Origin of the sequence: Streptococcus mitis, assembly GCF_009496285.1 — a bacterium.
GTDB lineage: Bacteria > Bacillota > Bacilli > Lactobacillales > Streptococcaceae > Streptococcus > Streptococcus mitis_BP.
Map to the genome: position 1 here is coordinate 57,672 of NZ_WIJK01000003.1, position 52,293 is coordinate 109,964.

Consider the following 52,293-nt stretch of genomic DNA (forward strand, 5'->3'; position numbering starts at 1 on the left):
TTTTCCTTCTATCTCTTCAGGAGTTTCCATTGTTTTAATGATAATCTTCATTCGCTTTATCCTATCTACCCCAACGCCTTGACTTCCAGCATCATATCACGTATTTGCGCTGCCAACTCGAAGTCAAGCACTTCGACGGCTTCTTGCATTTGTTTTTCCAGTTTCTTGACTAGTTCTTTGCGCTCCTGTTTGTTAAGGCTATTGATATCGACTTCCTTGTCCTCTTCTTTAGCCACAGTTTTTGTGACAGAGATAAGGTCACGGATTTCCTTCTTAATAGTTTGTGGTACAATTCCATGCTCTTCATTATAGGCCATCTGAATTTTACGACGACGAGCTGTTTCATCAATGGCTTTTTGCATAGACTGAGTCATGGTATCAGCATACATAATCACATGCCCTTCACTATTACGGGCTGCACGTCCAATGGTCTGAATAAGACCACGTTCATTTCGGAGGAATCCTTCCTTATCAGCATCGAGAATTGCAACCAAACTTACTTCAGGCACATCAATCCCTTCACGAAGAAGATTAATCCCGACTAAGACATCAAAGACTCCTAATCGTAAATCTCGGATAATCTCTGTCCGCTCTAAAGTCTTGATATCCGAGTGCATGTACTTGACCTTGATCCCCATTTCCTTGAAGTAGTCTGTCAAGTCTTCTGCCATTTTCTTGGTCAAGGTAGTAATAAAGGTGCGTTCATTCTTTTCAACACGGGCATTGATTTCACCTAGGAGATCATCAATCTGTCCCATGGTTGGACGCACTTCTACCTCAGGATCCAAAAGACCTGTTGGACGGATGATTTGTTCAATCACGGTGTCCGTTTGTTCCATCTCGTAATCACCTGGCGTCGCTGAAACATAGACAATCTGGTGGACATGACTTTCAAACTCTTCACGACGAAGGGGACGGTTATCCAAGGCAGACGGCAAACGGAAACCGTAGTTAACCAACATTTCCTTACGTGAACGGTCTCCATTATACATTCCTTTGATCTGCCCCATAGTCATATGACTCTCGTCAATCATAATCAGGAAATCATCTGGGAAGAAATCAAGAAGTGTATAAGGAGGCTCTCCTTCGCTTCGTCCATCCATGTGACGTGAGTAGTTTTCGACACCATTGGTATAACCCATCTCACGTAGCATCTCGATATCGTACTCTGTCCGTTGTTTCAAGCGTTGCGCTTCGAGGAGCTTGCCTTCTTTTTCAAAGATAGCTAACTGCTCCTCCAACTCCGCCTGAATCTTAGCAATAGCTACTTCCATGTGGTCATCATTGGTCACAAAGTGAGTCGCTGGGAAAATAGCCAAATGATCCACTTCTCCCAGAACTTGACCAGTTAAAGCTTCAACCTCCCGGATGCGATCAATCTCATCTCCGAAGAACTCAACACGAAAGGCATGCTCGTCACGAGATGCTGGGAAAATCTCCACCACATCCCCACGTACACGGAATCTTCCCCGTTGGAAATCAATGTCGTTACGTTCAAATTGAATATCGACCAATTCATTCAGGAGTTTATCACGAGAAATTTCAAGTCCTGGGCGTAAACTTACCACGCTGTCAGCATATTCTTTAGGGGAACCCAAACCATAAATACAAGATACAGATGCTACAACGATGACATCGTTACGCTCCAAGAGCGCTGATGTAGCGGAGTGACGAAGTTTATCAATCTCATCGTTGACTGAACTATCTTTTTCGATATAAGTATCACTAGAGGGAACATAAGCTTCAGGTTGATAGTAATCATAGTAGGATACGAAGTACTCGACCGCATTCTCTGGGAAAAATTCTTTGAACTCCCCATAGAGCTGGCCTGCTAGGGTCTTATTGTGGGCAATGACCAAGGTTGGCTTATTAACTTGCGCAATCACTTGACTCATGGTATAGGTCTTTCCTGTACCCGTCGCACCCATCAGGATTTGGGCTTTCTCACCCCCTTCGATATTATCAACCAACTGCTCAATGGCCTGCGGTTGGTCCCCAGAAGGTTGGTATTTAGATACAAGTTTAAATTTGTTGTCTGTAATTCTATTGATCATAATTGCCTCATACACATTTTCTATCCTTCTATTTTACCATAAAAAAGATCTACTTACTGATTCTCAACTTCTTGCCACTTAGCATCTCATGTCACATCTTCTTACATCAAAGTGCTAAATATTTGCCAACTTTTTTATTTTCTGCTATAATGGGTAAATATTCTAAAAAGGAGACTAAACATGAAGAAAAAAATCCTTGTATTTTTATTATTTTTATTTCCCTTATTCTCTTTAGGCTATGTTAATGCGGACACTATCAAGATTGTTAGTGATACCGCTTATGCACCCTTTGAGTTTAAAGATACAGACCAGACTTATAAAGGAATTGATGTCGACATCATCAATAAAGTCGCTGAGATAAAAGGATGGAATATCCAAATGTCTTATCCAGGCTTTGATGCTGCTGTCAATGCGGTCCAAGCAGGGCAAGCAGATGCAATCATGGCTGGTATGACAAAAACCAAAGAACGTGAAAACGTCTTTACCATGTCTGATACATACTATGATACAAAAGTTGTCATCGCAACGACTAAGTCTAACAAAATCACTAAGTATGAAGAACTCAGTGGTAAAACTGTTGGTGTTAAAAACGGTACTGCCGCACAACGTTTCCTAGAAAGCATCAAAGATAAATATGGTTTCACTATCAAAACCTTTGATACTGGTGATTTGATGAATAACAGTCTCAGTACAGGGGCTGTAAATGCCATCATGGATGACAAACCAGTCATCGAGTACGCTATTAACCAAGGGCAAGATCTCAGTATCAACATGGACGGAGAAGCCGTTGGAAGCTTTGCTTTTGGTGTTAAAAAAGGTAGCAAGTACGAATACCTAGTTACAGAATTTAACGAAGCTTTAACTCAGATGAAAAAAGATGGTAGCTTGGACAAAATTATCAATAAATGGACAAGTTCTTCTAAAACTAGTTCACAAGTGACTTCTCTCACTTCTACTACAAGCGCAGGTCAAAAAGCTACTCCAGTCAAATCAAAATACGTTATCGCAAGTGATTCTTCATTTGCACCATTCGTTTTCCAAAACTCAAGCAACCAGTACACTGGTATTGATATGGACTTGATCAAGGCTATTGCCGAAGACCAAGGTTTTGAAATTGAAATCACCAACCCAGGTTTTGACGCTGCTATTAACGCAGTTCAATCTGGTCAAGCTGATGGTATGATTGCTGGTATGTCTGTTACAGACGCTCGTAAAGAAACCTTTGATTTCTCTGATTCTTACTATACAGCTAATACTATTCTTGGAGTTAAGGAATCAAGTACCATTTCTTCTTATGAAGATTTGAAGGGTAAAACCGTTGGTGTTAAAAACGGTACTGCTTCTCAAACCTTCCTAACTGAAAATCAAAGCAAATATGGTTATAAAATTAAAACCTTTGCAGACGGTTCATCTATGTATGATAGCTTGAACACTGGTTCAATTGACGCCGTAATGGATGACGAACCAGTTCTTAAATACTCTATCAGTCAAGGTCAAAAATTAAAAACACCAATCGAAGGTACTCCAATTGGTGAAACTGCTTTTGCAGTTAAAAAGGGAAGTAATCCTGAATTGATTGAAATGTTCAACAACGGTCTTGCAAATCTTAAAGCAAGCGGTGAGTTCCAAAAGATTCTTGATAAATACCTTGCAACTGATTCAACAAGTGAATCATCAACTATTGACGAAACTACTATCTGGGGCTTGTTGAAAAACAACTACAAACAACTCCTCAGCGGACTTGGAATTACCCTTTCTCTAGCTTTGATTTCCTTTGCAATTGCGATTGTTATCGGGATTATCTTTGGTATGTTTAGCGTTAGTCCTTATAAATCACTTCGTATTATTTCAGAAATCTTTGTCGATGTGATTCGTGGTATTCCATTGATGATTCTTGCTGCCTTTATCTTCTGGGGAGTTCCTAACTTTATCGAATCCCTTACAGGCCAACAGAGTCCAATCAATGACTTTGTCGCTGGTACAATCGCACTCTCCCTAAACTCAGCCGCTTATATCGCTGAAATTGTTCGTGGTGGTATTAAGGCTGTTCCTATCGGACAAATGGAAGCTAGTCGAAGCCTTGGTATCTCTTACAGTAAAACCATGCGTAAGATTGTCTTGCCACAAGCAACCAAACTTATGCTTCCAAACTTCGTCAACCAATTTGTCATCGCTTTGAAAGATACAACTATCGTATCTGCAATCGGTTTGGTCGAACTCTTCCAGACTGGTAAGATTATCATTGCTCGTAACTACCAAAGTTTCAAAATGTATGCAATTCTCGCAGTCTTCTATCTTGTGATTATCACTCTTCTTACTAGACTTGCAAAACGCTTAGAAAAGAGGATTCAATAATGGCTAAATTAAAAATCGATGTCGATAATTTACATAAACAATATGGTAAAAACAAAGTCCTTAAAGGAATCTCAGCAAAATTCTATGAAGGAGATGTTGTTTGTATCATTGGACCTTCTGGTTCAGGTAAATCAACTTTCTTGCGTAGCTTGAATCTCCTTGAAGAAGGTACAAAAGGTCATATCACAGTTAATGGTTATGACTTGACGGATAAAGCAACGAACGTGGACCACGTTCGTGAAAATGTCGGAATGGTGTTCCAGCACTTCAATCTATTCCCACACATGACGGTATTAGAAAATATCACTTTTGCTCCAGTAGAGCATAAGTTGATGACTAAGGCCGAAGCTGAAAAATTGGGAATGGAACTTCTTGAAAAAGTTGGACTCGCTGATAAGGCTAATGCAAATCCTGAAAGCCTATCAGGTGGTCAAAAACAGCGTGTGGCTATCGCTCGCGGTCTAGCCATGAACCCTGATATCATGCTCTTTGACGAACCAACTTCTGCCCTTGACCCTGAGATGGTCGGCGACGTTCTTAACGTTATGAAGGAATTGGCTGAACAAGGTATGACTATGATCATCGTAACCCACGAAATGGGATTCGCCCGCAAGGTTGCCAATCGTGTAATCTTTACTGCAGACGGTGAATTCCTTGAGGACGGTACACCTGATCAAATCTTTGACAACCCACAACATCCGCGTCTTAAAGAATTTTTAGACAAGGTTCTAAACGCCTAGAAGAGGTTGGACAAAAAGTCTTTATAATCAAAATAAACGCATTGTATCAGGTATTAAAAACTTGATATTATGCGTTTTATTGTGGAAAGATTTACTTCGGTTTCTCCTAATATAGTGGATTGAAATAAGATATGAACAGAGAGATTAGAAAAGTCAAACTAATTTCTAGAAAAATTTTTAGCAGTTGTAGTGTACTGTTCTAGATTCAATATACTATACTCAATGAAAATCAAAGAGCAAACTAGGAAGCTAGCCGCAGGTTGCTCAAAGCACTGCTTTGAGGTTGTAGATAGAACTGATGAAGTCAGCTCAAAACACTGTTTTGAGGTTGTAGATGGAACTGATGAAGTCAGCTCAAAACACTGTTTTGAGGTTGTAAATAGAACTGACGAAGTCAGTAACATATATACGATAAGGCGACGCTGACGTAGTTTGAAGAGATTTTCGAAGAGTATGAAATTAAGTTTTTGCCCAGACTCTTAATATAGATGTATTGGATTTTTGGATTTTTTAGAAAATTATGATAAAATAAAAAATATGAAAATGGGGATTCCTCATGCCTAGTTTAACTAGGAAACAAAATAGAAATTAGGTAGCTAGATGTCATCAAAAGTTATTGTTACAATTTTCGGTGCAAGTGGGGATTTGGCCAAACGTAAGCTCTACCCTTCACTTTTTAGACTTTATAAATCAGGTAATCTTTCTGATCATTTTGCTGTTATTGGAACTGCTCGTAGACCTTGGAGTAAGGAGTATTTCGAATCTGTCGTTGTCGAGTCTATTTTAGACTTGGCAGACAGTGTGGAAGAAGCTCAAGCATTTGCGAGTCATTTTTACTATCAAAGTCACGATGTTAATGACACTGAGCACTACATCGAACTACGCAAGCTTCAAGCTGAATTAAACGAAAAATATCAGACTGAGCACAACAAACTCTTCTTCCTCTCAATGGCACCTCAGTTCTTTGGTACCATTGCTAAACACCTCAAATCAGAGCAGATTGTTGACGGTAAAGGCTTTGAACGTTTGATTGTTGAGAAACCTTTTGGAACAGACTATGAGACTGCAAGCAAACTAAACGAAGAACTCCTAGCTACTTTTAACGAAGAGCAAATCTATCGTATTGACCACTATCTCGGTAAAGAAATGATTCAAAGTATTTTTGCCATTCGCTTTGCCAATATGATTTTTGAAAATGTTTGGAATCGTGAGCACATCGATAACGTACAGATTACCTTTGCAGAGCGCCTAGGTGTTGAAGAACGTGGTGGCTACTATGATGAATCTGGTGCCCTTCGTGATATGGTTCAAAACCATACCCTCCAACTTCTGTCACTCCTTGCCATGGACAAGCCAGCAAGCTTTACTAAGGATGACATTCGCGCAGAGAAAATCAAAGTCTTTAAAAATCTTTACCACCCTACAGATGAGGAACTCAAAGAGCAATTCATCCGTGGTCAATATCGTTCTGGTAAAGTTGATGGCATGAAATACATCTCTTACCGTAGTGAACCAAATGTTAACCCTGAATCTATGACAGAAACCTTTGCTTCAGGTGCCTTCTTTGTAAATACTGATCGCTTCCGTGATGTACCTTTCTTCTTCCGTACAGGGAAACGCCTAACAGAAAAAGGAACACATGTGAACATTGTCTTCAAGCAAATGGATTCCATTTTCGGAGAACCACTAGCACCGAATGTGCTTACTATCTACATCCAACCAACTGAAGGATTCTCTCTCAGTCTTAACGGTAAAAAGGTCGGGGAAGAGTTTAGCCTTGCGCCAAATTCTCTTGACTATCGAACAGATGCAACTGCAACAGGTGCTTCGCCAGACCCATATGAAAAACTCATCTATGATGTTTTGAACAATAATTCAACTAACTTTAGCCATTGGGATGAAGTGAGTGCCTCATGGAAATTGATTGACCGTATTGAAAAGCTTTGGGCTGAAAACGGTGCTCCACTCCATGACTACAAGGCTGGTACTATGGGGCCTCAAGCTAGCTTTGAACTCCTTGAAAAATACGGTGCTGAGTGGACTTGGCAACCAGATATCGCCTATCGTAAGGATGGTCGATTAGAATAATCAAAAACAATCCTGCAAGAATTCTTGCAGGATTTTCTTTTATATCAAACCTTCTAGAAGGCCTTTCATAAAGTTCTCAGAATTGAATTCACCGATATCATCGATTTTTTCACCAAAACCAATTAACTTAACAGGGATATTGAGTTCTTCACGGATAGCAAGAACGACACCACCTCGGGCAGTTCCATCAATCTTGGTTAAGACAATTCCTGTAACAGGCGTAATTTTTGAGAATTCTTTGGCTTGTACAAGAGCATTTTGACCTGTTGAGGCATCCAGAGCTAGGAAGGTTTCATGAGGCGCTTCTGGTACGACACGTTTGATGATACGACCAATCTTTTCCAACTCAGCCATTAAGTTTTCCTTGTTTTGTAAACGGCCAGCTGTATCAATCATGAGAATATCAACACCTTCTGCTACTGCACGTTCCATCCCATCAAAGACAACACTAGCTGGATCTGCTTTTTCAGGTCCAGTAACCACAGGAACATCTACACGACGACCCCATTCAGCTAGCTGGGCAACCGCACCAGCACGGAAGGTATCCGCAGCAACCAGCATGACTTTCTTGCCAGCTTGTTTGTAACGGTGAGCAAGCTTACCAATAGATGTTGTTTTTCCGACACCATTCACACCTACAAAGAGCATAACTGTCAAACCATCTTGGAAATTAATACTTTCGTTGTAGTTGCCATCCTTCTCATACAACTCTACCAATTTTTCGATGATCACACGACGAAGGGCATCAGGTTTCTTGGCATTTTCAAGCTTAGCTTCGTAACGTAGCTCTTCTGTTAAGTTTGACGCTACCTGTACACCAACGTCACTCATGATTAAGAGTTCTTCTAGTTCTTCAAAAAACTCTTCATCAACAGAACGGAAGTTAGCAAAGAAGGCATTCAAACGAGCACCAAATCCCGTACGAGTTTTCTTGAGACTACGGTCATATTTTTCCTGTACAGTCTCTTGAACTGGAGGAATTTCTTCGATTACTAGATCTTCTTCCACTTCTTCAGAAGTGTCTAATTCCGTTTCGTCTGATTGAGCTTGATTAGCTTCTTCATCGTCGCTATCACTTGAAGGTACTTCTTCGACTGGTGACTCAGATTCTTCTGCAACAAATTCCATTACTTCTTGAGAGCTGGCTTCAGTTTCTTCAACTTTTGTTGACTCTTCCTGACAACAATGGCATTCAGTTTCTTCTTCAAGCTGAATTTCTTCCTGAGGAGTTGCTATTGGTTCAACTGTTTCTGTAGTAGTTTCTGCTACTGGTTCTTCCGACTCACTAGCTTCTTTAGAATAAGTCTCCTCAACTTCTGAACTTTGGTCGATTTCTTCAGTATTTTTCACTTCAAATTCTTCAGTTCCAAGTGTTTCAACTTCCTCGCCAGGTTCTGTCAGATCCAAGTTTTCCAAAGCTTCTTTAACAACTTCTTCGATTTTTGGTTCTTCTTTTCTACCAAATAAACGGTCAAATAATCCCATACTTTAGTTCTCCTTCAGTACATATTTTTCAATGGCCCAGGCAACAGCTTCCTCGTCATTGGTCATAGGGGTGACTACATTTGCAACTTCCTTGACCTCAGGCACAGCATTTTGCATGGCAACGCCGAGTCCTGCCCATTCAATCATAGAAAGGTCATTGGCCTCATCTCCACAAGCCATCACCTGACTTTGGTCAATTCCTAGGTGGTCAATCAATTTAGCTAATCCAGTAGCCTTATGAACGTTCTTTGGTGACCATTCCAAAAGCATGTCACGAGATTTAAAAATTTCATAATTGTTAAACAAGTCTGGTGAAATATTAGCAATTGCGGCATCCAGTGGTTCTTGAGCAAAAGCGGTCACACATTTGTTGTAGGTCATTTGACTAGACAAATCTTCAAAGTCAATTGGAACAAAGTTTAAAACAGGGTTAAACTTGGCGTAAAGACTTTCTTGATCTGATTGGATTTGGTAAACTGTACCTTCTGAAATGGCATCTAAAGGAATGCCTAGTTTTTCAGTTTCCTCGTAAATACGTGTCACATCATCAATAGAGAATACTGTCTTATCGAGGATTTCACCTGTATTTTTCTGAACCAATCCACCATTAAAGGTGATAGTATACTCGTCATCATGGCCGTCTGTTCCAAGCTCTTTAAGGAAGAAATCCATAGCCTTGAGGGGACGTCCAGTTGTCAGTACCACTTTGACTCCCTGATCACGCGCTGCCTTTAAAGTTGCCTTAGTACGATCAGTCAATTTCTTGTCTGTCGTCAGCAAAGTCCCATCTAAGTCTAGGGCAATTAATTTAATATCTGCCATTACAAACCCTCCATATAAGCGATAACTGATTGGTCTTTGTGATGTCCGATAACTGTTTCAGCTAGTTCTAAAATCTCTGGACGAGCATTTTCAGGTGCGACTGGGTGCCCTACAACTTGCATCATGTGCAGGTCATTAAGATTATCACCAAAAGCCATCACTTGATCCATATCCAGATTTAATTTCTTAGCCAATTCGACAATAGCGACTCCCTTGTCAACATGGTCTAAAACGATGTCAATGGATTCAAAGCCTGTCGTCATAGCCTTGACCCCAGGAACATGTTCATTGACCCAAGATTCTCCAGCTTCTACTGTCTCTTCAGTGAAGTTAGTTGTGAATTTGAAAATCTCATCGGTAATATCTTCTAGGCTGGCTACTTTTTTGATATTTTCATTGTAATGATGACTAAACATAAGATAGGTTTCATCTACTGTATCTAAGACATAGCAAGCCTCTTTACCAGTCAAGAGCATCTTTTTCTCATCAAAATAAGGTGAAGTCTTTAGTTTTTCAAATGTTGATAGGTAAAAATCTCGAGGCATGGTTGCTTCATAGAGGTCCTCTCCATGGAAACGAACGAGACTCCCATTTTCAGCAATGAAAATAATCTCATCTTTAACATCCGCAAAATGCTTTTCAAGTGACAAAAGCCCACGACCTGATGCTACAGCAAAATAGATTCCTTTTTCTTGATAAGAATGGAGCAACTTTTTCAGACGCTCCATATCAAATTGACCGGCACCATCCAAAAAAGTACCGTCCATATCCGTTGCTACTAATTTAATCATAAATTCTTCATACTCCAATTAATAAATCTACCTTCTATTATACCATAGAAAAAGTAAAAAAAGACGTGCTGAATTGACACGTCTTTGTCTTCTAAAAATTAATCCGTAAGACCAATTTAAAGGCCAGGCTGATTTGCTTACTTTCTTTTATATCCAATCTCTCAACTCTTTTCTTCCAAAGTTCTTGATTGAAGTCTATTCTGAGAGTTCATCAGCTATTACGTAAAAATTATCAATCTTTGGCTGAGATACAGTTGTCACAATCATAAATAGCATATAGTTCTTGACATATAATCTTGCATATGAAAAAATACTTGTTGGAGGTTAATAATATGACTGAAAAAATCAAAAACTGGGTTAATATTTGCGTTTTGAAAAATCAAGAAATTTTATTACTTAATAGACAGCACGATAATTTTCCTGGCTGGATTCCACCGGGGGGAAAAGTTGAATTCCCTGAAAGTTTTTTTGAAGCTGCATTACGGGAACTTAAGGAAGAAACTGGACTCACTGCATTAAATCTTGAATTAAAAGGAATTTCAGGCTTTACTAATTCAATTGGTAATGAGAGATTTGTCTTCTATGACTTTTTATGTACTCAGTTTACTGGTGAACTAAGTACATCTGCTGAAGGTGAGCCAAAATGGTGGAATCTAAAAGATATTGATAAAATACCAATGCAAGATGAAATAAGAAAAAGGCTACCACTTTATTTAAGAAAAGGAAGCTTTGAAAGTATTAACTATTGGGATGATAATAAGAAATGCATTAGTGAAAACAAAACAATTTTATTTGACTAATATTCTCTACGGTATAATCAAAGGTATCTAATAAAAATCATCTACTCTAGCAATTTTTTCCTTCTACCTATAAATAGCTATAAAGCCTTGGAAACAGCTTATTCCAAGGCTGCCTTTGTATTTTACTGTATCAATTTCCTTATTCCGATTTCAGTTGTGACAAGGTTAATCATATATATTTCCATTCATCGGTTAAAATTCTATCTTCTATTGGGCTAACTGTTATTAAAAATATAAGCCCTTCTCCACACTTTCCTGAATCAAGTCTTCCGTCAGTTTCCATAATTCTTCTGATTCACTTTTTATGAACTTTTTCTTTTCTAATACCATGTCTGCACTGATATTATCAGGATTATAATTGAATTCTGACACTTCTAAGTGATTTATCAGTGGTACCAAGGCATCGATCACTCTTGCATATCTTGCTTCAGCACTCTGCCCTTTTTCAAATTCCAACCACAAATTTTTCATATTCAAATATTTCTCTTCTGGAAGGAGGCTCATTGTTTTTTCTATAGATTCTAACTCTCTATTATGAGAATGAACCTTTTTTTCATCATCAAAAACCCAAGTATCTCCGGCATAAATCTCACCTAAATCATGAATCAATAACATAGAAATAACTTTTTCCATTTTCAACTTTTCAGGATAATAATCTTGAAGAACCATCGCAGCTATGGCACCCTGCCAAGAATGTTCGGCACTATTTTCAAATCTGCCATCAAGAGTTCTATTAAATCTTGTCACTGACTTTAATTTCTCTATTTCTTTAATAAAATCAACAGAATGTTTCAAATTACTCATTATTGCTCCTATCTAATTCGAAATTACAAATATATTAGCAAAAAATAATCTTTACATCATTAATTTCCCTTATTTGCAAAAAATAACGCCTAATCCACATGAGATTAGACGCTTGATTAAACTTGTAATTTATAAAATATTTATCAATCGAGTGATTGAACTTTCCTACCATCAATCAATTCCAAGTCTTTTTATCCATATTTGGCAAAGAGAGCTTAAACTTAATAATAAAGAGTCGAATCACAAAACCGACAATTGAGAGAATGATAAAAGCGGTGATTCTTGGAAAGTGAAGGACAAAGGCCAACCAATAATAAATAACTCCAATTACGAAAGATAGAAGTGCATAGATGTCTTCTTTTAGAACACTTGGTACTTCATTGATCAGGAGGTCTCGGATAATACCTCCACCTGCTCCCGTTAAACAGGACAAAATCCCTGCAGACATCAAGTTCAATTTACTATCAGCTAAGGCGGTAGCTCCAATCAAGGAAAAGATGATTAAGCCAATCGAATCAAAGATAAGATAAGCTTCTCTCAGCCACTTATAGAATTTTTTTTCTTGACTGGCATTGGCTTGTTTTGATGTCACAAAGGCATACATAATAACAGCTACAAGAATAGAGACATAAATCGGTCCAGGATCTGCGAGAGCGGATGGAAAACGACTGATAATAGAATCTCTTAAAATACCCCCGCCTACTGCTGTTACAATTGCCAATAAACTAATTCCAAAAATATCTAATCGTTTACCAAATCCTTTGATAGCGCCTGAAGCAGCAAAGGCTATAGTCCCAATATAATTACAGATCATTAGGAATAGATCGAAATCCATATAAGCTCCTCAATTTATTTTTGTAACCCTCCGACTTCTTGAAGGTCATTCTAAATACTTTAGCTTGAAATGTTGTATCGAAAACAAACTAAGCATCCATATTTTCTAAATCTTTTAGTTTAACAGAGACAATCTTAGAAACACCAGATTCTTGCATGGTTACCCCATAAATAGAGTCTGCTGCTGCCATGGTTCCCTTACGGTGGGTAACAACGATAAACTGACTATCCTTGTCAAAACGGTTAAGATAATCCCCAAAGCGTTTAACGTTAGCTTCATCGAGTGCAGCCTCTACTTCATCCAAAATAACAAATGGAATGGTCTTGACACGAATGATTGAGAAGAGCAAAGCAAGAGCTGACAAGGCCTTCTCTCCACCACTCATGAGGTTGAGAGATTGGATTTTCTTACCTGGCGGTTGAACAGAGATTTCAACACCTGCTGTCAATAAATCTCCCTCGGTCAGGATTAGGTCCGCTTGACCACCACCAAACATCTGCTTGAAGGTCACTTTGAAGGATTCACGAATTGCTTCAAAGGTTGATTTAAATCGTTCCTTCACTTCATCGTTCATCTCTGTAATGGTTTCAAGAAGAAGATTTTTGGCAGAAAGAATGTCATCACGCTGACTATTTAAGAATTCCAACCGTTCGTGAACTTCGTCAAACTGTTCAATGGCATCCAAGTTAACCGGACCAAGTGAACGAATGGATTTTTCCAAATCCTTGACCTTTTGTTCAGCGACAGCCAAGTCTTCCAATTGGTTGGCTTGTTCTAATGCTTCAGTATAACTAATCTGGTATTCTTCAGTCAGTTGACCTTGAAGATAGCGAAGGCGGTCCGTAATCTTCTCTTTAGTTGCTTCTGCACGTGTTTGCTTACGAATCCATTCTTCATTTTGCTCGCGAGCTTGTTCTAAATGACTGGCTATATCATCCAATTGACCTTCAATATCATCTAGTTCAAACTGCTTACGAATCAATCCTTGTTGAATTTCTTCCTTCTGACTCTTGGCTTCTGCTTCCTGCTTGGCCAAAAGTTCTGTATCAACTTTTTCAAGATTGTCTACCTTTTCTTGGAGAAGCCGTTCAATTTCTTCTTGTTCGATATTGAGGTTCTCAAGTTCTTTATTGATCCGTTCAATATCTGCAACTTCGTAACGTTTTCGCCCTACCATTTCTGTTTTGAGCAGACGTTCTTGAGAAAGTTTATCCTGCAAGCTTTGGTAACGTTCTTGAATCGCATTTTTATTGGACTTGATTTCTTCAATCTCAGACTCCAGCTTTTGCTTTTCAGTTGCAATGAGCGAAAGACGTTCTTGGCATTTTTCTTTTTCAGCTTGCCAATCTCCACCTCTGAGATTGTTTAATTCTTTTTCCTGAAGTTCTAGAAGTGTTTCGAGTTCTTCAACTTGCTGGCAAGTTTGTTGATAAGCAAGATATAAGCCCTGCTCCTCTATACGAGCTTGCTCTCCTTTAGACTTAATAGTTTCCAAAGTCTGAGTGAGGGTAGCTAAGTTTTCTTGAACTGTTTTCAGAATTTCTTCTTCCTGACCAAGGAGCTTTTCCTCTTGAGCAATTTCTTTTTGTAACTGCTCCAATTCAGGCTTGATGAAAATACTGTTATTTTGACGATTGGCACCACCAGCATAAGAACCACCTGTACGCAGTTCAGTACCATCTAAGGTTACCATCCGAACTTGATAGCGTACCTTACGAGCCGCATCACGCGCATGCTCCACTGTATCAAAGATAGCTGTCGTAGCTAGCAAGTTTTTAAATATTGCTTCATGTTTGGCATCAAAGGTAACCAATTCATCTGCCATTCCAAGAAAACCTGGACTTGAGGCAATCACATCTTGATTCTGCCCAGAAATGCTACGTGCCTTAATAGTTGTCAAAGGTAGGAAAGTCGCACGACCAGCTCGGTTTCTCTTAAGAAAATCGATGGCCTTTGTTGCTGCCTGTTCATCTTCAACGATAATGTGTTGGCTACTTGCACCAAGGGCAATTTCAAGTGCTGTCTGATAACGAACATCAAAGGTTAAATGTTCACTAACAGCTCCAACAATACCTCCTAGACAATTTTTCTCTTGTAAAACACTCTTAACACCTGCATAGAAATTACTATGGTTTTTAAGAATGTTTTCCAAACTTTGCGCCTTGGCCTGCTTGTTTTTCAGACTATCCAATCGGTCAAAGAGTTGATTTTGCTGGCTTTGATAAGTCTGCTTTTGTGCTTCTTCTTCTTTGGCACTGGTTTGATAGTCAGCGAGTAAGTTCTGTACTTCTTCTTTAGCAGACTTTAGGGCAAGCTCTTGGTCAGCAGCCTTAGACTTGGCAGTAACCAATTGTTCCTTCAAGGATTCTAATTGTTCTTCCTGCTTTTGAGTCTGTTGGCGACTATTTTCAAGGTCATTTTCAATACGTGTCAACTGGTTAGAGACATCCGCTTCTTCTTGTAAAAAGGCAACGAAACGTTCACGCAGTTGCTCAATCATTTGATCTGGATCATCAGAAAAAGCTAATAACTCAGCTTCTAAACGATTGACTTCCTTAGTATTGACAGATAGATTTTCTTCTAACTGACTGAGATTTATTTCTTTTTCTTCCTTCTCTTGAATGAGAACATTTCTCTTTTCGTCCAAACTAGCCAAACGAGCCTGTGCCTCTTGTTGATTGAGAGCAACCTGCTCTGTCTCCAGTTTAGACAAGGCCAATTTCCGTTCCAAATCACTGATTAGAGCAGTCAAATCCATCAAACTAGTTTGATCTTTAGCCATCTCCGCTTGTAAATCATGACGTTTCTTTTTGAGAGTTTGGTTTTCTTCTTCTAAGTCTTGACGTTTTTGGTAATAACTGGTCAGAAGTTCCTGAACTTGGTTTAATTCTTCTTCTGTTACATCCAATTCAACCTTATTGGCTTGAATTTGTGCAACCAAAACATCCAAGTAGATGGCTTTACGCTGACCGTCTAATTCTATAAATTTACGAGCTGTTGCTGCTTGCTTTTCTAATGGTTTGATTTGATTATCTAACTCATAAATGATATCTTCCAAACGATCCAAGTTGTCCTGAGTTTGTTGGAGCTTGCTTTCAGTTTCTTTTCGACGAGTTTTATACTTCAAAACTCCGGCAGCTTCTTCAAAAATAGCCCGACGTTCCTCAGGCTTAGAGTTAAAGATCTCTTCAACTTTCCCTTGGGAAATAATAGAGAAGGAATCACGTCCAAGTCCAGTATCTAAGAAGAGGTCATGAATATCACGAAGACGAACTTTTTTACCATCAATCTTGTATTCACTATCTCCAGTACGATAGATATGACGTTCAACTTTGATTTCCTGGCCTGCATCCTTGATAAAGCCATCTTGGTTATCCAAAGTAACAATAACAGAAGCGTAGTTTAGAGGCTTCCGACTTTCCGTTCCTGCAAAGATGACATCAGGCATCTTCCCGCCACGCAGACTTTTCACACTAGATTCACCTAGTGCCCAACGGAGGCTTTCAGTAATATTTGATTTCCCAGATCCATTTGGTCCTACAACCGCCGTCACCCCTTGGTCAAAAAGAACTTTGGTCTTATCAGCAAAGGACTTAAAGCCTTGGATTTCAATTTTTTTTAAATACATGAATCCAGCCCTTTCTCAACTGCATTTTTAGCGGCTTCCTGCTCGGCCAATTTTTTAGAGCGTCCTTTACCAGAACCTAGACTTTGCCCCTCAACAAGGACTTCAACCTCAAACATCTTATCATGGGCTGGCCCAATCTCTGAAATCACCTGATAACGAATATCAACATCTCCATTAACTTGGAGCAATTCTTGAAGGTGAGTCTTATAATCCTTGATCATCTCAAAATCGCCAGCTTCAACCTTAGGAATCATGACTTGGTAGATAAAGGTTTTTACAGTCTTTATATCCTTGTCTAAAAGCAGAGCACCCAAAAAGGCTTCAAAAGCATCGCCCAAGATCGTGTCTCGGTTACGACCACCAGACTTTTCCTCCCCCTTACCAAGCTTGATAAACTGATCAAACTGACAATCACGGGCAAAACCAGCCAAACTCTCCTCACGGACAATCATAGCACGGAGTTTTGACAAGTCCCCTTCTGGTTTTTTAGGGTATTTTTTAAACAGATATTCTGAAATCAATAATTGCAGAACAGCGTCTCCTAAAAATTCCAAGCGTTCATTGTGTGAAATTTTTAAGAGGCGGTGCTCATTGGCGTAACTAGTGTGGGTAAAAGCTGTTTCGAGTAATTGTTTATCTGAAAAAACAAGATCAAAACGTTCTTGTAACACGGATTCTAATTCTTTCATGACTACCTCTTTCTAAATCATTATAATCCTATCCATTATATCAAAAAAAGGCTTCATAGTCAGAAAAGAACAGTGAAAAGCTCATTTTCTAACTTCTAGCTAAAATCAGCCCCCAGCTAGCGGATTGGGCTTTTTTTTGGTATAATAAATCTTATGGAAATTGAAAAAACCAATCGAATGAATGCTCTGTTTGAATTTTATGCAGCCCTTTTGACCGATAAGCAGATGAACTATATCGAACTCTACTATGCAGACGACTATAGTTTAGCTGAAATCGCTGAAGAATTCGGTGTCAGTCGCCAGGCCGTTTATGATAATATCAAACGAACTGAAAAGATTCTGGAAGACTATGAGATGAAGCTCCATATGTACTCTGACTACATTGTTCGCGGTCAGATTTTTGACCAGATTTTGGAGCGCTACCCAGAAGACAGTTTTCTACAAGAGCAAATTGAGATTTTGACCAGTATTGATAATAGGGAGTAATCATGGAAAATCTTGTTGTCTATAAAGGAATACCTTGCAAACTATTAGCAGCAGAGGAACCATTTCCTACAAGACTACAAATTCTCTCACCTGATTCTATTCCTCAAGCCCTTAAAGAAGGTTTTAGCTGTTGGGGTTATCCAACTGAAATCATGAAAGAAGTCACACCCGAAGAACTAGAGTGTTTGCAACATTTCGGACGATTTCCACTGAATTGAAAAAATAGGAGAAAATAATGGCATTTGAAAATTTAACAGAACGTTTGCAGAACGTCTTTAAAAACCTACGTAAAAAAGGAAAAATCACAGAAAGTGATATCCAAGAAGCAACCAAAGAAATTCGTCTGGCTCTTTTAGAAGCCGACGTTGCTTTACCTGTTGTCAAAGACTTTATCAAGAAGGTTCGTGAACGTGCCATTGGGCATGAAGTCATTGATACCCTCAATCCAGCTCAACAAATCATCAAGATTGTCAATGAAGAATTGACAGAAGTTCTTGGCTCAGACACTGCTGAGATTATCAAGTCACCAAAAATCCCAACTATTATCATGATGGTCGGTTTGCAAGGGGCTGGTAAAACAACTTTTGCAGGTAAACTTGCCAATAAACTCAAAAAGGAAGAGGATGCTCGTCCTTTGATGATTGCGGCCGACATCTATCGTCCTGCAGCTATTGACCAGCTTAAAACACTAGGACAACAAATTGATGTTCCTGTCTTTGCTCTTGGAACTGAAGTTCCTGCAGTGGAGATTGTTCGCCAAGGTTTGGAGCAAGCTAAAGCCAACCATAACGACTATGTCTTGATTGATACGGCTGGTCGTTTACAAATCGACGAGCTTCTCATGAATGAGCTTCGTGATGTTAAAGCTCTTGCTCAACCAAATGAAATCCTTCTCGTCATCGATGCTATGATCGGTCAAGAAGCTGCTAACGTTGCGCGAGAATTTAACGCTCAATTAGAAGTTACCGGTGTCATCCTTACCAAGATTGACGGGGACACTCGTGGTGGTGCTGCCCTTTCTGTTCGTCACATCACTGGAAAACCTATCAAATTCACTGGTACTGGTGAAAAGATTACTGATATTGAAACCTTCCACCCTGACCGCATGGCCAGCCGTATTCTCGGTATGGGAGATATGCTGACTCTGATTGAGAAAGCTTCCCAAGAATACGATGAGCAAAAAGCCCTTGAAATGGCTGAAAAGATGCGGGAAAACACTTTTGATTTCAACGATTTCATCGATCAGTTGGATCAAGTGCAAAATATGGGGCCAATGGAAGATTTGCTCAAGATGATTCCTGGTATGGCCAACAATCCTGCCCTTCAAAATATGAAGGTGGATGAAAAACAAATCGCTCGCAAACGTGCTATCGTCTCATCTATGACTCCTGAAGAACGTGAAAATCCAGATTTGCTCACTCCAAGCCGTCGTCGTCGTATTGCAGCTGGTTCTGGTAATACCTTTATCGATGTCAACAAGTTCATCAAAGACTTTAACCAAGCCAAACAACTCATGCAAGGTGTCATGTCTGGTGACATGAACAAGATGATGAAGCAAATGGGCATCAACCCTAACAACCTTCCTAAAAACATGCCTGGTGGCATGGATATGTCAGCCCTTGAAGGTATGATGGGACAAGGTGGTATGCCGGATATGTCTGCTCTTGGAGGAGCCGGAATGCCTGATATGAGCCAGATGCTTGGTGGAGGTCTCAAGGGTAAAATCGGTGAATTTGCTATGAAGCAATCCATGAAACGCATGGCCAACAAAATGAAAAAAGCTAAGAAAAAACGCAAATAAAAAAGGACTCAATTGAGTCCTTTTTTTATTGTTCTTTTCTAAGTTTCTCCAAGGTTTGCTTGAATATTTCTGGAATATCAGCAGTAAATTCCATAGTTTCACCAGTTCTTGGATGGGTAAATCCTAGCGTCTTTGCATGGAGAAATTGCCCATGTCCCTTTAGGGTTTTACGAGGACCGTATACCTCATCACCAGCGACAGGATGACCGATATAAGCCATGTGCACACGGATCTGATGAGTTCGTCCTGTTTCCAGTTGCAATTCCAGCAATGTATAATCACCAAAACGTTCTAAGACTTGAAAACGTGTCACTGCTGGTTTCCCTTTTGCAGTCACAGCTTGCTTCTTACGGTCTTTTTCGCTACGACCGATCGGTGCCTCAATAACTCCACGGTCGTTGGGAAGATTCCCATGAACGATGGCCCAATATTTACGAAGAGACTTTTTGTCCTTCAATTCTTGAGCTAGTGCTAAATGGGCATCATCGTTTTTAGCAATCATCAAGAGTCCAGATGTATCTTTATCGATACGATGGACAATCCCTGGTCTCAATACACCATTAATGCCTGATAGATCCTTGATATGGTACATAAGGGCATTCACCAAGGTACCACTGGTATGACCAGCACTTGGATGAACGACCATACCTTGAGGTTTATTGACTACTGCTACATCCTCATCTTGATAAATGATTTCTAGAGGAATATCTTCAGCTACATACTCCAAAACCTCTGGTTCTGGCAACTGATAAGTAACGACATCGCCCTCTTGGACCGTATACTTGGCTTTTTTGACCTGACCATTGACCAAGACTTGGCCTGATTTGATTTGTTCATTGGCGAGACTACGGGACAATTCTGTCAAATCTGATAAAGCCTTGTCTAAGCGTAGTCCACCTGTTTCAATTTTAATTTCCATTCATTTCCTCTTTTAGCATTGCAAGCAATAAAACAAGCACTCCTACTGTCAGATAGCTATCTGCCACATTGAATATAGCAAAATTAACAAAGTCTAAGTGAAACATATCCACCACGAATCCTTGACTGATGCGATCGATAAAGTTCCCTAGACCACCTGCAATAATCAAAACCAATCCAAGAACTGTCCAGAAGGAATCCTCTATATGCTTATGTAGATACCAGATAGCCCCTGCCATAACTACAAGAGTTATTACTGCAAAAAACCACTGCTGATCTTGGAGCATTGAAAAGGCTGCCCCTCTATTTTGCAGATAGGTCAAACTGACCAGATTTGGGATCCATGATTTGACTTCACCAAGAGCAATATTTTGAACGACGTACGCCTTTACCAATTGATCTAATACAATCAAGGCTGCTATAATCCCTGCTACTATTCCTCTTTTTTTCATGCTTTCCTCTTCTGATCAAAATACTCTTGCATAACTTCTACAAATAAGGTTCCCGCTTGGCTCAAGTCTACTTCCTCACGCTTGACATACACCATGCGATTATTGAGATTATCATTTAGCGGAATAACGGTGATCCCGTTCACACTATCGCTATCTAAGAATCCAGATCCAGTCGCATAAGCATCTGTTCTTTCAAGAATCCCATTTAAAGTAGCGCGGTCTGTTACGTTAAACATCTGAGAGCTGGCACTTGTATCCACAAAATTTTCAGAGTAGTAGAGATATTCATCTTTTTCTTGGGTAAAACGAACTGTTGGTAAATCTACTAAATCATCCATGACTAGTTCTTTTTTCTTGGCTAGGGGATGACCTTCTCGCAAATAGATGTGGGTTTGAAAAGGAATTAGCTCAATCACTTCAAGACCTAATTTTTCAATTCGTTGCATAACGCCTTTTTGGTTTTGATTGTTGAGATAGATAATCCCAATTTCACTATGGCCTTGAGCTACTTCATCCAAAATCTGAACAGTCGTTGATTCAAAAATACGAAAGTTTTTATAATCTGGATAATGCTTTGAGAATGCTGTGATCGTCGGTGGTAAAAAGTCATAGTGCTGACTAGCTATTGAGAATTCGTCCTTTTCTTCTTCAGGGTTGGCATACTGATTTTGAAAAATATCAAAACCTTTGACCAGCTCTTGGGCTTTTTCATAGAATTCCATACCTCGACGGGTTAGGAAAGTGCCTGAACTTGTTCTACGGAAAATCTTGAAGCCAAGCTCTTTTTCTAAGTCTCTTACAGAAATAGATAGACTGGGTTGGCTAACGTACATTTTCTCAGCCGCTTCACGAAAAGTACCACTATTTGCAATAGCAACAACGTAGCGTAATTGTTGAATATTCATGACTTCTCCTTCGATTTCTATCTTATCATTATACCATAAATCAAGCCTATCCAACAAAGGAAAATTATGTGTCCTAGACTTCTTAGCAAAGTAAACAAAAAACACCTTTAAAGCTAGACCCAAAATCCAACTAAAAAGGGGTGTTATCAAATGCGATTATTTAGCTGCTGCGTAGAGTTCGTCTACTTTATTCCAGTTGATAACTGAGAAGAAAGCTTTGATGTAGTCAGGACGAACGTTACGGTATTTCACATAGTATGCATGTTCCCAAACGTCCAAGCCCAAGATTGGTTTTTTACCTTCTGAGATTGGTGTGTCTTGGTTTGCTGTTGAAGTTACTTCAAGCTTACCTTCTTTGTTAACAACCAACCAAGCCCATCCAGAACCAAAACGAGTTGTTGCTGCTGCAGTGAAGGCTGCTTGGAATTCTTCGAATGAACCGAATGTTGCATCAATTGCTGCTACAAGTTCTGCTGAAGGAGCTGTTTTTTCAGGAGTCATCAATTCCCAGAAAAGAGCGTGGTTCAAGTGTCCACCACCATTGTTGATAAGCGCTTGACGGATATCAGCTGGAATAGATTCTACGTCAGCAAGCAATGCTTCAAGGTCTTCACCGATTTCAGGGTGTTTTTCAAGAGCTGCATTAGCGTTATTTACATATGCTTGGTGGTGTTTGTCATGGTGCAAATGCATTGTTTCAGCATCGATGTATGGTTCCAAAGCGTCGTATGCGTATGGAAGATCTGGTAAGATAATAGCCATCTGTAATACCTCTTTTTCTTTCTATATAAAAATGATAACGTAAACATCTCGTTTTTTCAAGTTATTTGCTCAATTTGACTGACTTGCAATCTGTAATAAGGCCTTCTCAAATAGGTAGCTTTTTTCATAAACTCCTGTCTTAATTTGATAGTCTGTTTGGATCAGATAGCGAATAGAATCTTGCAAGAAATTCAAGGATAAGCCTCGCGTATCTCGAAGGGCAAACTTGATTTGATAGGGATTAGGATTACGACCTAGATAGTGCCCTAAACTGCTAACCATCTGGGACTCCGTCTGACCTGACTCTGCCAAAATCTTGACTTGTGTATAGAGTCTAAACTGCCCCAGCATAATGGCAATCAGTTTGATCTCGTCTTCACCCTGCAAGGTCAAATCTTTTACCAAATCTCGCGCCTGATCAATCTTTTTAGCGAGGATAAGCTGAGTTAAGTCAAAGATATTATCCTGCAAAGTCTTTGGTATAGCTTCAACAATGTCTTCTTCGGAAATACGGTCATCATCCTTATAAGACTGTAAGAAGAGTAGGTTTTTCTGAATTTCACTGAATTGAAAACCTGATTTGATAAGCAACTGTTCGAAGGATTTTCCATCAAAGGAAAGTCCTTGTTCCTGAGACCACTTTTGAAAATAAGCTCGCAACTCTTGCTCTTTAGGTTCAAGAGCCTCAAACACAGTTGCATCTCTCTTGAGTAATTTGACCAACCGTCTCTTACTATCTAACTTACCTTCTACGAAAATCACTAATTTGCTGGTAGGCGATGGATTTTCTAAGTATTCTTCAAAAGACTTGAGTTCATCATCAGTTAGATAACGTTTTTTTGCAGTGGTTATATCCACAAAATGATCTAGAATGACAATTTTTTCATCCGCAAAGAAAGGAAGACTGACCAGCTCTAGTTCCAAGCTTTTGTAGTCTACTTCTTTCATATCAAAATAAGCAAAGTTCAAATCAGCAGAATCGTAGCCGATTTGCTTTAGCACCTGAGTTTTCATGACTTCATACTGTCCTTGATCAACGCCTGTAAACAAGGTCAAACTAGGTAAGTTTGATAAAGATAGCTTTTGGCTTTCTTCTATAGCTAGCATCTTCTCTCCTTTCTATTCGATAAATTCATTTCTCTAATCAATATAATTCAATTTACCACGGAAATCTTCAAGGCTTTCATAACCTTTTTCCGCCATGATTTCTTTGAGTTCCTTGGTAATACGCTCAAAAGCAGCTACTCCTTCTTTATGAAGGGTAGTTCCTACTTGCACCATACTGGCACCACATAGGATATGTTCAAAGGCATCACGTCCTGTTAATACTCCACCAGTTCCGATGATCTGAATTTCTGGATTCAAGCGTTGATAAAAAGCATGGACATTAGCAAGGGCGGTTGGTTTGATGTATTCTCCACCAATCCCACCAAAACCATTTTTAGGACGAATCACGACAGACTCATCTTCGATATAAAGACCATTTCCAATGGAGTTAACACAGTTGACAAACTTGAGTGGGTATTTGTTAAAAATAGCTGCCGCTTGATCAAAATGTACAATATCAAAATAAGGTGGAAGCTTGATTCCTAAAGGTTTTGTGAAATATTCGAAGACTTCTGACAGGATACGATCGGTTGTTTCAAAATCATAGGCAATCTGAGGTTTACCTGGAACATTTGGGCATGAAAGATTAAGCTCAGTCAGACCACGGAAATCACTTTCTTGAACCTTTTTCAAGATGGTATGAGTTTCCTCTGGAGACATTCCCACTAAAGAGAGAAAGAAAGTACGGCTAGGTTCTTTTTCCTGTAATTCTAGAAGATAATCAAGGTAATAATCTAAACCATTATTTGGGAGCCCCATTGAGTTTATAGAACCAAGTGGAACATCTTGATAGCGTGGTTCAGGATTCCCCTGACGAAACTCCAAGGTTGCTGTCTTGGTGACAAAGGTTCCTGCTGCTGAGTTTTTAACTCCTTCCAACTCCTCTATGGTCATGCAAGCCACACCAGCCGCATTCATCAAGCAATTGTCAAACTCAAAACCAGCAATCTGCGTTTTAGTTGATACCATGATTCTGATCCTCCAGATTCCTTTTTCTTTCTATTATTATACCATATTTTATTTCTATTTAATAAAGTCTTAATTCTAATAAATGTTCGTATTTTGCCAATTCCAAGGAAAAACACTAAAAAATTGAATGAATTTTTTGACAATTCAACGTTTTTTCTTTACACTGGAAAAAAATTCTGCTATAATGTCTCACGTAATAAAATATGACAATAAAGGAGAATGACATGACAACTGCTAAAGAATATATCCAAAGCGTTTTTGAAACTGTAAAAGCTCGTAATGGGCACGAGGCTGAATTTCTCCAGGCGGTTGAAGAATTCTTCAGTACCTTGGAACCTGTATTTGAAAAACATCCTGAATATATCGAAGAAAATATCCTAGCTCGTATCACTGAGCCTGAGCGTGTGATTTCTTTCCGTGTTCCTTGGGTTGACCGTGATGGAAAAGTTCAAGTTAACCGTGGTTACCGTGTTCAATTCAACTCAGCTGTTGGACCATATAAAGGCGGACTTCGTTTCCACCCAACTGTAAACCAAGGGATCTTGAAATTCCTCGGATTCGAACAAATCTTTAAAAACGTTTTGACTGGACTTCCAATCGGTGGTGGTAAAGGTGGATCAGACTTCGATCCTAAAGGAAAAACTGATGCTGAAGTGATGCGCTTCTGCCAAAGCTTCATGACTGAATTGCAAAAATACATCGGACCATCTCTTGACGTACCTGCTGGTGATATCGGTGTTGGTGGCCGTGAGATTGGTTACCTTTACGGACAATACAAACGCCTCAACCAATTTGATGCTGGTGTCTTGACTGGTAAACCTCTTGGATTTGGTGGTAGCTTGATCCGTCCAGAAGCAACTGGTTACGGTTTGGTTTACTACACTGAAGAAATGCTCAAAGCTAATGGTGATAGCTTTGCAGGTAAAAAAGTTGTCATCTCTGGTTCTGGTAACGTAGCTCAATTTGCCCTTCAAAAAGCAACTGAACTTAGTGCAACTGTTATCTCTGTATCTGACTCAAACGGTTACGTTATCGATGAAAATGGTATCGACTTTGACCTTTTGGCAGATGTGAAGAATAAACGCCGTGCTCGTTTGACTGAGTACGCCGCTGAAAAATCTACTGCTACCTACTACGAAGGTTCTGTATGGACTTACACTGGTAACTATGATATTGCCCTTCCATGTGCAACTCAAAATGAAATCAACGGTGAAGCTGCGAAACGCTTGGTTGCTCAAGGCGTTATCTGTGTATCTGAAGGTGCCAACATGCCTAGTGACCTTGATGCTATCAAAGTCTACAAAGAAAATGGCCTTCTTTATGGACCTGCTAAAGCTGCCAATGCTGGTGGTGTAGCTGTATCTGCCCTTGAAATGAGCCAAAATAGCCTTCGCCTTTCATGGACACGTGAAGAAGTTGACGGTCGTTTGAAAGATATCATGACTAACATCTTCAACACAGCTAAAGCAACTGCAGAAACTTACGGTCTTGGTACTGACTACCTTGCAGGTGCAAACATTGCAGCCTTTGAAAATGTAGCAAACGCTATGATTGCCCAAGGGATTGTTTAATTCTAAAAATGAACTCCTCACTATTCGTGGGGAGTTTTTCTAATGCAAAAAGAGAGTGGGACAGAAATCGGTAATTCGTTAGAATTCGATTTCGTCGTCCCACCTCCGCACAGTTGAGTAGGGCTGTAAAAGCTGATGAAATCAGCGTAGTAGAGCCCACTCAACCACTGCGTCTTGCTCGACAATCCAAAGAAAAATGAGAGGCTAGGACTTTTGTCCCAGCCTCTAAGTGATTACAACTTACCTGCTACTGCATCCAACAATTCTTGGATTTTCGCTTGGTTGCTTCCTCCTGCCATGGCCATGTCTGGTTTACCACCACCACGTCCATCAACGATTGGAGCTAATTCTTTAACCAAGTTACCTGAGTGGATGTCTTTTGTCTTGCTAGCTACAAGAAGGTTGACCTTGTCACCGATTGCTGCGACAAGAACAAGCACATCCGAATAGTCTTTTTGCTTCCAGTTATCCGCAAAGGTACGAAGAGCACCTGCATCTGAAACAGAAACTTGGCTAGCAATATAACGGTGTCCGTTTGCTTCTTGAACATTCTTGAAGACATCACCCGCCGCTGCTGCTGCTGCTTTTTCCTTCAATTCTGCATTTTCTTTTTGTAATTGACGGAGTTGTTCTTGAAGTCCTTCAACCTTATGAGGTACTTCTTTGAGTTGAGGAGCTTTCAAGGTTGCTGCGACTGCTTTCAGAGCGTCTTCTTGTTCACGATAAGCTTCAAAGGCTTCCTTACCAGTCACTGCCAAGATACGACGAGTTCCTGATCCGATCCCTTCTTCCTTGACAATCTTGAAAAGACCGATTTCAGAAGTATTGCCAACGTGGGTACCACCACAAAGCTCGATAGAGTAATCACCGATGGTGACAACACGGACTTCCTTACCGTATTTCTCACCAAAGAGGGCCATAGCTCCCATTTCTTTGGCTGTGTCGATGTCTGTCTCAACAGTCTGAACTGCGATGGCTTCCCAGATCTTCTCATTGACTTGTTGCTCAATAGCACGCAATTCTTCTGGAGTTACGGCTTGGAAGTGGGTGAAGTCAAAGCGGAGGAATTCTACTTCATTAAGTGAACCTGCTTGAGTTGCATGGTGACCAAGGATATTGTGAAGGGCCGCATGGAGCAAGTGAGTTGCTGTGTGGTTCTTCATGACACGGTGACGACGATTGCTATCGATGGCCAAAGTGTATTCTTGGTTCAAAGCAAGAGGAGCAAGAACTTCAACGGTGTGCAATGCTTGTCCATTTGGTGCTTTTTGAACGTCTGTCACAGTCGCTACTACGTTTCCTGCAGCATCCAAGATTTGACCGTGGTCCGCAACTTGTCCACCCATTTCAGCGTAGAATGGAGTTTCTGCAAAGATAAGTGAAGCAGTTCCTTCAGATACAGCTTCTACTTCTGCATTGTCCACTACGATAGCCACCAATTTAGAAGACAATTGGCTAGCATTGTAGTTGAAGACACTCTTAACAGTAATGTTTTGAAGGGTTTCGTTCTGCATACCCATAGATCCGCCTTTGACAGCAGACGCACGCGCACGCTCTTGCTGCTCTTTCATGGCTGCTTCAAAACCTTCACGATCGACAGTCATACCCGCTTCTTCAGCGATTTCTTCTGTCAACTCTACTGGGAATCCGTATGTATCATAGAGTTTAAAGACATCTTGACCAGCAATGACAGATTGTCCTTTTTCTTTCAAGTCTGCTACGATACCCTGGGCAAAGTGTTGACCTGAGTGAAGAGTACGAGCAAATGACTCTTCTTCGCTCTTAACGATTTTCTCAATAAAGTCACGTTTTTCAAGAACTTCTGGGTAGTAGCTTTCCATGATTTTTCCAACAGTTGGAACAAGTTTATAAAGGAAAGGTTCGTTGATACCTAATTTTTGACCATGCATAGAGGCACGACGGAGAAGACGACGAAGGACATAACCACGACCTTCATTTCCAGGAAGGGCACCATCACCGATGGCAAATGAAAGAGAACGGATGTGGTCAGCGATAACTTTAAAGCTCATGTTGTCGCCATCTTGGTCATAAACCTTACCAGACAATTTCTCCACTTCGCGAATGATCGGCATGAAGAGGTCTGTTTCAAAGTTTGTCTTAGCACCTTGGATAACGGCTACCAAACGCTCCAAACCAGCGCCCGTATCAATGTTTTTGTGTGGCAATTCCTTATACTCGCTACGAGGAACAGCAGGGTCTGCGTTAAATTGTGACAAAACGATGTTCCAGATTTCGATGTAACGGTCGTTTTCGATATCTTCTGCAAGTAAACGAAGACCGATATTTTCTGGGTCAAAAGCTTCTCCACGGTCAAAGAAGATCTCTGTATCAGGTCCAGAAGGTCCAGCACCGATTTCCCAGAAGTTGTCTTCGATTGGAATCAAGTGGCTTGGGTCCACTCCCACTTCAATCCAGCGGTTGTATGAATCTTTGTCATCTGGATAATAAGTCATGTAAAGTTTGTCTTTAGGAAAGTCAAACCACTCAGGACTTGTCAAAAGCTCATATGCCCATGTAATTGCTTCGTCACGGAAGTAATCCCCGATTGAGAAGTTCCCCAACATTTCAAACATAGTATGGTGACGAGCAGTCTTCCCTACGTTTTCAATATCGTTGGTACGGATGGCTTTTTGAGCATTGGTAATCCGTGGATTTTCAGGGATAATAGTTCCGTCAAAATATTTTTTAAGAGTGGCAACCCCTGAGTTGATCCACAAAAGTGTTGGGTCGTTTACTGGAACCAAGCTAACGGATGGTTCTACTGAGTGGCCTTTTGTAGCCCAGAAATCAAGCCACATTTGGCGGACTTGTGCACTAGATAATTGTTTCATATGTATCTCCTTTTTACTAATTTGATTGGCTTTCTAGCATTTCCACATAGTCGATAGCGACACAGAGGGAAATGACTAGGTCAGCATAAGATTCGTCGTAGACGGTTACAGTATAGGTAGAGGTTAAATGGAAAAGTTCCTTGGCAATCTCCGCAATTACTTGATCGCGTTCGTCTAGCAATTTAAAATTCAAATCCCAGACATTTCCTTCGATACGAAGACCGAGATTGTCAAACTCATATTTATCCTTCCAGAACGTCAACTTCTTCCGAATATAAAAATGATCGCCGTTACTCAGTTGAATTTCAAAACGAGGTAGGAAAGTTAAGACTTCCTTACTAATCTCACTGACCTGTTCACCAGCAACATCATAGATGGTAAAGGTTTTAGGAATCTTAAAAAATGAACCTTCAACCTGATAGGCGACATTGCCCATTTCATCCTTGATATCAAAACGTTCACCACCTAGGCGAAATTTTTGTTTGACATGAAATGTTCTCATAAACACCTCCAAAAATAAAAGACAAATCCATATCACGAAGGGCGAAAAACCGCGGTACCACCTTCATTCAATGAACTTGTCATTCTTGATTCTTATGCAATTGTTAGATTGAGTAGCATGATTTTCTATCTTAGATGGCTCGCAGCACCGCCAATTCTCTGAACTAAGATGGAGAGAAAATCAATTCTCAACACTCCTATTATACTGTTTTTTTGAGTTTGAGTCAACTGGAAATGATCCTCATTTAAATAACCAACTCCCTATATCTCTGGTTACTTTTTCAGGATATATTTTTTCTTACTCCCATTTTTCCTTTTATCCCAACTTTTATTCCAACTTTTCGAATTGCTAAAGATAGCTATGAAAATATTTGCAAATATAAAGTAACCTATCACCAAATGTATGGAATCCGTTGTTAGGTATTGTCGATCCAAGCCATCCTTTAAATGGAATAGTATAGCTGTTTGGTTAACAATCAAAAAGGTTGGCCAGAAACTTTTTTTGAAGAAAACAGACATTTTCATCTTTGTTACCGCCTTCTATTAAGATAAGATTAGTATACTACTAGGCTATAAAATAAGCAAATAGGATAGTAAAAATATACAGCTATACAACTATTCAAAAAACGAACCAGCTTGACTGATTCGTTCTTTTATTTATTCCTACTTCCGATACATCTTAAACTGTAAGAAGAGATCGCTGTAGATACCTGTCCATTTATGGTCAAATTTCTCATAGACCTCTAGATGTTTCATAGTGTCTGCATCTGGATAGAAGGACTTGTCCTCTTTGGTCTCCTCAGGGAGCATTTCCTTAGCAGGATTGTTTGGTGTTGAATAGCCGACATACCCTGCATTTTTGAGAGCATTTTCGGGCTTCAACATAAAGTTAATGAAGGCATAGGCAGCATCCTGGTTCTTAACTGTCTTAGGTATCACCATATTGTCAAACCAGAGGTTACTTGCTTCTGTCGGAACGACATATTTGAGGTTAGGATTCTTTTCCAACATCTGACTAGCTTCACCTGAGAAAGTCACACCGATGGCAGCGTTATTCTGAATCATGTACCCCTTCATCTCATCCGCAACAATAGCCTTGATGTTAGGCGTTAGCTTGTAAAGTTTGTCTACTGTTTCCTCCAACTGCTGTGGATCTTTTGAGTTGAGGCTATAGCCTAGTGAGTTAAGGCCTAAACCAAGCACTTCACGCGCCCCATCAAAAAGCATAATGGAGTTCTTATACTCTGGCTTCCAAAGGTCGTCCCAATGTTCAGGCGCTTCTTCCACCATAGTCTCATTGTAGACGATTCCCAAAGTTCCCCAGAAGTATGGGATAGAGTACTTGTTGTTTGGGTCAAAGGACTGGTTGAGAAATTCTGGACCGATATTCTCAATGCCCTCAATCTTACTATAATCCAGTGGAACTAGAAGGTCTTCGTCCTTCAGCTTATTAATCATGTACTCACTTGGGATAGCAATATCATAAGTCGTTCCACCCTGCTTGATTTTCGTGTACATAGCTTCGTTGGAGTCAAAGGTCTCATACTGGACTTGGATTCCTGTTTCTTCTGTAAATTTCTCCAGAAGTTCAGGGGCGATATAGTCTCCCCAGTTGTAGATAACCAATTTTTGACTATCACGACTATTGATTTTACTGTCAAGATGGTAAGAAATTCCCCACAAAACAAGGATAATGGCTAGAATTCCTGCTAAAAATGAATAGAGTCGTTTCATGCTTGCTCCTCCTTCTCACGTGAAATGAAGTAATATCCGACAACTAGGATAATACTAAAGAGAAAGACCAAGGCTGAAAGAGCATTGATTTCTAGCGAAATCCCCTTACGAGCACGAGAGTAAATCTCGACTGAGAGGGTTGAAAAACCATTTCCCGTCACAAAGAAGGTCACGGCAAAGTCATCCAGCGAATAGGTGAAAGCCATGAAGTATCCTGCAATGATAGACGGCGTTAGGTAAGGAAGCATAATTTCCTTGAACATCTGGAACTGACTGGCACCAAGGTCATAGGCCGCATGAATCATATCTCCATTCATCTCTTTTAATCGAGGCAAGACCATGAGCACTACGATTGGAATGGAGAAGGCCACATGACTAGACAGAACCGTCAGAAAGCCAAGAGAAAACTTGAGTTGTGTAAAGAGAATCAAGAAGCTGGCACCAATCATAACGTCTGGGGCAACCATCAAAATGTTATTGAGTGATAGGAAGGCTTCTTGATATTTTTTGCGTGATTGGTAGATGTAGATAGCACCGAAAGTCCCAATAACAGTCGCAATCAGGGCTGATAGGAAGGCTAGTAAAAATGTCTGAACCAAGATGAGCATGAGTCTTCCATCGCCAAACATGGTTTCAAAGTGAGACAAACTAAAGCCTGTAAAGCTATTCATATCATCCCCAGCATTGAAGGCATAACCAATCAAGTAAAAGATTGGCAGATAGAGGACGATAAAGACAAAGGCTAGGTAAAGATTTGATAATTTTTTCATCGTTCTCTCCTTTCCTTAGTCACCCACATGGTGATAAACATGGTCAGGATAAGAACAACACCGATAGTTGAACCCATACCGTAATTATCGTTTGTCAGGAAGTTCTGCTCGATGGCAGTCCCTAAGGTAATCACTCGGTTCCCCCCAATCAAACGTGTCAGCATGAAGAGACTTAAACTCGGGATAAAGACAGATTGGACACCACTTCGCACTCCATTCATAGACAGAGGAAAGATGACATGACGGAAAGTTTCCCACTTGGTTGCACCAAGGTCATAGCTCGCATTGATAAGGTTATTATCCATATCATCCAAGACATTGAAGATAGGTAAAATCATAAATGGAAGCTCGATGTAGCTTGCAACAAAGATAAATGAGAAATCCGTAAAGAGCAACTGCTGCGAACCGATTCCGATAAATTCAAGGAATTGGTTGATAGAGCCATTTTGCCCAAAAATCCCGATAAAGGCATAGGCTTTAAGGAGCAGGTTGATCCAAGTTGGCAAGATGATCAGCATGAGCCAGAGTTGACGGTGTTTGAGGCGGGTCAAGAAAAGGGCTGTTGGGTAGCTGATAAGTAGCGTCACTAGAGTTACAATCCCTGCATAAAGAACTGAGTTAAAACTCATTTTGAGATAGGTCAAGTTTTGTGACGCAAAATAAGATTTATAGTTTTCTAAACTGAACTGGCCTTCGATGTTGAAAAAGGATTGCCCAAAAATCAAGACCAAAGGTGCCAAAACAAAGAGTGCAATCCAAAGCATGTAGGGCACTACAAAGAGTTTAGAGGTTGTTTTCTTCATCTCTTTCCTCCTCGATAGCGTTGATCAAACCTGCTTCTTGCTCTTCGATTTCTACATATTCTTCGATACGAGCATCGAACTCTTCTTCTGTTTCATTGAGACGCATGATGTGGATGTCTTCTGGTTCAAAGTCCAGACCGATTTCCTCACCAACGATGGCCTTACGAGTTGAGTGAATCATCCATTCATTGCCCAGTTCATCATAAGCGATAATCTCATAGTGAACCCCACGGAAAAGCTGGGTATCAACTTTAACTTGGAGCTTGCCTTCTTCTGGAAGTGTTATGCGCAAGTCTTCTGGACGAATCACGACTTCAACCGGTTCATTTGGCTTCATACCACCATCGACCGCTTCAAAGCGTTTGCCGTTAAATTCGACCAAGTAGTCCTCAATCATGGTTCCTGGCAAGATGTTTGATTCACCGATAAAGGTTGCAACAAAGTGGTTGATTGGCTCGTCGTAGATGTCAACTGGTGTACCTGACTGAACAATTTCTCCATCATTCATGACAAAAATCCAGTCACTCATAGCCAGGGCTTCTTCCTGATCGTGGGTAACAAAAACAAAGGTAATACCCAATCGTTGTTGCAATTCACGCAGTTCATACTGCATGTCTGTCCTCAATTTTAAGTCCAAGGCTGACAAAGGCTCATCCAAGAGTACCACACGAGGTTGGTTGATAATAGCACGCGCAATTGCTACACGTTGACGTTGTCCTCCAGAAAGCTTACGAATAGAACGTTTTTCAAAACCTTCCAACTGTACCATCTTAAGTACTTCTAGCACACGTCGTTCGATTTCTTTCTTATCGACCTTACGCAAACGCAATGGAAAGGCAACATTTTCAAAGACATTCATATGTGGAAACAAGGCATAAGACTGGAAGACTGTATGAACATCACGCTTATTAGTCGGAATATCATTGATTCGCACGCCGTCCAGTAAAATATCTCCAGTCGTTGCGTCTAGCAAACCTGCAATGATATTTAGGATGGTTGATTTTCCTGAACCAGATGCACCTAGCAGTGTATAAAATTTCCCTTCTTCCAACTCAAAATTAATATCTTTGAGAACCTTGGTGTTGCTATCTTCAAAAACTTTAGAAACGTTTTTGAATTCGATAATTGGTTTTTTCAATTGGCATAAATTCCTTCTTTTTCATAGATTAACAGATCAGGGCTCTGTCAGGCCGCCACTACCTCTTGCAAGGAGTTAGGCCTCCTGCATGCATCTTCGCTACCGATAGGCTTTCACCCCCTCTACATTCTAGTTAGTAGCAGCTAAGCTATTTCTACTATTTACTCATGTTCACCCAAGATACGAACTTCTCGCTCAAGAGTAACACCTGAGTGCTCTTTAACCTTCTCAATGACAGACTCGATCAATTCCTCATAGTCCTTAGCAGTTCCATCAGCAATATTGACCATAAAGCCTGCGTGCTTTTCTGAGACTTCGACGCCACCGATACGATAACCTTTCAAGCCTGCTTCTGCAATCAATTGACCTGCAAAATGATCCACTGGACGTTTAAAAACTGATCCACATGAAGGATACTCTAAAGGTTGCTTGAGTTCACGAAGGTGAGTCAAGCGGTCCATTTCCTGTTTGATGACTTGGTGATTACCTGGAGCTAGGGCGAACTTAGCAGAAAGGACTACTGCCCCTGATGCTTGAATAGCTGAATGACGGTAACCAAAGTTCAAGTCTTTAGCAGACAAGGTTTCGATTTCACCCTCCTTAGTCAAGATTTGACAAGACTGGAGAACATGAGCAATCTCACCACCATAAGCGCCAGCATTCATAAAGACAGCACCACCGACGCTTCCTGGAATACCACAAGCAAATTCAAAACCAGTCAAACTATGACGTAGGGCAATACGAGTAGTCTCAATCAAGTTTGCTCCAGCTTCAGCCTCAATGGTATAGCCATCAACAGAGACATTATTGAGCTTGTCACACATGATTACAAAGCCACGAACTCCACCCTCACGAACGATAATGTTACTTGCATTTCCAAGAACCATCCAAGGAATGTTTTCCTGATTGGCAAACTTGACCACACGAGCCATCTCATAGCGATTGCGTGGAAAAACTAAATAATCTGCCTTTCCTCCAACTTTTGTATAAGTATAGGTTTTTAAAGGTTCGTCGAAACGAATATCGATTCCTTCTAAGGTTTCTTTTAATTTATCTGATACAGTCATTTTTCTAATCCTTTTATGAAATTCATTCCATTATACCATTTTTAGCGATTTTTTTCGATGATTATGTCACCTTTTACCAGAGACAATACAAAAAAGAGGCTAGGCCTCCTTGATATTACTGCTTCTTGTAAAAGATTGATTTTGTTAGGAAAACGAAAGCCAAAACTTCTACTACTAAAATTCCCTCTACCACCAGAGGATTTGAAATCCAGCCAACTTGAGAAAGGCTCGGTGCCAGATCAAATAAAGCATGCAGACCGTAAGCTGCTACTAGATAAATCCATTTTTTTTGGCGAACAGCTTGGAAAACCCAGAAGGTCAATCCAACTTGAAGAATCAAGGCAAGAATTCTTTCGACTCCCAAAAGATAAATCTGCCAAGCTGCTAGATTATGAATGGTTGCAAGTGTACTCTCAGGTAAGAGTTGCATGATAGCTGGATTTTGCGATTCAACTGCTGAAAATAGGATAAAGAGATTGAGTAAACCAGCAATTCCGATATAAATCATTTCTAGCCCACCATGACCAAGACCATAGGCGAGGGCATCTGAATCTTCCATCTCTCTTTTTTTGTTCAACCATTTGAAAAAGATTAGGCGGGCTGTTTCTTCGAATAAGGCAGCCATACAGATTCCATAAATCACATAGAGAAGGGGATTCTCTGTCATGAGAGCAATGGTTCCATCTCTCTGAGGTCGAAGAACCAGCAAATGAACGATTTTTTCTAAAACCTGTGATGAGGCAAAAAAGGCAACTGCCCCAAGTCCCAAAACTGCAAAATTAATCTTGTATTTCTTTCTTGCGTACCAAACTGCTGCAATGAGGACGGCAAACAAGGCCAGCATCGTTATTATTACATGAATTTTCATATTTGACTCCTTTTATTCTGACTTATCGATATCTTTTTTCATCTCGTCAACATTAAACTTAGCAAATAGATATTGACGATCCTGAACAGGAAAACGTTGATCCAGTTGGTCAACAGCTCCCACTTCTACAATACCTTCCTTGATGACAAAGTCCATAACGTGGCCACCAAAGGTTAGGTCATCTGAGATAAAGTGTAGATGGTAACCAGCAACACTAACTCCATGGAAAATTTCAGGTGTCCAAAAGCCGACGATGGTTCCTGAAACATTTTCGCGACTATACTCTGGCTGATGCGTTGCTACTTCTGCAAACTTAGTTTCAGAGGTTGACTTAGGAATCATGCGCACATGCATGTTCTTGAAATCACCATGAATCTTGATAGAACGAAAAAGGTTTTCACCATCATAGTAAGACTCAATTCTCTTTTCTAACTCCTGATCGGTCATTTCAAAACGCTGACGGAATATAACTTCTGCCTGATGGGGGACAACTGCTGCATAGGGAATAAGCGCATCTGGTGAAACTTCAACAATCTCTGGTTTTTCACCTGAACCCTTGGCTTGATAAGCTTTACCATCTAAGACAATAAGCTCGCCATCGATAGAGTCCAGCGTCCCTAAACCTAAATCACCATGTTGGAGCAATTCACCAACGGTTAGACTTCCTCCATAAAGTCCGGCCATCAGCGCTCCTAAAGTATTGTATTGAAATAATTTTACTGGTTCTTGCACCTTTATCATCTCACTCTTCTTTGAAAATTTTACTTACTAAGTATATCACATTTCTGATTAGAATTGAATGCTAGACTACCTTTTAATACTCAATGAAAATCAAAGAGCAAACTAGGAAACTAGCCGCAGGTTGCTCAAAGCAATGCTTTGAGGTTGTGGATAGAACTGACGAAGGCAGCTCAAAAAACTGTTTTGAGGTTGTGGATAGAACTGACGAAGGCGGCTCAAAACACTGTTTTGAGGTTGTAGATGGAACTGACGAAGTCAGTAACATATATACGGCAAGGCGACGTTGAAGCGGTTTGCAGAGATTTTCGAAGAATATAACATTGCCAAACTTCTAAAAAAAAGGTACAATGTAACAAAATCATGAGAGGTCTGGGATGAAGCAAGAAAGCAAGTATGAACAAGTCGTTCACTATCTAAAAAATGAGATAGAATCAGGTAGATTTCCCACTGGAAGTCGCCTGCCATCTATTCGAAGACTCAGTCAAGATTTTCACTGTAGCAAAGACACCATACAGCGCGCACTCTTAGAACTCCGATACCAGAAATATATCTACTCCAAACCTCAAAGTGGTTACTATGCTTTGGAGCAACAAAGTAGTCATGATGATCTAGAAATTTTAGTCAATGATGAGCACTTGGGTGCCTATGATGACTTTCGTCTTTGTGTAAACGAAAGCTTGATTGGTCGAGAAAACTATCTCTACAACTACTATGAACACCAAGAGGGGTTAGAAGAATTACGAAAGTCTGTTCAGAAACTACTTTTTGAGCAAGCTATCTACAGTAAACCAGACCAACTGGTTCTAACCTCTGGAACCCAGCAGGCTCTCTTTATCCTTTCTCAGATAGACTTTCCGAGTCGGACGCAGGAAATTCTGGTTGAGCAACCTACCTATCATCGAATGAACCAACTCCTGCTGGCTCAGGGGCTTCCCTATCAAACCATTGAACGACGGATTGATGGGATTGATCTAAATGAACTAGAGCAACACTTTAAAAAAGGAAAGATTAAGTTTTTCTATACCATTCCCCGTTTTCACTATCCTCTAGGACATTCCTATACGGACCAAGAAAAACGAGCCATTCTAGATTTGGCTGCCAAGTATCAGATTTACATCGTCGAGGATGACTATCTGGGGGATCTCGATCCCAAAATGGGGCAGACCTTCCACTATCTAGACCAAAATGATCTGGTCATCTATATCAAATCCTTTTCTACCAGTCTTTTCCCTGCTCTTCGGATTACTGCCCTCATACTTCCAAATGCCATCAAAGAAGCCTTTGTGTCCTATAAAAATATCCTTGACTATGATAACAACCTTATCATGCAAAAGGCCTTATCCCTCTACATTGATAGTCAATTATTCGAAAAAAATAGACTAGCTAGACTAGTCCTCCAAGAAAAGAAGCAAGCTCAGATTCAAAAACTTTTAAAAAGTAATCCTATCAATCTCCCAACCTATCCACTCCACGATGGACTCTTACTTGATTTGAGACAGTATCCTAAAATTGCAAGTCTCAAACACAGTTCTCTAGATCTTGACTTTTTCGAGACCTCCTACTTGTCTACTTGTCCCTATCACTTTGCCAAAGTGCCTCTTGAAAAGATAGAAACCACACTAGATTACTTAAAAACAGAGCTGGACTAAGATCCAACTCTGTTTTCTTATTGTTCTACTTCTGTTAGCTTAGCAGCTTTTTCAAGATAAGTCTGGTAAGTTCCGTCATCTTTCAGTTTTTGGATGACCTTATCAACTACTTCCTTCAAATCTGAGTTACCTTTTTTGATAGCTACAGCATTAGCTTCACCTTCTGTCATAGTCAAGCTGACTGAAGCAACTGCCAAATCAGAGTTCTTACCAGCATAGCTTAGTGCTACTGGCTCATCCATATGAACGGCATCTACTTTAGCTGATTGAAGCTCATTAACTGCTTCTCCCATGTTGGTCAATGAAGTCAACTGTGCTTTTGGAAGTTGCTCTTTAACCATTGATTCAGGTACAGTTCCTTTTTGAGCTGCAATATTTGCACTTGCTAGAGAATCCAAATCCTTGTATTTTTCAAGGTCGGACTTTCTGATTAGGAAGCTAATCTTGTTTTCATAGTAAGGAATTGAGAAATCAAAGACTTCTTTTCTTTCTTCAGTTGCACTGATTCCCGCAATGGCCAAATCTGCTTTTCCTGTTTGAAGACTGGTCAAGACATTATCAAAACTCATACTTGAAATTTCTAATTTTACACCAAGTTCATCAGCGATTGCTTGTGCCATATCAATATCAGCACCGACAACTTGATTTTTCCCATCTACAAGTGCTTGAAACTCAAATGGTGCATAGTCTGGGCTAGTTGCGACCACTAATTTACCTTTTTGTTTGATGGCCTCCACTGCTGACTGTGAGCTTGAGTCAGATGACTGACAAGCTACTAAAAAGAAGCTTGCAAGAAAACTACATAAGACAAATATCCATTTTTTAAAATTCATAAATAAACAACCTCTCTGTTAATTTTGTATAATTATAACTCTATAAACTTTGTTTGTCAAGCATATTTTAAATTTTTATGAAAAATTTTCATTTTTTCTTTCAAAAAAGGAGCTTTTACTTACTAACAAGCTCCTTTTTTTGCATAATTAATCAATCTTACAATTCAACAATCTTACCTGTTTCAAAGTAAACAACCCATTCACAGATATTTTTTGCATAGTCACCGATGCGTTCCAAGTAAGAAATAACTTGGAAATAATCACGACCTGTGATGATGGCTTCAGGATGTTTCTTGATTTCCTCTGTAGCAAGGTCTCGAATATTATCAAAGTAATGGTTGATATTTTCATCCATAGTTGCAACTTCATAGGCTTGATCCACAGAACCATTCAAATAAAGTTCTAAAGCAGCCTCAACAAAGTTTTTTACTTCACGACCCATTTTTTTAATTTCTTCTTCAACTGCAGGGATACGTTGCTCACCCTTCATACGAATCGTTGCTTTTGCGATAGATACTGCATGGTCTCCCATACGTTCTAGGTCTGAAACAGCTTTTAAAACTGTCAAAACTGTTCGCAAGTCCTGTGAAACTGGCTGTTGTAGGGCAATCATTTCAAATGATTTCTTTTCAAGTTTCACTTCGTATTCGTTTACTTCTGCATCTTCCTCAATGACTTCTTTTGCCAAGTCACGGTCATGAGTAACAAAAGCACGTACAGTACGATTGATTTGGGAAAGAACTTCTTGTCCCATGGCATAAAACTGATTATGCAATTTCTCTAAATCTTCTTCAAATTGAGATCGTAACATCTTCTCACTCCTTATCCAAATTTACCTGAAATGTAGTCCTCTGTCTCCTTATGTTGAGGATAGAGGAACATATCCTTGGTATCGTTAAATTCAATCAAATCTCCATTGAGGAAAAATCCTGTCTTATCAGAGATTCGAGATGCCTGCTGCATAGAACGAGTGACCAAGAGCATGGTGTACTTGTCTTTTAGACCATACAAGGTTTCCTCAATCTTACCAGCAGAAATAGGGTCCAAGGCTGAAGTTGGTTCATCCAAGAGGATAATCTTTGGACTAGTCGCCAATACACGGGCTACACAGACACGTTGTTGTTGTCCACCTGATAGACCAATTGCTGAATCATGCAAGCGATCCTTGACCTCATCCCAGATTGAAGCACGCTGTAAAGCTTTCTCTACTGCTTCATCCAAAACGTTCTTATCTTTTTCCCCATTAATGCGGAGACCATAAACGACATTTTCATAGATAGACATAGGGAAAGGATTAGGTTGTTGGAATACCATTCCAATTTCCTTACGCAATTCAACTGTATCGGTACGAGGGCTATAGATGTTGTGACCGTTATAAACCACTGATCCAGTTGTCGTCACTTCAGGATTGAGATCCCCCATTCGGTTAATAGCCTTTAGAAGTGTTGATTTTCCAGATCCAGACGGACCAATAAGGGCTGTAATTTCCTTGGGTTGGAATGATAAGGAAACACTATTCAAGACCTTCTTTTTATTGTAATAGACTGACAGGTCTGAAACCTGCAAAATCGGTTCTGTCATACTATTTCCTCTCTAACCAAAGTGTCCAGTTACATAGTCATTTGTTGACTGTAGCTTAGCATTTTGGAAAATATTTGCAGTTTTATCATACTCAATCAAGTCACCCAAGTAGAAAAATCCAGTGTAATCACTCGCACGCGCAGCCTGTTGCATGCTATGGGTCACGATGATGATGGTGAAGTCCTTCTTCAACTCAAGCATAGTTTCCTCAAGCTGGGCTGTCGCAATCGGATCCAAGGCTGATGCAGGTTCATCCATCAAGAGGATGTCTGGTTTTACTGAAATAGCACGGGCAATACAGAGACGTTGCTGCTGGCCTCCTGAAAGCGTTAAGGCTGACTTGTGAAGGTCATCTTTGACCTGATCCCAGAGGGCAGCCTGGCGAAGTGAGGTTTCTACAATTTCATCAAGGACCTTCTTATCCTTAACTCCTGCACGTTCATGTGCAAAGGTGATGTTGCGGTAGATTGATTTAGCAAATGGGTTTGGACGTTGGAAAACCATTCCGATGTGTTTACGCATTTCATAAACATTAATTTCTGGACGGTTAACGTCAATACCTCGATAGAGAATCTGTCCTGTAACCTTTGCAATATCAATGGTATCATTCATACGATTAAGACTGCGTAGATAGGTTGATTTCCCAGATCCAGACGGACCAATCAGGGCCGTGATTTTATTTTTTTCGAATTGCATATCGATGCCCTTGATGGATTCATTTTTACCGTAGTAAACATGTAAATCCTTGGTAGAGAGGGCCACTTTTTCTTCAGGGAAGGTGATGATATGCTTTTCATCCCAGTTATATTTTGACATGGCTTCTCCTTTAGGCAGCGGTTAATTTCTTGTGTAGGTAGCTTCCGAGTTTGCGAGCTCCAAAGTTAAAGATTAAGATAAAGATTAGGAGCACCGCAGCAGAACCTGCTGAAACAAGGGTTCCATCAGGAATAGTTCCTTCACTGTTGACTTTCCAAATATGGACGGCCAAGGTTTCTGCTTGACGGAAGATTGAGATCGGACTGGTTACACTGAGAACATTCCAGTTTGACCAGTCAAGAGCTGGAGCTGATTGTCCTGCCGTATAGATAAGAGCCGCAGCTTCACCAAAGATACGACCTGATGCAAGGACAACACCCGTAACAATACCAGGTAAGGCTTCGGGGATAACGACATGAAGAACTGTTTCCCAACGAGAAAGTCCAAGTGCTAAACCAGCTTCACGTTGTGTATGGTGAACGTGTTTTAAGCTGTCTTCAACATTACGTGTCATCTGTGGAAGGTTAAAGACGGTCAAAGCCAAGGCACCAGAAATAATTGAAAATCCATACTCAAACTGAACTACAAAGATGAGGTAACCAAAGAGACCGACTACGACTGATGGCAGTGAAGACAAAATCTCAATACAGGTACGAACGAAGTTGGTAACACGGCCTTTTTTGGCATACTCAGCCAAGTAAATCCCAGCTCCCATTGACAAAGGCACAGAGATGAACAAGGTGATGACCAAAAGGAAGAAGGAATTATAAAGCTGAATTCCAATACCTCCACCTGCTTGGTAAGAAGATGATTTTCCAGTCAAGAAGGACCAAGAAACATGAGGTAAGCCTCGAACCAAGATATAGAGAATCAAGGAAGCAAGAATGGTCACAATGATTCCTGCGATGGTATAGAGGACAGCTGTTGCAAGTTTATCTAATTTCTTAGCGTGCATAGTTTTTCTTTCCTCTTTCTTTCGTAATCAATTTAATCACACTGTTAAAGGCCAAACTCATCAAGAGCAATACTAAGGCCAGTGACCAAAGAACATTATTATCAACAGTTCCCATAACGGTATTACCAATTCCCATGGTCAATACAGATGTTAAAGTCGCTGCTGGTGTCGTCAATGAAGTTGGAACAACTGCTGAGTTACCAACAACCATCTGAATCGCAAGGGCTTCACCAAAGGCACGCGCCATCCCAAAGACAACAGCTGTAAAAATCCCTGAACGAGCAGCCTTCAAGGTTACACGCCAGATGGTTTGCCAACGAGTCGCTCCCATAGCTAAACTTGCTTCACGGTAGTGACGAGGCACTGCACGTAGACTATCCGTTGTCATAAAGGTTACAGTCGGCAAAATCATAACAAAGAGAACGAAAATCCCTGATAAAATACCGAAACCTGTTCCACCAAAGACACTACGTACAAAAGGTACGACGACCTGCAAACCGATAAATCCATAAACTACCGAAGGAATCCCGACTAGGAGTTCGATAGCAGGTTGCAAAATCTTAGCTCCTTTTGGCGATACTTCTGTCATAAAGACAGCTGCCCCAATGGCAAATGGTGTTGCAATAAGAGCTGATAAGATGGTAACGATAAAGGAACCTAAAATCATTGGAAGGGCGCCAAACTGTTTACCTGAAGGGTTCCAAGTTGCACCAAAAAGAAAATCAAAGATATTCACACCATTGACAAAGAAGGTTGATAAACCTTTTTGGGCTACAAAGATTAAAATCATAGCCACAATGATAACAATCAAAGAGAGGCAGGCAAAAGTCAGACTTTTCCCTAATTTCTCAAGACGAGAGTTCTTTGACGGAGAGAGCAATTTTTTAGATAATTCTTCTTGGTTCATTATTGACTCCCTTCTAGCGCTGTTACAGTCCCTGTAGCATCTTTTTCAACCTTCATTTCCTTAACAGAAATATAGCCCATTCCTTTAACGATTCCGTTCTGAGCTTCGTCTGAAAGGATAAAGTTTAAGAATTCGGCAACTAATTCATTTGGCTCACCAAGTGTATACATATGTTCATAAGACCACAAAGGCCAATTATTCGTGGTTACATTCTCTGAAATTGGTTCATAACCATTGAGTTTGATAGTCCCAACTGAGTCATCAACATAGGCAAAGGCTAAGTAGGAAATGGCTCCAGGGGTTTGAGAAACAATTGATTTGACCATCCCATTTGAATCTTGTTCCTGACTTTGCATTGCTGATTGCCCATCCATGATCACACTGTCAAAAGTAGCACGAGAACCTGAACTTGCCGCACGATTGATAATAGAGATGGCTAAATCTTTCCCACCGACTTCTTTCCAGTTGGTAATTTCTCCTGTGAAGATTTGTCGGAGCTGATCCGTCGTTAGATTATCAACATCTACTTCTTTATTGATAATAACAGCCAAACCTGCAACAGCTACCTTATGGTCGACCAATGCTGAGGCATCAATACCGTCTTTTTCCTCCGCAAATACATCGGAGTTGCCGACATCTACTGCTCCTGACTGAACCTGCGACAGTCCTGTACCAGAACCACCACCCTGAACATTGACTGTTTTTCCGATGTGAGCTGATGCAAATTCATCTGCAGCCGCCTCGACTAAAGGTTGGAGAGCAGTTGAACCAACAGCAGTCATAGACTCCCCACGATCAATCCAACTTGCACATCCTGCTAGTGAACCAGCAAGTAAAAGGATTGCAAGAAAGAGGGTGAGTTTTTTAAATTTTTTCACTATTTGTCTCCTTGAAAATAATGATGAATAGCTTGGAATTCCGCCCTATTTTTCTAATGTTTTATGCAAAAAATCCATAATTCCACTATAACATAGAATAATGATTTTGACTAGTTTTTTACCTTAAACCTCAAACCCTTAGGGAAATAATTCTTCAAGGTATTTCCGGTCACTTTTGCAAAGCCTAGACCATTCCCACCAACTAAAACTTGGTACCAGCCATTTGGCAAAGTTTCAGACAATTGAACTGTCTCACCAGCTACGTATTTAACGAAGTCTTCTTGATGTATTTCAATGACTTGCTTGACTTGGCTTGGTTTTAAGGCTAAACCAAGAGCAAAACTTGGTTCAAAACGTTTTTTCTTAAAGGTTCCAAGATGAAGTCCGTTTCGTGCAATCCTAAGTTTACCCAAATCTGGTAGGACTTCTGGTAAGAGATACAGTTGGTCTCCAAAAGTCTGTAAAATACCTGGCAAATTAATCTTTAGATGTTTTTTTTCAAAATCTTGCCATAAACTCAACTGTTCGCGACTGAGATTAGTCTTAGAAGATTTGAACTTCCCAGCCTTGTTTTGACCTTTAAACTGAAGATGGGCCACGAACTGACCTTCTCCCTTAAAACGATGTGGGTACATCCGAGCTGTCTCTGGAAAATCAATCCCAGGAGCCATACCATTGATAGGTTCGATTGGAATCAATTCAAAATCATAACTATCCAATAACCATTTGACAATTTCTTCGTTTTCTTCTGGAGCCCAGGTACAGGTTGAATATACCAAACGACCACCATCAGCTAACATGGTGACCGCATCCTCTAGAATTTCACGCTGCAAGTCAGCACATTGGCTTGGATATTCTACACTCCAATAATCCATGGCATCTGGTTGTTTTCGGAACATCCCTTCTCCAGAGCATGGTGCATCTAGGACAATTAGGTCAAAATATCCCTTAAATACTTTAGCAAAACGATCGGCAGATTCATTGGTTACAACAACATTTGTTGCACCAAAACGCTCCATATTTTCAACCAAAATCTTAGCTCGCTTGCTAGAAATTTCATTGGAAACAAGTAGTCCTTCACCTGCTAGATAAGCTGCCAGTTGAGTTGATTTCCCACCGGGAGCCGCTGCCAAATCCAAGACCTTTATGCCTGGTTTTGGTTGCGCTACTTGTGCAACCATTTGTGCAGCAGGTTCTTGGGAATAGACCAAACCTGTTACATGCTCAGGAGATTTTCCAGAAACCTTTCCATAGTAGCCCCAGGGTGTATGTGGAATAGCATCTGAAAAAGAAACTTGGCTTTCTTTTAAGGGATTGATGCGAAAGGCAGAAACTGCCTCATCATCAAAAGAGGCAAGAAAAGCTCTTGCCTCATCTCCCAATATTGCTTCATATTTTTTTACAAATCCTTCTGGAAATTGCATGTAAGTTTATTTCCTTTCATAGATATAGGATTGGATTTCTGCCAACTTGTCTGTTGGAACCATCATGATTGGTTGTCGTGTCTGAAAATCCACCGGCTCTCCAGTTAAGGTTACAATCTGATAACCTAAACTTTTTCCAATGATACCAGCTGCAGCATAGTCCCAAGGTTGGAGATAGGTGATATAGGTCAATAGCTGACCAGATAATATTTTTGAAAAGCTGATAGCCGCACTTCCATATATTCGTACACCAAGTGAAGCATTAGCCAATTCTGCCACACCCCAGGCGTTTGTTTCCAACATGCCAGCATTGCTCGCAATTAGAAAATCTCGCAAGGGCTTATCCTTAAAACTAGGCAAGGGTTCCTCATTGAGGCAGGCCTGAAAAGAACCTCCTCCATGATAACAATGACCTTTCATGACATCATAAATGATCCCAAACTGGCCCACACCGTTTTCAAAATATGCTACCATAATGGCAAAATCATCACCTTGGGCGACAAAGTTGTTGGTACCATCAATGGGATCAATGACCCAAACAGATCCATGTCCAACTGAAGCACGTAGACATCCCTCTTCTGCACAAAATTGGTCATCCGGAAAATGCGAACGAATCTTATCAATCAAAAAATTCTGAACTTCCTTGTCCAAACGAGTCACCAAGTCTGTAGGGGATGATTTTCTCTCAATATGCAATTCTTCCTGCATATGAGCTAGAATATAGTCTCCTGCTTCCTTGACAATCTCTTTGGCAAACATAAATTTATTTTCCAAGCGAAATCTTCCCTTCCCCTTGTTCTTTGGCCAATTGGAGAGCTCGATAGAAGGAGTAACCACTCGCAGTTTCAAATTCACGGCCCAAGCGTTTTTCTTCACTCTTGCTTGGAACAATCGCTTTGAATCCCTTATAGGAATCTAGTAGTTTTTTTGCCTCTACCTTGGTCTCATAGGCTGCTTCAACATCATTAAAAAAAGAAAGCACTGAAGCAAGTTCTTCAGTGCTCCACGACAAATCTAGTGGGTAACTATACTGTTTATTCATCTAATTAATACCAGCTCTCAATGTAGCTTCTTTCAGTTCTTGTTTACGGTAACTACGAGGGAGAAAAGCACGAATCTCATCTTCATTAAAACCGATTTGCATCCGCTTTGCATCAATAATAATCGGACGACGCAAAAGACTCGGATACTGCTCAATTAAATGAAGCAACTCCGATACTGAGATACTCTCTACATCAATATTCAATTTTTGAAAAATCTTTGAACGAGTCGAGATGATGTCATCAGTACCATTTTCGGTCAAGGAAAGAATGTGTTGCAGTTCTTTTCTCGTTAAAGGGCTGGTCATAATATTATGCTCTTGGAAGGGCACTTTATGATTCTCGAGCCAGGCCTTTGCTTTACGACATGATGTACAACTCGGTGATAAAAATAGTGTAATCATGCTTTCCTCTTCTTTACATACTTTTCTATTCCTATTATACAAAAAAATAAAGCGCTTGACTAGTTATTTCCGTAAAAAAACCTACTTTTTCAAGAAAAATAGGTTTTTTAGAATCAAATGTGAATGTTCTGCTTAAATATAGACATATTCATGTTACAAACGATAGTTTTTTCCTAGATTTTATTTGGAATCAGTAATACTTTTCTTCACTTATCTATTTGTTTTTCTACTCTGTAGGTACATAAATCCAAAAATCAATTCATACAAGCAGAAAAATAGAAGAAAGGCATGGAGGAAAAAGTCCTCTGGTAGGATAAGAATGACTGGATCCTTTGCTGGATCAAAAAGCCAAGTATCATCTCCCACAAAAAGAATTTGATGAAACAAAGTAAAGAACTGCTCAAATCCAATGAAAACACCAACTAAACCAAGAACCAAAGGTAGCGAGAGCATGATTAAGAGACCTCTACGGTAAAGAGATAGAAATCCTTTCTGAATGACTTGCTTCCAAAAAAGATAGAATATCGGTAGAGTTACTAGTGCTACTCCTTGAGCCAGATGGAACAAACCCTTCACAACCGCAAAATGATGGATTCCAGATGCAGATGAAGGAAAATCTGGCATTTCCAATGCTTGATTTAATGGATTGGTCAAATAATCCATCAAAACATTAAAGTTATGCTGGATTATCTGAGGTTGCAGATGAACACGATTTGTCAAGTTTAACCAAGAAATTTCCTGAGGATAGATTAGCCATGCTAGGTATATTGTCAATAAAATAGCAAGCGAGAGGAGAAAGAGAATACTTCCTACAAAAGTAAACTTAGTTTTCATCGAAATTCCACTCCGCTAGACTTGAAAGGACATGAGTTGGTGCAATTGGCAAGTCTGCTACTTCTTCAGGTTTTGTAAACCCTGTCGTCACCAAAAGACTAGGAATGCCATTGTCAATACCAGCTCGAATATCAGTCAGGTAATTATCGCCCACCATGACAATTTCTTGGCGCTCAAGTCCTAGGTGTTCAATAGCCTTGTCCATAATAATCGCATTAGGTTTTCCAATATAAACTGGTTTTACACGAGTTGCTGCTTCAAGAAGAGTAATCAGTGAACCAGCACCAGGCAAAAGTCCACGTTCCGTTGGGATGTTCAAATCAGGGTTGGTACCGATAAAATGAGCTCCTTTATGAATAGCTAGGGTTGCCGTAGCAAATTTTTCATAGTCTACTTGCCAGTCCAAGCCAACAACCACATAGGCTGGATTTTCTTTATCTTCAACGTATCCTGCTGCTTGAATTGCTTCCTTGAGCCCTGCTTCTCCGATGACATAAACTGTCTTATCAAGTCCTAGGTCATTCATGTAATCAATAGTCGCTAAGGTTGCAGTATAGATGGTCGATACAGGCGTATCGATGTTAAAGTGATTGGCTAGCATCTCTTGAACACTTTCAGGTGTACGAGTGGTGTTGTTTGTCACAAAAAGATAAGGAATCTCTCTTTTTTGTAACTCATGAACAAAAGCTTCACCTGCTGGGATTCTATCTTTCCCCTTATAGATTGTTCCGTCTAAATCAATTAAATATCCTTTATAAGTCATACATTTCCTTCTAATCTTTGTTAATTTCTTGCCAAGTTATTTTTGCCTGAGCATTGATGTCGCCATCACTTGAGACTTGGTGATTACTTTCTAGTTCATTCAATTCATAACTAGAAGTGATCATGCCTCCTGGTCGAACTTCCTTGACATATTTGAGGTTGATTTTTTTAGGAACATGATTGGTCAGAAAATCTGCTCCCATGACCTCAAAAATCCAATCTAGGTATTTGCTGTTATTGACGTGACCATTCATATCCAAGTCATAAAAACGAACGTGGTAGTCCTTGCTTATCGCTTCTTCCAGCTCTGTATATTTTGGCCCACGGACTAGTTTCTTAGAAAACTCAGATTGATAAGGAGCGACAATTTCTGGTACTACAGGATGAACCTTTCGACTCTCACGATCCATAAGGACAAAGGTAGCTACCATATGAATGATTTCTTGACCATCTTCATCATAAATAGTAAATCGGCGGTAGCAAAATAGACGATTATAGGTCAAAGCTTCTGTTTCAATGGTGATTTCCTCAGCAAATTGAGGTAAACGTACAACATCGATATCGTAATCTGTGATAATCCAGACCAGATTATACTGTTCTAAAACATCCTTGTCACTCACTCCCAATTCAATTGACTGCATCCCTGATACCTGGAGGGACAACAAGATCACATCTGGTAGCTTGATATGACCATTCATGTCAGCCATATCAAAAGGAATTTTCATCTTCATTTGATAAGTTAAGCCCATAATTTTACTCCAATATAAATCGTTCTGCTACTGTATCACCTAAAAAGAGACCTCTCTTGGTCATACGAACACGATCACCCTCAACCTGCATAAGACCTTGTTGCACCAAGTCTCTGACAATTTGTCCATAAAGTCCCTGGAAAGACCGTTCGAATTTTTCTTCAAAGCGCGCCATGGAAATACCTGACTTCTTGCGAAGGCCAAGAAACATCTCTTCTTCCATTTGCTCCCTTTGACTCAAGTGTTCCTCATTGATACGAGCACTTCCCTCTTCTACCGCCTTTAAATAATGGCGGATCGGCCCATGGTTTTTATAGCGAACACCGTCTACATAGCCAGACGCACCAGCACCGATTCCATAATACTCAGCATTGTCCCAGTACATAAGATTGTGACGACTTTCAAAGCCTTGCTTAGAAAAGTTAGAAATCTCATAGTGCACAAAGCCAGCTCTTTCTAGTTCTGCAATGATATACTCAAACATCTCTGCTTCTAATTCTTCCTTAGGAAGAGGTAGTTTCCCTCGTCTCATGCGATTCATAAAGACCGTATGATTTTCCAAAATCAAGCTATAGAGACTCATGTGGGGAATGTCCAAAGCGATAGCCTTGGCAACATTGTCCTTGACCTGGTCCATGGTCTGACCAGGAAGTGCGTAAATTAAGTCAATGGAAATATTGTCAAAACCAGCAAGTTTGAGGCGGTCGATATTTTCATAAATATCCTTTTCCGTATGACTACGCCCTATCTTTTTCAGCATTTTATCATCAAAGGTCTGAACACCTAGTGAAACACGATTAACTGCAGAATTTTGCAGAACAGCAATCTTATCCGCATCCAGGTCACCAGGATTAGCCTCGATGGTCAATTCTTCCAACATTGATAAGTCCAGGTTTTTAGTCAATCCATCTAACAAAACTTCCAATTGAGAAGCAGACAAGGCTGTCGGTGTCCCACCACCAATATAGAGTGTACGCAATTTTTGAATATCATAAGAATGAAATTCTTGCAGTAGATGCTCTAGATAGCTGTCTACTGGCTGATTTTTAATAAAGACCTTGGAAAAGTCACAATAATAACAAATCTGTGTGCAAAATGGTATATGCACGTAGGCTGATGTCGGTTTCTTCTGCATAGTATTTATTATACCACAAAAGCGAACAATACTTAGAATTCCGTTTAACAAAATCCTAGCATTGTTCGCTTTCTTTATCTAAACATTCTTTTTATTTTACGACTAACATGATTCCCAGAACCAATCTAGTTTGTCTTTATAACACAAAAGAATGAATGTTTATTTGACTAAATTTTTAGTCTTCTTTTTTCTTTCCCAAAGCAAGTCCGAGACCGCCTAGAATACCAAGAAGGCCTAGAGAGGCAAGAGTCGCATTTGATTCAGTACCAGTATTTGGCAATACTTTTTGAGAATCATTTGACTTAGCTTCATTAGTATCAGGTGTTACTGGCGCAACTGGTGTTTCTGGTGTTACCTTACCTGGTGTTGTTACTGGAACTTCTACAGCTGGTTTACCTGGTTCTGTAATCTTACCTGTACCTGGAACTTTACCGTCTGGTAATTCACTGTTTGGTACTTTACCTTTACCGTCTTCACCGATTGTTACGGTGATTGGGTTTCCATCTTTACCTGGGATTTCTACCTTAGTTCCTGGTGGGAATGTTGAGCCATCTGGTCTCTTAGGTGTTACTGTAACGTCACCTGTCTTAGGATCTTGTTCAACATCTACTGTTGGTGTCTTACGAGCTGGTGTTGTTACATCTACTGGTTGTGATGGTTTCTTGTTCGGTTCGGTTACTGTTCCTGTACCTGGTACTTTACCGTCTGGTAATTCACTGTTTGGTACTTTACCTTTACCGTCTTCACCGATTGTGACTGTGATTGGGTTACCATCTTTACCTGGGATTTCTACCGTAGTTCCTGGTGGGTATGTTGATCCATCTGGTTTCTTAGGTGTTACTGTAACGTCACCTGTCTTAGGATCTTGTTCAACATCTAGTGTTGGTGTCTTACGAGCTGGTGTTGTTACATCTACTGGTTGGGATGGTTTCTTATTAGGTTCGGTTACTGTTCCTGTACCTGGGACATCTTTCTTAGGAAGGTTGTCATTTGGTACTTCACCTGAACCATTGTCGCCAATTGTAACTGTGATTGGTGTGCCATTTTCACCTGGAATTTCTACCGTAGTTTTTGGTGGGTATGTTGAACCATCTGGTTTCTTAGGCGTTACAATCGCATTTCCATTTGGTTGTTGAGTGATTTCAATCTTACCTGGTTTTTCAGTTACTGGTGTTTCTGGTGTTACCTTAGCTGGAGTTTCTACTGGAACTTCAACTGCTGGTTGACCTGGTTCTGTAATCTTACCTGTACCTGGTACTTTACCGTCTGGTAATTCACTGTTTGGTACTTTACCTTTACCGTCTTCACCGATTGTGACTGTGATTGGGTTACCATCTTTACCTGGGATTTCTACCTTAGTTCCTGGTGGGAATGTTGAGCCATCTGGTTTCTTAGGTGTTACTGTAACGTCACCTGTCTTAGGATCTTGTTCAACATCTAGTGTTGGTGTCTTACGAGCTGGTGTTGTTACATCTACTGGTTGTGATGGTTTTTTATTAGGTTCGGTTACTGTTCCTGTACCTGGGACATCTTTCTTAGGAAGGTTGTCATTTGGTACTTCACCTGAACCATTGTCGCCAATTGTGACTGTGATTGGTGTGCCATTTTCACCTGGAATTTCTACCGTAGTTTTTGGTGGGTATGTTGAACCATCTGGTTTCTTAGGCGTTACAATCGCATTTCCATTTGGTTGTTGAGTGATTTCAATCTTACCTGGTTTTTCAGTTACTGGTGTTTCTGGTGTTACCTTAGCTGGAGTTTCTACTGGAACTTCAACTGCTGGTTGACCTGGTTCTGTAATCTTACCTGTACCTGGTACTTTACCGTCTGGTAATTCACTGTTTGGTACT

The 52,293-nt window shown here is 40.1% G+C and carries 50 protein-coding genes (1 of these 50 cut by a window edge); 9 read left to right on the plus strand and 41 right to left on the minus strand.

Annotated features, from left to right (window positions below):
- Positions 1–51 carry the 5' end (the start) of a GNAT family N-acetyltransferase gene (locus GEZ89_RS01735; RefSeq protein WP_153224744.1) on the minus strand. It extends 438 nt beyond the left edge of the window, so the window shows 51 of its 489 coding nt (coding positions 1–51); the start codon lies at positions 49–51; its stop codon lies beyond the left edge, outside the window.
- A gap of 14 nt (positions 52–65) precedes the next feature.
- Positions 66–2,054, minus strand: a complete 1,989-nt coding sequence (uvrB, locus tag GEZ89_RS01740) for an excinuclease ABC subunit UvrB (RefSeq protein ID WP_075228329.1) — start codon at positions 2,052–2,054, stop codon at positions 66–68.
- Between the two features lie 180 nt (positions 2,055–2,234).
- Between uvrB and GEZ89_RS01745 the strand changes: the two genes are divergently transcribed.
- The 3 genes from GEZ89_RS01745 (at position 2,235) to zwf (ending at position 7,237) form a co-directional block, all read left to right on the plus strand.
- The gene (locus GEZ89_RS01745) at positions 2,235–4,409 is read left to right on the plus strand and encodes an ABC transporter substrate-binding protein/permease (RefSeq protein WP_153224745.1); all 2,175 of its coding nucleotides are present in this window, start codon (positions 2,235–2,237) and stop codon (positions 4,407–4,409) included.
- Positions 4,409–5,149, plus strand: a complete 741-nt coding sequence (locus tag GEZ89_RS01750) for an amino acid ABC transporter ATP-binding protein (protein WP_049503260.1) — start codon at positions 4,409–4,411, stop codon at positions 5,147–5,149. Before GEZ89_RS01745 ends, GEZ89_RS01750 begins: the two co-directional genes overlap by 1 nt.
- A gap of 600 nt (positions 5,150–5,749) precedes the next feature.
- Positions 5,750–7,237 (plus strand): glucose-6-phosphate dehydrogenase, encoded by a 1,488-nt coding sequence (gene zwf, locus GEZ89_RS01755; protein ID WP_045763328.1) that lies wholly within the window; start codon positions 5,750–5,752, stop codon positions 7,235–7,237.
- Positions 7,238–7,276: 39 nt separating this feature from the next.
- Here the strand turns inward: zwf and ftsY are convergent, their stop codons facing one another.
- The 3 genes from ftsY to GEZ89_RS01770 are packed head-to-tail and all read right to left on the minus strand — an operon-like array spanning position 7,277 to position 10,335.
- Positions 7,277–8,722, minus strand: a complete 1,446-nt coding sequence (ftsY, locus tag GEZ89_RS01760) for a signal recognition particle-docking protein FtsY (RefSeq protein WP_153224746.1) — start codon at positions 8,720–8,722, stop codon at positions 7,277–7,279.
- A 3-nt stretch (positions 8,723–8,725) separates the two neighbouring features.
- The gene (locus GEZ89_RS01765; protein ID WP_075231678.1) at positions 8,726–9,544 is read right to left on the minus strand and encodes a Cof-type HAD-IIB family hydrolase; all 819 of its coding nucleotides are present in this window, start codon (positions 9,542–9,544) and stop codon (positions 8,726–8,728) included.
- A complete protein-coding gene (locus GEZ89_RS01770; RefSeq protein WP_075231679.1) occupies positions 9,544–10,335 on the minus strand; it encodes a Cof-type HAD-IIB family hydrolase in 792 nt (263 codons plus the stop codon). Before GEZ89_RS01770 ends, GEZ89_RS01765 begins: the two co-directional genes overlap by 1 nt.
- 332 nt (positions 10,336–10,667) lie before the next feature.
- On the opposite strand from GEZ89_RS01770, the gene GEZ89_RS01775 reads away from it, so the two are divergent.
- On the plus strand, positions 10,668–11,135 hold the full coding sequence (locus GEZ89_RS01775) for an 8-oxo-dGTP diphosphatase (RefSeq protein ID WP_000136624.1): 468 nt from the start codon (positions 10,668–10,670) through the stop codon (positions 11,133–11,135).
- Positions 11,136–11,360: 225 nt separating this feature from the next.
- Here the strand turns inward: GEZ89_RS01775 and GEZ89_RS01780 are convergent, their stop codons facing one another.
- The 4 genes from GEZ89_RS01780 to rnc form a co-directional block, all read right to left on the minus strand.
- The gene (locus tag GEZ89_RS01780; RefSeq protein ID WP_075231680.1) at positions 11,361–11,939 is read right to left on the minus strand and encodes an HD domain-containing protein; all 579 of its coding nucleotides are present in this window, start codon (positions 11,937–11,939) and stop codon (positions 11,361–11,363) included.
- A gap of 175 nt (positions 11,940–12,114) precedes the next feature.
- The gene (locus tag GEZ89_RS01785) at positions 12,115–12,774 is read right to left on the minus strand and encodes a trimeric intracellular cation channel family protein (RefSeq protein WP_075231681.1); all 660 of its coding nucleotides are present in this window, start codon (positions 12,772–12,774) and stop codon (positions 12,115–12,117) included.
- Positions 12,775–12,862: 88 nt separating this feature from the next.
- Positions 12,863–16,402 carry a chromosome segregation protein SMC gene (smc, locus tag GEZ89_RS01790; RefSeq protein WP_075231682.1) on the minus strand — a complete coding sequence of 1,180 codons (3,540 nt, stop codon included), beginning with the start codon at positions 16,400–16,402 and terminating at the stop codon, positions 12,863–12,865.
- On the minus strand, positions 16,393–17,091 hold the full coding sequence (rnc, locus tag GEZ89_RS01795) for a ribonuclease III (RefSeq protein WP_075231683.1): 699 nt from the start codon (positions 17,089–17,091) through the stop codon (positions 16,393–16,395). The genes smc and rnc overlap by 10 nt, the downstream gene beginning before the upstream one ends.
- Positions 17,092–17,244: 153 nt before the next feature.
- Here rnc and GEZ89_RS01800 point away from each other — a divergent pair, with 153 nt between their 5' ends.
- The 3 genes from GEZ89_RS01800 to ffh are packed head-to-tail and all read left to right on the plus strand — an operon-like array spanning position 17,245 to position 19,378.
- Positions 17,245–17,577, plus strand: coding sequence for a putative DNA-binding protein (locus tag GEZ89_RS01800; RefSeq protein WP_049503199.1), 333 nt, complete (start codon positions 17,245–17,247; stop codon positions 17,575–17,577).
- A gap of 2 nt (positions 17,578–17,579) precedes the next feature.
- A complete protein-coding gene (locus tag GEZ89_RS01805) occupies positions 17,580–17,795 on the plus strand; it encodes a 2-oxoglutarate:acceptor oxidoreductase (protein WP_075231684.1) in 216 nt (71 codons plus the stop codon).
- Between the two features lie 17 nt (positions 17,796–17,812).
- Complete coding sequence (gene ffh / locus GEZ89_RS01810; protein ID WP_075231685.1) at positions 17,813–19,378, plus strand: signal recognition particle protein; 1,566 nt, start codon at positions 17,813–17,815, stop codon at positions 19,376–19,378.
- 25 nt (positions 19,379–19,403) lie between these two features.
- Here the strand turns inward: ffh and GEZ89_RS01815 are convergent, their stop codons facing one another.
- The 6 genes from GEZ89_RS01815 to GEZ89_RS01840 all read right to left on the minus strand — a co-directional run bounded on the left by GEZ89_RS01815 (position 19,404) and on the right by GEZ89_RS01840 (position 24,491).
- Positions 19,404–20,297: an RluA family pseudouridine synthase gene (locus GEZ89_RS01815; protein WP_153224747.1), complete on the minus strand. Its 894-nt coding sequence runs from the start codon at positions 20,295–20,297 to the stop codon at positions 19,404–19,406.
- A complete protein-coding gene (gene lspA / locus GEZ89_RS01820) occupies positions 20,287–20,748 on the minus strand; it encodes a signal peptidase II (RefSeq protein ID WP_153224748.1) in 462 nt (153 codons plus the stop codon). Before lspA ends, GEZ89_RS01815 begins: the two co-directional genes overlap by 11 nt.
- Entirely contained in the window at positions 20,745–21,653 is a 909-nt protein-coding gene (locus GEZ89_RS01825) for a LysR family transcriptional regulator (protein ID WP_153224749.1), read from the minus strand. The genes lspA and GEZ89_RS01825 overlap by 4 nt, the downstream gene beginning before the upstream one ends.
- 156 nt (positions 21,654–21,809) lie before the next feature.
- The gene (gene sodA / locus GEZ89_RS01830; RefSeq protein WP_153224750.1) at positions 21,810–22,415 is read right to left on the minus strand and encodes a superoxide dismutase SodA; all 606 of its coding nucleotides are present in this window, start codon (positions 22,413–22,415) and stop codon (positions 21,810–21,812) included.
- Between the two features lie 69 nt (positions 22,416–22,484).
- Complete coding sequence (gene holA / locus GEZ89_RS01835) at positions 22,485–23,522, minus strand: DNA polymerase III subunit delta (RefSeq protein ID WP_075231690.1); 1,038 nt, start codon at positions 23,520–23,522, stop codon at positions 22,485–22,487.
- A 33-nt stretch (positions 23,523–23,555) separates the two neighbouring features.
- Entirely contained in the window at positions 23,556–24,491 is a 936-nt protein-coding gene (locus tag GEZ89_RS01840; RefSeq protein WP_153224751.1) for a dihydroorotate oxidase, read from the minus strand.
- Between the two features lie 224 nt (positions 24,492–24,715).
- On the opposite strand from GEZ89_RS01840, the gene gdhA reads away from it, so the two are divergent.
- Positions 24,716–26,062 carry an NADP-specific glutamate dehydrogenase gene (gene gdhA / locus GEZ89_RS01845; protein ID WP_153224752.1) on the plus strand — a complete coding sequence of 449 codons (1,347 nt, stop codon included), beginning with the start codon at positions 24,716–24,718 and terminating at the stop codon, positions 26,060–26,062.
- A 233-nt stretch (positions 26,063–26,295) separates the two neighbouring features.
- Here the strand turns inward: gdhA and alaS are convergent, their stop codons facing one another.
- The 10 genes from alaS to budA form a co-directional block, all read right to left on the minus strand.
- Positions 26,296–28,914, minus strand: coding sequence for an alanine--tRNA ligase (gene alaS, locus GEZ89_RS01855; RefSeq protein ID WP_153224753.1), 2,619 nt, complete (start codon positions 28,912–28,914; stop codon positions 26,296–26,298).
- A gap of 16 nt (positions 28,915–28,930) precedes the next feature.
- Positions 28,931–29,416: an LURP-one-related/scramblase family protein gene (locus tag GEZ89_RS01860; protein ID WP_153224754.1), complete on the minus strand. Its 486-nt coding sequence runs from the start codon at positions 29,414–29,416 to the stop codon at positions 28,931–28,933.
- Between the two features lie 272 nt (positions 29,417–29,688).
- Positions 29,689–29,940, minus strand: a complete 252-nt coding sequence (locus GEZ89_RS01865) for a hypothetical protein (protein ID WP_153224755.1) — start codon at positions 29,938–29,940, stop codon at positions 29,689–29,691.
- A 138-nt stretch (positions 29,941–30,078) separates the two neighbouring features.
- Positions 30,079–31,149: an ABC transporter substrate-binding protein gene (locus tag GEZ89_RS01870; RefSeq protein ID WP_153224756.1), complete on the minus strand. Its 1,071-nt coding sequence runs from the start codon at positions 31,147–31,149 to the stop codon at positions 30,079–30,081.
- On the minus strand, positions 31,146–31,919 hold the full coding sequence (locus GEZ89_RS01875) for an ABC transporter permease (RefSeq protein ID WP_045763347.1): 774 nt from the start codon (positions 31,917–31,919) through the stop codon (positions 31,146–31,148). Before GEZ89_RS01875 ends, GEZ89_RS01870 begins: the two co-directional genes overlap by 4 nt.
- Positions 31,916–32,722, minus strand: a complete 807-nt coding sequence (locus tag GEZ89_RS01880; RefSeq protein ID WP_000754116.1) for an ABC transporter permease — start codon at positions 32,720–32,722, stop codon at positions 31,916–31,918. The genes GEZ89_RS01875 and GEZ89_RS01880 overlap by 4 nt, the downstream gene beginning before the upstream one ends.
- Complete coding sequence (locus tag GEZ89_RS01885; protein ID WP_000742906.1) at positions 32,703–33,860, minus strand: ABC transporter ATP-binding protein; 1,158 nt, start codon at positions 33,858–33,860, stop codon at positions 32,703–32,705. The genes GEZ89_RS01880 and GEZ89_RS01885 overlap by 20 nt, the downstream gene beginning before the upstream one ends.
- A 161-nt stretch (positions 33,861–34,021) precedes the next feature.
- On the minus strand, positions 34,022–34,927 hold the full coding sequence (gene murB, locus GEZ89_RS01890; RefSeq protein WP_153224757.1) for a UDP-N-acetylmuramate dehydrogenase: 906 nt from the start codon (positions 34,925–34,927) through the stop codon (positions 34,022–34,024).
- Positions 34,928–35,042: 115 nt separating this feature from the next.
- The gene (locus GEZ89_RS01895) at positions 35,043–35,795 is read right to left on the minus strand and encodes a YhfC family intramembrane metalloprotease (protein WP_153224758.1); all 753 of its coding nucleotides are present in this window, start codon (positions 35,793–35,795) and stop codon (positions 35,043–35,045) included.
- 12 nt (positions 35,796–35,807) lie between these two features.
- Positions 35,808–36,536, minus strand: coding sequence for an acetolactate decarboxylase (budA, locus tag GEZ89_RS01900; RefSeq protein ID WP_153224759.1), 729 nt, complete (start codon positions 36,534–36,536; stop codon positions 35,808–35,810).
- 374 nt (positions 36,537–36,910) lie between these two features.
- Here budA and GEZ89_RS01905 point away from each other — a divergent pair, with 374 nt between their 5' ends.
- The gene (locus GEZ89_RS01905; RefSeq protein WP_153224760.1) at positions 36,911–38,185 is read left to right on the plus strand and encodes a PLP-dependent aminotransferase family protein; all 1,275 of its coding nucleotides are present in this window, start codon (positions 36,911–36,913) and stop codon (positions 38,183–38,185) included.
- A 17-nt stretch (positions 38,186–38,202) separates the two neighbouring features.
- On the opposite strand, the gene GEZ89_RS01910 is transcribed toward GEZ89_RS01905, so the two are convergent.
- The 16 genes from GEZ89_RS01910 to GEZ89_RS01985 all read right to left on the minus strand — a co-directional run.
- The gene (locus GEZ89_RS01910) at positions 38,203–39,018 is read right to left on the minus strand and encodes an ABC transporter substrate-binding protein (RefSeq protein WP_153224761.1); all 816 of its coding nucleotides are present in this window, start codon (positions 39,016–39,018) and stop codon (positions 38,203–38,205) included.
- Between the two features lie 157 nt (positions 39,019–39,175).
- A complete protein-coding gene (gene phoU, locus GEZ89_RS01915) occupies positions 39,176–39,829 on the minus strand; it encodes a phosphate signaling complex protein PhoU (RefSeq protein WP_049526968.1) in 654 nt (217 codons plus the stop codon).
- Positions 39,830–39,840: 11 nt separating this feature from the next.
- Complete coding sequence (gene pstB / locus GEZ89_RS01920) at positions 39,841–40,599, minus strand: phosphate ABC transporter ATP-binding protein PstB (protein ID WP_153224762.1); 759 nt, start codon at positions 40,597–40,599, stop codon at positions 39,841–39,843.
- Positions 40,600–40,611: 12 nt separating this feature from the next.
- Entirely contained in the window at positions 40,612–41,415 is an 804-nt protein-coding gene (pstB, locus tag GEZ89_RS01925; RefSeq protein ID WP_153224763.1) for a phosphate ABC transporter ATP-binding protein PstB, read from the minus strand.
- Positions 41,416–41,425: 10 nt separating this feature from the next.
- A complete protein-coding gene (gene pstA / locus GEZ89_RS01930) occupies positions 41,426–42,310 on the minus strand; it encodes a phosphate ABC transporter permease PstA (RefSeq protein WP_045763362.1) in 885 nt (294 codons plus the stop codon).
- Positions 42,300–43,217 (minus strand): phosphate ABC transporter permease subunit PstC, encoded by a 918-nt coding sequence (gene pstC, locus GEZ89_RS01935; RefSeq protein WP_045763363.1) that lies wholly within the window; start codon positions 43,215–43,217, stop codon positions 42,300–42,302. Before pstC ends, pstA begins: the two co-directional genes overlap by 11 nt.
- Positions 43,217–44,095, minus strand: a complete 879-nt coding sequence (locus tag GEZ89_RS01940) for a phosphate ABC transporter substrate-binding protein PstS (protein WP_322741467.1) — start codon at positions 44,093–44,095, stop codon at positions 43,217–43,219. The genes pstC and GEZ89_RS01940 overlap by 1 nt, the downstream gene beginning before the upstream one ends.
- A gap of 110 nt (positions 44,096–44,205) precedes the next feature.
- Positions 44,206–45,519 (minus strand): RsmF rRNA methyltransferase first C-terminal domain-containing protein, encoded by a 1,314-nt coding sequence (locus GEZ89_RS01945; RefSeq protein ID WP_153224764.1) that lies wholly within the window; start codon positions 45,517–45,519, stop codon positions 44,206–44,208.
- Between the two features lie 6 nt (positions 45,520–45,525).
- Positions 45,526–46,293: an inositol monophosphatase family protein gene (locus GEZ89_RS01950; RefSeq protein ID WP_153224765.1), complete on the minus strand. Its 768-nt coding sequence runs from the start codon at positions 46,291–46,293 to the stop codon at positions 45,526–45,528.
- Positions 46,283–46,561, minus strand: a complete 279-nt coding sequence (locus GEZ89_RS01955; RefSeq protein ID WP_153224766.1) for a UPF0223 family protein — start codon at positions 46,559–46,561, stop codon at positions 46,283–46,285. The genes GEZ89_RS01950 and GEZ89_RS01955 overlap by 11 nt, the downstream gene beginning before the upstream one ends.
- Positions 46,562–46,963 (minus strand): Spx/MgsR family RNA polymerase-binding regulatory protein, encoded by a 402-nt coding sequence (locus GEZ89_RS01960; protein ID WP_045763368.1) that lies wholly within the window; start codon positions 46,961–46,963, stop codon positions 46,562–46,564.
- Positions 46,964–47,173: 210 nt separating this feature from the next.
- Positions 47,174–47,797 carry a TIGR01906 family membrane protein gene (locus GEZ89_RS01965; RefSeq protein WP_153224767.1) on the minus strand — a complete coding sequence of 208 codons (624 nt, stop codon included), beginning with the start codon at positions 47,795–47,797 and terminating at the stop codon, positions 47,174–47,176.
- On the minus strand, positions 47,787–48,560 hold the full coding sequence (locus GEZ89_RS01970; protein ID WP_153224768.1) for a TIGR01457 family HAD-type hydrolase: 774 nt from the start codon (positions 48,558–48,560) through the stop codon (positions 47,787–47,789). The genes GEZ89_RS01965 and GEZ89_RS01970 overlap by 11 nt, the downstream gene beginning before the upstream one ends.
- Before the next feature lie 10 nt (positions 48,561–48,570).
- Positions 48,571–49,308, minus strand: coding sequence for an acyl-[acyl-carrier-protein] thioesterase (locus tag GEZ89_RS01975; RefSeq protein WP_153224769.1), 738 nt, complete (start codon positions 49,306–49,308; stop codon positions 48,571–48,573).
- Positions 49,309–49,312: 4 nt separating this feature from the next.
- The gene (hemW, locus tag GEZ89_RS01980; protein WP_153224770.1) at positions 49,313–50,443 is read right to left on the minus strand and encodes a radical SAM family heme chaperone HemW; all 1,131 of its coding nucleotides are present in this window, start codon (positions 50,441–50,443) and stop codon (positions 49,313–49,315) included.
- A gap of 175 nt (positions 50,444–50,618) precedes the next feature.
- Positions 50,619–52,293: LPXTG cell wall anchor domain-containing protein (locus tag GEZ89_RS01985; protein ID WP_153224771.1), on the minus strand; the 1,675-nt coding region annotated here is incomplete at its 5' end.

Excerpts from the sequence above, each read along its gene's own strand:
- GEZ89_RS01785 (WP_075231681.1), bottom strand. The coding sequence starts at position 12,774 with ATGGATTTCGATCTATTCCTAATGATCTGTAATTATATTGGGACTATA.
- GEZ89_RS01860 (WP_153224754.1), bottom strand. The coding sequence starts at position 29,416 with ATGAGAACATTTCATGTCAAACAAAAATTTCGCCTAGGTGGTGAACGT.
- pstB (WP_153224762.1), bottom strand. The coding sequence starts at position 40,599 with ATGACAGAACCGATTTTGCAGGTTTCAGACCTGTCAGTCTATTACAAT.
- GEZ89_RS01805 (WP_075231684.1), top strand. The coding sequence starts at position 17,580 with ATGGAAAATCTTGTTGTCTATAAAGGAATACCTTGCAAACTATTAGCA.
- GEZ89_RS01875 (WP_045763347.1), bottom strand. The coding sequence starts at position 31,919 with ATGAAAAAATTATCAAATCTTTACCTAGCCTTTGTCTTTATCGTCCTC.
- GEZ89_RS01750 (WP_049503260.1), top strand. The coding sequence starts at position 4,409 with ATGGCTAAATTAAAAATCGATGTCGATAATTTACATAAACAATATGGT.
- GEZ89_RS01970 (WP_153224768.1), bottom strand. The coding sequence starts at position 48,560 with ATGACTTATAAAGGATATTTAATTGATTTAGACGGAACAATCTATAAG.
- GEZ89_RS01880 (WP_000754116.1), bottom strand. The coding sequence starts at position 32,722 with ATGAAGAAAACAACCTCTAAACTCTTTGTAGTGCCCTACATGCTTTGG.
- uvrB (WP_075228329.1), bottom strand. The coding sequence starts at position 2,054 with ATGATCAATAGAATTACAGACAACAAATTTAAACTTGTATCTAAATAC.
- hemW (WP_153224770.1), bottom strand. The coding sequence starts at position 50,443 with ATGCAGAAGAAACCGACATCAGCCTACGTGCATATACCATTTTGCACA.
- alaS (WP_153224753.1), bottom strand. The coding sequence starts at position 28,914 with ATGAAACAATTATCTAGTGCACAAGTCCGCCAAATGTGGCTTGATTTC.
- GEZ89_RS01955 (WP_153224766.1), bottom strand. The coding sequence starts at position 46,561 with ATGAATAAACAGTATAGTTACCCACTAGATTTGTCGTGGAGCACTGAA.
- GEZ89_RS01770 (WP_075231679.1), bottom strand. The coding sequence starts at position 10,335 with ATGATTAAATTAGTAGCAACGGATATGGACGGTACTTTTTTGGATGGT.
- GEZ89_RS01945 (WP_153224764.1), bottom strand. The coding sequence starts at position 45,519 with ATGCAATTTCCAGAAGGATTTGTAAAAAAATATGAAGCAATATTGGGA.
- gdhA (WP_153224752.1), top strand. The coding sequence starts at position 24,716 with ATGACAACTGCTAAAGAATATATCCAAAGCGTTTTTGAAACTGTAAAA.
- GEZ89_RS01865 (WP_153224755.1), bottom strand. The coding sequence starts at position 29,940 with ATGAAAATGTCTGTTTTCTTCAAAAAAAGTTTCTGGCCAACCTTTTTG.
- GEZ89_RS01775 (WP_000136624.1), top strand. The coding sequence starts at position 10,668 with ATGACTGAAAAAATCAAAAACTGGGTTAATATTTGCGTTTTGAAAAAT.
- murB (WP_153224757.1), bottom strand. The coding sequence starts at position 34,927 with ATGACTGTATCAGATAAATTAAAAGAAACCTTAGAAGGAATCGATATT.
- GEZ89_RS01815 (WP_153224747.1), bottom strand. The coding sequence starts at position 20,297 with ATGGAAATTAAAATTGAAACAGGTGGACTACGCTTAGACAAGGCTTTA.
- pstC (WP_045763363.1), bottom strand. The coding sequence starts at position 43,217 with ATGAACCAAGAAGAATTATCTAAAAAATTGCTCTCTCCGTCAAAGAAC.
- lspA (WP_153224748.1), bottom strand. The coding sequence starts at position 20,748 with ATGAAAAAAAGAGGAATAGTAGCAGGGATTATAGCAGCCTTGATTGTA.
- holA (WP_075231690.1), bottom strand. The coding sequence starts at position 23,522 with ATGCTAGCTATAGAAGAAAGCCAAAAGCTATCTTTATCAAACTTACCT.
- pstB (WP_153224763.1), bottom strand. The coding sequence starts at position 41,415 with ATGTCAAAATATAACTGGGATGAAAAGCATATCATCACCTTCCCTGAA.
- ftsY (WP_153224746.1), bottom strand. The coding sequence starts at position 8,722 with ATGGGATTATTTGACCGTTTATTTGGTAGAAAAGAAGAACCAAAAATC.
- phoU (WP_049526968.1), bottom strand. The coding sequence starts at position 39,829 with ATGTTACGATCTCAATTTGAAGAAGATTTAGAGAAATTGCATAATCAG.
- GEZ89_RS01910 (WP_153224761.1), bottom strand. The coding sequence starts at position 39,018 with ATGAATTTTAAAAAATGGATATTTGTCTTATGTAGTTTTCTTGCAAGC.
- zwf (WP_045763328.1), top strand. The coding sequence starts at position 5,750 with ATGTCATCAAAAGTTATTGTTACAATTTTCGGTGCAAGTGGGGATTTG.
- GEZ89_RS01905 (WP_153224760.1), top strand. The coding sequence starts at position 36,911 with ATGAAGCAAGAAAGCAAGTATGAACAAGTCGTTCACTATCTAAAAAAT.
- GEZ89_RS01965 (WP_153224767.1), bottom strand. The coding sequence starts at position 47,797 with ATGAAAACTAAGTTTACTTTTGTAGGAAGTATTCTCTTTCTCCTCTCG.
- GEZ89_RS01840 (WP_153224751.1), bottom strand. The coding sequence starts at position 24,491 with ATGGTATCAACTAAAACGCAGATTGCTGGTTTTGAGTTTGACAATTGC.
- GEZ89_RS01975 (WP_153224769.1), bottom strand. The coding sequence starts at position 49,308 with ATGGGCTTAACTTATCAAATGAAGATGAAAATTCCTTTTGATATGGCT.
- rnc (WP_075231683.1), bottom strand. The coding sequence starts at position 17,091 with ATGAAAGAATTAGAATCCGTGTTACAAGAACGTTTTGATCTTGTTTTT.
- GEZ89_RS01745 (WP_153224745.1), top strand. The coding sequence starts at position 2,235 with ATGAAGAAAAAAATCCTTGTATTTTTATTATTTTTATTTCCCTTATTC.
- GEZ89_RS01870 (WP_153224756.1), bottom strand. The coding sequence starts at position 31,149 with ATGAAACGACTCTATTCATTTTTAGCAGGAATTCTAGCCATTATCCTT.
- pstA (WP_045763362.1), bottom strand. The coding sequence starts at position 42,310 with ATGCACGCTAAGAAATTAGATAAACTTGCAACAGCTGTCCTCTATACC.
- GEZ89_RS01780 (WP_075231680.1), bottom strand. The coding sequence starts at position 11,939 with ATGAGTAATTTGAAACATTCTGTTGATTTTATTAAAGAAATAGAGAAA.
- GEZ89_RS01960 (WP_045763368.1), bottom strand. The coding sequence starts at position 46,963 with ATGATTACACTATTTTTATCACCGAGTTGTACATCATGTCGTAAAGCA.
- ffh (WP_075231685.1), top strand. The coding sequence starts at position 17,813 with ATGGCATTTGAAAATTTAACAGAACGTTTGCAGAACGTCTTTAAAAAC.
- GEZ89_RS01825 (WP_153224749.1), bottom strand. The coding sequence starts at position 21,653 with ATGAATATTCAACAATTACGCTACGTTGTTGCTATTGCAAATAGTGGT.
- sodA (WP_153224750.1), bottom strand. The coding sequence starts at position 22,415 with ATGGCTATTATCTTACCAGATCTTCCATACGCATACGACGCTTTGGAA.
- smc (WP_075231682.1), bottom strand. The coding sequence starts at position 16,402 with ATGTATTTAAAAAAAATTGAAATCCAAGGCTTTAAGTCCTTTGCTGAT.
- GEZ89_RS01895 (WP_153224758.1), bottom strand. The coding sequence starts at position 35,795 with ATGAAAATTCATGTAATAATAACGATGCTGGCCTTGTTTGCCGTCCTC.
- GEZ89_RS01765 (WP_075231678.1), bottom strand. The coding sequence starts at position 9,544 with ATGGCAGATATTAAATTAATTGCCCTAGACTTAGATGGGACTTTGCTG.
- budA (WP_153224759.1), bottom strand. The coding sequence starts at position 36,536 with ATGATAAAGGTGCAAGAACCAGTAAAATTATTTCAATACAATACTTTA.
- GEZ89_RS01800 (WP_049503199.1), top strand. The coding sequence starts at position 17,245 with ATGGAAATTGAAAAAACCAATCGAATGAATGCTCTGTTTGAATTTTAT.